Here is a 56247-nt window from a genome sequence, read left to right on the forward strand (position 1 = left end):
ATCGCCCGCCTCCACAACCTCACCCTCACCGGATAGCGGATCTATGCCAACGGCCGATGAGGAGCTCATGTGCGTCCACACAACCACCATGCCGCTGAACACCATCAAGCGTCCTGGGCAGCGGCGCCCCGGATCCACCTCGACACCGCCCCGCCGGACACGAACCGCCCCGAGAACCGTGAACCGCACAACCTCCGCTGCCATCGACCCCCTCAAAGTTTCCAAGGGCTTGTCGGCCCGACAGGTCACCCGCTGCGGTGTTGTCCGACGAGGACTTGCCCTGCCGATCCGGTGCCCGCGTCGCGCACCGCACGATTGTCGAGGCCGGGGCCGGACGCCCGCCGGAAGGGGACCGTGCCGTCTCAAGGTGCCCGGCCCCCACCCCGAGGTGGAGGTGAGGGCCGGGGCCGGAGCAGATCGTGTGGCGGGAACGGGCAGGTCAGAAGGTGTAGACGCCTCCGTTCAGGAGGGCAGGGGTTGTCCCGACAACGGGGGAGAGGACGGTGAGCGTGTTGGCGGTGGTGGAAACGTGGCCGGTGCCGTCGCCGGGCCACCAGCGGGCGGCTCCGGAGGAGTTGACGGCCGCGAAGTCGGTGTGGCCGTCGGAGTTCACGTCGCCCGTGAAGAAGCGGCTGTACGCGGCGAAGGACGTGCCGGACGCCAGCTGCTGGGCGGCGGCCAGGCCGCCGTTGCCGTCGCCCTTCCACCACCAGAGGGTGCCGTTGGAGTCGACGGCGGCGACATCGGTGTTGCCGTCGTCGTCGAAGTCACCGGTGGGGACGCCGGAGTAGGCGGAGAAAGACGTGCCGGACAGGTTCTGGCGGGCGCCGAAAGTGCGGTCGCCGTTTCCGGGCCACCACCACAGGCTGCCGTCGAAGCCGAGGCCGACGATGTCGGTGAGGCCGTCGGCGTTGAAGTCGCCGCCGGAGACCGCCTTGACGGTGCTGAACGAGGTGCCGGACATCAGGACCGTCGGGGCGGCCAGGACGCCGTCGCCCTGCCCCAGCCAGAAGTTCAGTTGGCCCTGGTCGTTGATGGCGATGAGGTCGCCGAGGCCGTCGTTGTTGAAGTCGCCGCGGGCCGGGTGGAAGGTCGAGCCGAAGGTGCCGCCGATCAGGGTGGCGTTCTCCAGGTGCCGTTCACCGGTGGTGGCGTCGCCGAAGCCCGCAAAGTACCAGATCCTGCCGTCGCTCAGGCGGTTGAAGACGTCCAACTGGCCGTCGCCGTCGGTGTCGTCCCAGGAGCGGGTGTCGGCCTCGCCGGTGTTGAAGGGCAGGCGGAGCAGCATGTCGGTACCGGAGTACGAGTCAGTGGTCGCCGCAGAGGAGATCTCCTGGGCGCTCAGCGCCCGGCCGTAGAGCATCACGCGGTCGATCGAACCCGAGAAGGGCTGCGCGCCGTCCAGCCGGTTGCCGACCTCGAGCGGCTGGGGGCGGGCAGGCGAGACCGCACCGCTCGGCGCGGTGTCGGTGTCGACCTTCGCGCCGTCGATCCACAGGCTCAGCTCTTGGCTGGCGCGTACCAGGACCACTTGGTGCCAGGCGTTGTCGTTGTAGCTCGACGTGGATTCCACCGTCTTGCTGCCGGATGCCGTGGTGATGTTGGCCACGATCCGGTTCTGCTCGGGTTCCCCCCGGATCCACATCTGCGGCAGCCCCGCGCCGACGCCGAAGCCCCACAGGATGGCCCGCAGCCCGGTGGTGGAGTTGTACTTGAAGTCGGCGGCGGCCGTGAAGTCCCCGCTGAGCTTGGTGGCGTACGCGGAACTCGGTGCGACGTCGACAAAACCGGCGGAAGTTTCCGGGGCCAGCGTCAGCGCGCGGCCGAACCTGCCGGCGGTCAGCCGGGCACGGCCGCGCAGGGTGGCCGCGTCCCCGACGGTGTTCGGGGTACGGGAACCGGTCACCGGTCCGGTGAGAACGGTCTGGCCGGCGGAGACGATGGTGAAGCGGACCGAGGTGAGGTCGTACGTGCCGTTGGGGTTGTCCTTCGGGGCAGGCCCGGCCTCGTAGAGCACTCCGAGACCGCCGGACTCGGTGCGGGTGATGTCGGAGTAGCCGGCGCCCGCCTTGGCGATGGTCAGGCCCTGGGCCGGCGTCTGCCAGGTGGCACCGTTGTCGAAGGAGGAACGGAGCTTGAGGGTGCCCTGCCGCTGCGGAAAATCGGAGTCGTGGTAGACGGGCTCGGTGATCACCAGCTGGTTGAAACTGTCACCGCGCGGGACGCTGTTGAGGGACAGAATCGGGGCGAAGACCCGCGAGCCGGGCAGGTTGGCGGCGGTCGCCGGGCCCCAGGTCATGCCGCCGTTGGTGCTGATGGCCTTGTTCCGGGTGACGCCCGAGGCGGCATCGGCGTCTCGGTCGACGACCAACGCGTTGTTGCGGGAGGTCATGTAGAGAGTGTCGTCGGCCAGTTGCGTGATGCTGGCCTCACCCGACCACAAGGTACCGGTGTTGGTGGTGAAGGCGCCTCGTTGCCAGGTCTCTCCGTGGTCGGGGCTGTAGATGGCGGAGGCGTGGTGGCCGTCGTCGATCCACCTTCCATTATCGGGATTTATCCGGCCGTTCTGGTACGCGGGCGCCACCAGCCGGTTCCCGTTGGCGCCCCCTGGACGCAACTGGATGCCGTGTCCCGGGCCGGGCTGGAGGAAGCGCATGCCCTGCTGCTCCGTGGCGGGCTGGTTGGCCTGCCTGGGGTTCACCTGGCTGGTGATGTCAGTCCTGTTGATCCAGGTCTGGCCGTCGTCACGGCTGTACATGGCGAACGTCTGGATACGGTTCGGCTGACCGTCCGGGCCGTCGATTTCCCCGTTGGTGAGCAGCCGCACGCTGTAGAGCAGTACCACCTGGCCCTGGACGGCCGGGTTGGGGTTCGCGTAGGTGGCGTCGACGATCGGTGTGGGCTGGGCGTTGATCGCCGGCACGCCCAGGTTCGCGGGGTCGCTGGACAGACTGCGGGCGATGATCTTCGGCGCGCTCCAGGTGGCACCTTCGTCCGTCGACGTCCGGCTTACGATGTCCATTTCTTTGGTGTCACTGCACCCGCTGCTCAGTCGGGCTTCGGCGAAGGCAAGCAGCGTCTTGTTGGCGGTGCGGACCACCGAGGGGATCCGGAAGCATGTGTAGGTGCGGCCGCCGATGGTCGTGTTCGAGGTGAACAGGGTCGACTGGCTGGGTAGTTGCGGTGGCTGCGCGGTGATGACGGGCGCTGCTGTCGCGGGTGCCGGTGACACCAGTGCGGCGCCAGCGATCAGCGGCAGCAGCAGAGCCCTGACGACGGCGGAGAGATTCATGTGAAGAAACTATGACGAGCTCTTGTGACGATTCAACGAAATACCGTCGGGCCAGGGGCAAATGGCGGCTTCCTCTACGCCGGCGGACTTGCCCGTCGGCCAACCGGCCTTGGCAGCCGGCAGATCGTGTCGGAGCCCAACGCCGCGTTCGCGGCCGCGGCGTGGGCCAGTTCCTCGTCGTCGAGGAGTACTGCCGGCCGGGGCTGCGGAAGATTCGGGGGACGCGTCGCCGCAGCACTCACGGCAGGGGGCCGGGTCCCGGGTGAGCCACTCAACGGCTGTCGGCTCGGTTTCGGGGTCGCGTCCGGTCAGAGCCCGGACCTCAGGGTCCTCGTGGTCGGCGAAGACGGAGAGTCCGTCATGAGCACGCGGCGCTCGGTCGGTCCCAGGTCCGCACGGCTCGCCACCTTCGTGCGCACCTCCGGGTCCGGATCGGCGACGAGTGCGCGGCGCTCGGCGGGGCCGGGGTCCGCGCCGTACGCGATCAGGCCCCGCATCAGCCGTTCCGCCATCGGCTGGATCGACTTCCGCCGTCCCTCCGGCATCAGTCCCCGCGGACAGCAGTCGCCCTTCGCCCGCTGATCCTTGCACGGCACCGACGCGAACACGTCAGCCACGAACAACGCCAACGTCGCCCGAGCACGGTTCACTTCATGTGCGTCCACATGCCCAACATGCTCCCAAACAAGACCGCGAGACAGACCTAACGGAGTCCTATCAGGGCCTGGGCCCGCAGGACGGCGCTCACGCTACGTCCTCTCCAGCGGCAGTCCGAAAGGTGGTCACGAACAGGGCCTCGATGGACTCTCATCGAGGCCGGCCGGACGGGCCTTGGTCAACCAGCGCCGCAGGTCCTTGCGGAGCGGGCCGTGCGCGGCGAGCGTCGCGTCGGCAGACGTCCATGTCACGAACGTCCCCACCCCTGGCCGGGCGACCACCAGTCGCTCGTGCTCCACCTCGCGGTTCGCCTTGAGCACGGTGTTCGGATTGACCGCCACCTGCCTGGCCTCCTCCTTGACCGCCGGTCCCGGGGACGCGACAGTCAGCGAGGTCATCGAGACCGCGTGCGTTCACAGCCGGACAGTTGGCAGCAATGGACCGGCGAAGTGATCACGCTGATGCACGTCGTCCGCGACCGCAACCGAGCTCGCCTTCGACCCGCTGGAACACAGGATCGACCACACGAAAGGGCAGCTACGTGCGCGCACGGGGCATCAACTACGACACCGGGTTCCTCCCCGGACAGGAGCTCTCCCGCAAGGCCTTCACTCCCGAGACGGTCCGGCAGGACATGGCGGTGATCTCCGGTGATCTCCATTGCGACGCCGTCCGCGTCTCCGGGCGCGAGCCCGAACGGCTGAGCATCGCCGCCCGGCATGCCGCGGACGTCGGCCTCGAGGTCTGGTTCGCCCCCTTCCCCGTCGACCTTCCTCCTGACCAACTGCTCCCGTTCTTCGCCGACTGCGCCCGTCGGGCCGAAGCCGTACGGCAGGCCGGCGCCGATGTCGTGTTCGTCGCCGGCTGTGAAGTCACCGCCTTCTGCGGCGGCTTCATCCCCGGCGACACCTATGGCGACCGGCTGCGGACCATGGCCGCCGCCGACATGGAATGGTGGTCCTCCCTCGACCCGGTGCAGACACGCCTCAACGAGTTCCTCCCCGAAGTCGCCGCAACCGTCCGCACGCACTTCGGGGGGCAGCTCACCTACGCGTCCGCCCCCTGGGAGTCCGTCGACTGGGGCCCGTTCGACCTCGTCGGCATCGACGCCTACCGGGCCGCCTACAACGCCGACAGCTTCCGGGACGAACTGCGCGGCCACTTCGCCCACGGCAAACCCGTCGCGGTGACCGAGTACGGCACCTGCGCATACCAGGGCGCGGGCCAACTCGGCGGCATGGCCTGGCAGACACCTCACGACGCGATACCCGATGAAGAGGAGCAAGTGCGCTACCTCACCGAGCTGCTGGACATCTTCGATGAAGAAGGAGTGGACACCGCGCTCTGGTTCACGTTCGCCGGTTACAGCAGGCCCGGGGACCACGACCTCGGCTCCTACGGCGTCGTCCGGATGCTCGACGAAACCCACTGGGAACCGAAGAGGGTGTTCCACGCGATGGCGGCCAGGTACCAACGCCGGTGAAGCGTCATGAACCGTCTCTGCACCCACTTGGAATGTACTGAGCGTCGGTGGTCAGTCCCGCGTGAGCCGGAGCCGTCCGAGGGAGCGCTCGTCTGCAAGCCACTCATCGGCCTCATGACCGGCGATGAGTGCCGCCAGTCCAGCCCGCAGCTCTGGTTCCAGACGACTGCAAGCGGCTGTGAACGTCGTCAGGTCGTCGGTACTGCCCAGCAAGGTCAAGAGCTGGAGGACTTGGCCGCTGTGGTCGCGTGGGATGTTCAAGAGGTCGGCGGCAGCCATGATCGTGCCACCGACCAGATCCTGGCTGGGGAATTGTTCCAGGGCACCGTAGATCGCTTCGTGGGCGCCGTAACCCTGCTCCACCTGGAGCGACGCGATGAGGGCGTGCACTGCTGCGGGGCCCTCGGTCCCGTCGACCATGTCCGCAAGGGCGACGTAGCGATCGTAGCGATGGCCGGCCTCTTTGTCGGAGACGGAGATGTCACCGTCCTGGACGAGCTCGCCCGTCCAGAGCAGCTCCCGCCGCCATGCATCGAAGTCGCCGAACGGCATGAACGCTCTCCCTCGTGGCGGTCCGCTGGTCTCATTGCGGCGGGTTCGACCTCGGACACTACCGGCGATGCGTACTGACCATCCTTGCGCGCCAGGAATCCCCCCCGTAGCTAGGCTCGCCGCGAGATGGGGAGATCACAGCAAGATTCGTCTCAATGGGCGGGGGCTCCATGGCATCGGATGAACAGTGGTACGTGCTCGTCGAGGCAAATTACGGCTTCACCGACACACAGTGGAAACTGGAGGAAAAGTGCCACGTCGTGGGCGGCAGGTCAGCAGCGCTGTCCCGGGCGGAGGAGATCTGCCGCACGTGGTGCCCATTCGGCTGGAAGCCGGAGGAGTGCGGCCGGACCGTCTTTGAGGTCTCCGAGACGAGCTGGCTGGTGGAGCTGGTCGAAGAGCGGTGGCCGGAGTCGGACGACCATGCTTACACCCGCGGGGAACACTTCCGCGTCACGGTCGCGCGAGTCGTCCATGCCAAGGAGGCCCCGCCCGCCCATCCCCCTGAGAAGAAGGCCGGGGCCATACGTCGGGCCTTCGGCGGTGGACGGTAGCGGAGTCGCGGGTAGCCGAATGGTAGTGAGTCCTGGGCGAGGTGCAGGCGGGATCAGCTGCCACGATCGACAGGGCCCACTTCGGCAACCGTGGAGACAAGCCGGGCCTTGGGCCCCCCTGTGGACATACCGGAGATAAAAGGCTGTACTACACACAAGAGTTCGCTCGACTCGAGGTTTCGTCACCCACTGACGGTCAGGGATCTACCGGAATTCCAGCGCGAGAGGACGGCATGCCGCAGCAGGACGCCGGACCCAGCGGGGCCATGCCCCGCAACCGCCCGGGAGACACCTCCCTCACCATGGGCATTGTCGCCCTCGTGGGTTCCTTCATCCCCGTCGTCGGTGACTTCGTCGCCGCGCCCCTCGGACTCCTCGCTCTCCTCCTGGGAGTGCTGGGGGTCTGGAACAACGAGCGGGGCCTCGCCACGAACTTCGGCCCCTCCCTCATCGGCGCCACCCTCGGCGCCCTGGCCCTCTTCATCGTCCTGCTCATGTTCTCCGTCACCCGCTGAACCGCGCCCTGAGCACGCGAGCGCAGCCCCGGAAGCCTGACACTCGAAGCGCCCTCCCGGCCCACCGCCTTCCGTGAGACGGCTGCTCCGTGCGGCAGAACGTCCCGCTGACAGCCGGTCCGGCACTGGTACGGATTCGCGTCGACGATCTCCCGCACCGCGTACTTGCCCTCATGGCAACGGCCCCGAAGGACGCGTCGCCTTCCAAACCCCGGCATCACGGGCTCAATCAAGACGCACCGCCCGCCGGACAAGTCGCCGCGGTGCGGCTCAGCACCCTCACAGAGGTGTCGCCGCGCGCAGGATGAGCACCATCGTCACCGCGGAGTTCGCGGACAACAGTGCGGACACCGCGGTCCCCGCCGCCGCACCCCAGGCGGCCAGACCCACCGAGGTGAACACCGACGGCCAGCTGCGCAGCGCGGGCGCAGGCCCGAGCAGGGCGGTCACCCGGCGCGGCACCGGACCTGGTGCGGCGAAGCCCGCGAGCGTGGCCACCGGGGTACCGCGGGAGACCAGCGCCGCCTTGCCGATCGCGCACGCCACGGCCCGGCGGCTGCCGACCGCCTGGGCCGCCTCCTCGTCCGCCCACCGCTCCGCCGTATAGGACACGGCCGTACGCAGCGGACGCAGGAACGGGTTGGCGCGCGCGGCCAGTTGGACGGCGAGCAGGAACCAGTGGTGCCGGGCGGCGAGATGGGCGCGCTCGTGGGCGAACAGGGCGCGCCGCTCCGCCGGTTCGAGGCAGGACAGCAGGGCGGTGGTCACGACCACCCGGTCCCGTCGACCGCCGGGCAGGGCGTACGCATACGGCACTTCATCGGGCAGTACGGCCACCTCCCTGCCCGGCAGCCCGGCCAGAGCCCGGTGGGCGTGACGCCGCACCCGCCCGTGCCGCCACAGCGTCCGGCCGCACGCCATCAGCACCGCGAGCAGCGCCGCGATGGCCGCCTTGCCGGCAATCTCGTCGTACGGCACGGCCTCGCGCACCTCGGGGTCCGACCAGGCGTCGGGCAGCGGATTGCCGGGCAACTGTGCCGTGCCGACCACCATCAGCAGCCCCAGACACACGGTGCTGCACACCGCCATCACCACAGCCAGCCCGGTCAGCAGCCGGGTGGCGGTCCGCGGATGCAGCCGTTGCTCGGCCAGGCGCGCGATCGGCCACGCCGTCAACGGCAGGACCAGCGGCAGAAAGACGAACACCCCCATGAGGCTTCAGTCTTCCCCTTCACTGTTGGCTCGACCCAGCAGGTCACGCAACAACCGCTCGTCGTCCGGTTCCAGAGAGGTGACGAAGCTGGCCAGCACCGCTCCACGATCGCTTTCGGCGTCGAGCACCTTGCGCATCTTGTGCGCGGCCAGGCCCGCCTGGTCCGACGCGGAGGTCCACGCGAAGGACCGGCCCGCCCGCTCGCGGGTCACCGCGCCCTTGGCCAGCAACCGGGTAAGGATCGTGATCACCGTCGTGTAGGCCAAGTCTCCGCCGAGGCGCTCCTGTACCCACCCCGCACCCACCGGGCCGTCCGCCTCACTCAGGGCCGACAGGACGAGTGACTCCAGTTCGCCCTGCCCCCGCCGGGGACGCTGCCGCTGGTCCGTCACGCCCTGTCTCCCTCCCGCCGACCCCGAATTCACGGGCGATCCATCGTATCGACGCCCGGCAGCCGAATGCGGTGCTCCACCAGCACACCACCACAGTGTCTACATGATTGTAGAATCCGGGCCGCCCGACGGGTTGTTCCGTGCCGCACCAACAACCACGGACCACGGCAAGAAGGCCAACCCGGGCGGCATCGCGTAGCTGATTCCGGAGCTTCCCACCAGAGTCATCACCCAGGCCGCCCCACCCCGGCGCGATCCGGGCGGCCCCATCCGCACGACGGTTTCGCCATCGCGGGGCTCACCCCGGCGGCCGACTCTCGGTGACCTTCCTCGACCGGCCGGCCCAGCGGGAGCGTGCTCCGACGCCGCCACCCGGGTCTCGACCTTCGCGGGCTCGCCGGCCCACGACTACCAAATCGTCCTGTACAACTCCCGTGGCCGACGGGTCACTTCACCGCGCCCATCATTTATCGGCCATATGCAACACGACCGACCTCCGGGCCACGCAATCCCTTCCCCGCCTTCTACAGTGTTGTAGTTTTTATCACCGGGTCCGTCCGGGCCCGACCTGACGCATCGAGAAGGAGCACGCTGTGGGAGTTTCCCTGGCCAAGGGTGGCAATGTCTCGCTCAGCAAGGAGGCACCGGGCCTGACGGCCGTCCTGGTCGGCCTCGGCTGGGACGTACGCACCACGACCGGCACCGACTACGACCTCGACGCCTCCGCGCTGCTGCTCGACGCCTCCGGCAAGGTGCTGTCCGACCAGCACTTCATCTTCTACAACAACCTCAAGAGCCCCGACGGGTCGGTCGAGCACACCGGCGACAACCTCACCGGCGAGGGCGAGGGCGACGACGAGGTGGTCAAGGTGAACCTCGCGGGCGTGCCCGCCGAGATCGACCGGATCGTCTTCCCCGTCTCCATCCACGACGCCGAGAACCGCGGCCACAGCTTCGGCCAGGTCCGTGGCGCCTTCATCCGCGTCGTCAACCAGGCCGGCGGTGCCGAGATCGCCCGCTACGACCTGTCCGAGGACGCCGCCACCGAGACCGCCATGGTCTTCGGCGAGCTCTACCGCAACGGCGCGGAGTGGAAGTTCCGCGCCGTGGGCCAGGGCTACGCCTCGGGGCTGTCCGGGATCGCGTCCGACTTCGGCGTCGGCGTCTGACACAGGCAGCCCGCCCCCGGGCCTGATCCCCGGGGGCGGCCCCGCACACCATCGTCCGGCGCCCCCGTCAGGAGACCCTGTGGCCGACACCCCCGGCCTCCGCCCCGAGGACCGGGCGCAGGACCTCCAAGCCGTACTGCACTTGGCGCCGAACACCCCGGACATCCTGGGCGCCCTGCGCGCCGACCCCATCAGCCGGGCGGCCACACACCTACGCATCCAGGCACTCGCCCGGGCCGACGAGATCACGGCGGCGGCTTACAGCGGGTACAGCACGTATCTCACCTTTTGCGCCCGGAAGGCGTCCGCCGAGGAGACCTGCACCGCGCCAGCCCACCGATGTGGGCGTGGCGGCGCGGGTGTGGCGGCTCCGTGCCCCGCACCCGGCGGGAGCAGGCACGGCTTGACTGGAAGCAAGCCCTGCCGGAGCGCGGCATGCCGCCCCACCCACGCCGGTCGATCGCCGAGGATTCGTTCCTCCGCCCGGCGCCACCCCCGACCACTACCCGCCACCGGCTCCCAGAGCCCTCGCTCATCGGCCAGCAGCCGCGGCGGTCCCGACGGCCGCGCAGGCGGCCCCGGACACTTCCCTCAACAGCGCCAAACCCGAAGGAGAAGCACCCCATGTCGGTCAACATGACCAAGGGTCAGCAGATCAGCCTGAGCAAGGCAGACGGCAGTGCCCTGAGCGCCGTCCGGATGGGCCTGGGCTGGCAGGCCGCGCCCCGCAAGGGCTTCCTCGCCAAGCTCACCGGAGGCGGAGAAATCGACCTGGACGCCTCGGCCGTACTCTTCGCCGCCGGGCAGCCGGTCGACGTCGTCTTCTTCCAGCACCTGGTCAGCGACGACGGCTCCGTCAGGCACACCGGCGACAACCTCACCGGCGGAGCAGGTGCCGGAGGCGACGACGAAGCCGTCCTCGTCGACCTGTCCCGTGTCCCCGCCCAGGTCGACCAGATCGTGTTCACGGTCAACTCCTTCACCGGCCAGACCTTCGCCGAAGTACAGAACGCCTTCTGCCGCCTCGTCGACGAGACCACGGGAGCCGAGCTCGCCCGCTACACCCTCACCGGCGGCGGCAAACACACCGCGCAGATCATGGCGAAGGTCCAACGCACCAGCGGCGGCTGGCAGATGAAGGCCATCGGCGAACCCGCCACCGGCCGCACGTTCCAGGACCTGCTGCCGTCCATCACACCCCACCTGTAAACCAGGGCATCCCACCCGCCTCCCCCGATGCGCCCGGACGTACCCGGACCGGGCCCCACATCAGACAGGAACCGCATGTTCGGACTCAGCGAGATCGCGATCGAGGACCCATCGCGCGTCTCTCCGGCTCTCCCTGCGCAAGGCCGGGTACGGACTGTCCCCTGAGGAACTGTCCTGCGGTCGAATGCTCCGACCGGGAAGGCCACCAGACTTCGCAGGGCCGCCTCGGACGACGACTTGGCGACTCATAGCCGATCGTTGGTCGGAAACACGGTGTGACGTCGGCGAGTTGACCGCCACAGCCTCCAACCGGTCAGCCGCAGAAGGCCTTGTCCAGAAGCGCGTCGACAGCGTCGTCCGGGTCACCGCGGAAGTCGGGTGTGAGCGCGACGGTGACCTGGCGTCGCCGGTCCTCCGTGGTGAACGACCATGCCTGGTACGCCAGGGCATCGCCGTCGTTGCCGTATGCACGGACCCCGCACGATGTGTCCTGCCAGGCCAGTCCCAGCCCGTACCTCCTGCCCTCGACAGCCGGTGTCTTCATCTCGTCGAGCAGGTGCCCCGGCAGGAGACGTCCACCGAGCAGTGCGGCGACGAACCGGTTGAGGTCTTTTGCCGTGGAGATCATTTCCCCACCTGCGCCCATCACCGACGGGTTCATCTCCGTGTAGTCGACAAGCCGCGGTTCGCCGTCCTTCCTGATCGGTACGTAGCCGCGCGAATGCGGCCCGCGTATGAACGGGGACGTCCCCGGCAGTGAGGTGTCACGCAACCGCAGCGGTCGGATGATCCGGCGCTCGATCTCCCCCGCGTACGAGCGGCCGGTCACCTTCTCGATGATCTGGCCGAGCAGGAGGTAGCCGGTGTTCGAGTACTCGTACTTGGAACCCGGCGGTTCGAACGTCGGCGGGTTGGCCACCGCGCGCTCCACCTGCTCGCCCGCGATCCAGGTGCGCCAACGGTTGTCCAGAAACTCCGGCTCCGGCGGCATCGGCAGCGTGCGCTTGAAGTCGTACAACCCACTGGTGTGGTTGAGCAGTTGCCGCACAGTGATGCGATGCCCGTCGGGCACAGCTCCGGGCAGCCACTGCTCTGCCGTGTCGTCCAGCCGCAGCCGACCCTCGCCGACAAGTTGCAGAACGACGGTGGCGACGAACGTCTTCGTGATGCTGCCCACCCGGAAACGGCCCCGGTCCGGAACCGCCCGCGTCGTGCCCAGTTCGGCGACCCCGCTGGTGCCCCGCCACACGCCCTGGCCGTCACGCACCTCCATCAGCGCGCCCACCGCGCCGACGGCCACGACGTCGTCCAGCTTTTGCTGCAGTCCGGTGCGCTCGGGTTCCTCCGGCGTGGCCGAGGCGGCCGCGGACGATGCCGCGATCACCGCCAACGCCGCCGTCGCAGTCACCAGCGCCCTACGTGCTCGCTTCATCCCGCCCTCCCTGGGAGCACCTGCCGGCCCACAGCGGCGGCAACCGTACGCCCGCCCCTGCCCCACTCCCTGGAATGCGCTGAAACCGCTCCCACAGACGATCCCCCTCGACAGAACCCACGGTCCGATTCATCCCGAACACCGTGAGTCTCCTAAAGGGGTTGGGCAGCCGCGATGGGGCCTGTCTCCGTATCCGGCGGGGGGATTCCCCCACCCTGCCGCTGCGGAGATCGCGCTCCTGAGGCGTGCGCCCTGACTGAGCCTCTCCTCCTGCGAGCCCGGCTGGCCGCAGCAAGGTCAAGCGCCAGGCAGCCACCAGCGATGAGTGCTTCTGCGAGCCGCAGCAGAGTGTCCACCTCCCGGGCGGGACGCCGGTCAGTTACGTGCTCCTGAGCTGCGTTCGCCGCGGTGGCGGCCTGGGCAAGGCAGTACCTCGCCAGGCCAGCTGGATGGTCAGTGGGTTCAGAGGGCGGGAGCGAGATCTTGATCGCTCCGAAAGGCGAGTACTTGGGTGTGGGGACGCGACTCGGCCCGCCACCTGCCTTGTCCGACATGCCAGTCCCGCACCCAGTGCGGGAAATCGCCACCCGGCTGATCGGACGGGCAGCCGACACAGAGTGCGACGCCTGCGGCGGCGGATCGGTGGGACCTGGCCGATCGTCGCCGCACACACCCAACTCCGTCTCGCCCGGCTCCTGGTCGGCAACCTTCGCCATCCGTGGGAGAAGCCGGCGGACCCAGGCCGGCTCGCCCCCGCCCGGGTCCGCCGGGTGTTCAGGAATCTCCGCCCGAACCTGCTCTGTCCGGCCTGCGCGCCAAAACTCAACCGGCCCGGCCCCGACAGGCCGCTCGGCTCGAAGAACCGGCGCCCCGCCACCCGCTACGACGTCGGCAGGACCACTAGATGCGGCCACCAGACGCCCCGAAAACATCACCGAACGCGACCAGCGAAGACGCTGACACGGCTTCAGAAGGGAACGACCAACCCAGCTTCTCGCAACCCAAGCAATGCCCTTCCCATGCACTCGGCGGCCGAGGCCCCATCGGCCCTCATCCCACCATCCAGGGGCCCACCAGAGGCTGCGAATGTCCAAGCCGGCTGACCGTCACGCATCCGCTCCGCGTCGACCCGGATCATGGCATCCACACCCTGCTCGCCAAGCCATTCCAGGATGAGAATCGTGGCGTCCTCGACACCGCTGTCGAGATCCGCCTTGGGCCGTCGCCCCATTCCCTTGGCCATGGCCACAACCCTACTCAGAGGCCGCATTGGCCTTGTCGCACACTTTCCGGCGGCTCAGGCCATATGGAACAAGCTCAGCTTGTTCCATATGGCCTGAGGTCGACCAGCGAGGCCACCGGACCGTCCGCGCACAGCAACGCGTCCACGAGTTCGAACAGTTCGTCCCCGCGCGCGGTGGGACAGTCGAGTAAGTCGTCCCGAAAGCGTGAGGCGTTCGCGGACACCTCCCTGGGGCCGGCGTCAGGCAGCAGACTCATCTACACGGCCTTCGTTCTGATCGGTGCACCTTGGTCGGAGCACACGATCAGACGAGGGCCGCCTCAACCTCCGGAAAACGCCCAGGTCAGTGACATAGTTCGAGGAGCATTTCGACGCCGGATGTCCTATGGCACGGCCGCTGGACGAATTGCCACCGGAGTCCGACCGAGTAAGGGCCGGTAGGGTAGTGCTCTTCGGGCTGCTCGGCTCCGGAGTCCTGGAGGCGACTGTCAATGAACCTCCGCCCCCTGACTGCTGGTTCCGATGCTCCGATACACAACGTGTGGCGGCTTCCCGCTGCTGACGCGATGCGGGGGCACCGAGCCCTTTGGTGGAGCGTCGGCCCCGCCGGGGAGCTCGCGGTCATGTTGGTCCACCGGCAATACCTTGATCACACCCGCTACGTCAAAGGGTGGATCGGGTGGGGGCCGCGGGTCCCGTTCACGGGTGAGCTGGTCACCTTCACGGGACAGGAGGAGCGGCGCATCCTGGTGAATGACATCCGGATTCGGCCCAGTCACTTGGCCCTGCTTCCGGATGCTCGATTCCTGCTGGTGAGCGGGCGCACGTTCCGCAACGAGACCGAAGGGCCCTGGGCGTCCAACGCTGTGGTGTTCTCCGCGTCCGGGACACCTGAGGCCGAGTTCTGCGTCGGTGATGACATTCCCGCCTTGGTCACCGACGTCCACGGAGGAATCTGGACGGCTTACGGCGATGAGGGCATCTACGGCGGCCACCCCGAGTCGGGAGCGGGCCTCGCGGGCTGGGACAGCCAGGGCCTGACCTCCTGGATGCCCAGGGATCGGCTGCCCGACCACCCGGTGGAAGGCTGCACAGCCGCGACCGAGAACGAACAGGTATGGCTCGTCTGGTACTCCGGCAGCGGCACCTTCCTGACGCGGATCACTCCATCCACCGGCGACATTGCCAGCTACCCCAGCCCCGTCCCCGCCCCGGACGGACTCGCGGTCTGTGACAACAGGGCAGTGCTCACCCGCCGCGACCACAACAAGCGGTCCGTCGAGCTCATACGTGCCGAGCTCAATGGCACCACCTGGGCAGTAACCAGTCGTCGTCGGCTACGGCTGCCCGGTCGAGTCGTCATGCACTGCGGCCAAGGCCGCGACGGTTCCCTCTGGCTCCGCGCAGGCAACACCTGGCTGCGCATAGAAGCATGAACACCCGGGCAACGTCTCGGGAGTTCCTCTGAACTGTGACGCTCCGTAACTGGTGGCGCTGTGCGCCACCTATCGAATTTGCGGCACCTCGAAGCCTCAGGAAGCGTCAGATGGCTTCGCTGTAGCCCCGGTTCGTGGCTTCGTGTGCAGCGTGCCGGATGGCTCTGATGGTGGATTCGGAACGTCTTCGCCGTAGCCAGGCGAGGGCGGATGTGGAGGGGGTGAGATCGACCACGTCGATGTATCTGATGCCTGCGCGTGGAAAGTACTCGCGGGCGGCCTTCGGCAGGAAGCACATTGCCTCTCCGGCGGCCACCGTGTGCAGCAACGATTCCATGTCGGTGACTACCGGTCCATAGCGGACGCGGCTGCCGTCGGGGCGGGGATCGACCGCCCAGAAGTCCCACCACAGTCGCGGAACCTGCTCGGGCATGTCGACCACCGGAACGCCGGAGAGCTGAGCCAGGGTGAGGCGGGGCAGGATCGCCAGGGGATGCCCGGTGGAGAGGCAGGCCACGCGTGGCTCGGTGGCCAGGTGGTGCAGTTCGATGTCGTCCGTCACCGGAGGGCGGACGAAAACCACGTCGGCCTCCTGCTGTGCCAGCGCGGCGAGGTGGTCGCCGAACGCGAGGTTGACCAGCCGCACGGTCGTTTCGGGGTGGCGGTCTTGCAGGAGGCTGAGTACGGCACGGGTGTGCGCCATGGATGCCTCGGCTCCCATGGTTCCCACGACGAGTCGTCCGGAGACCTGTCGCAGCTGCGCGTCGGCTACGCGTCGCAGCCGGTCGACCGCCGCGACCGCCGCGCGGGCTTCGGGGAGCAAAACCTGCCCTGCCTCAGTGAGCGTAAGCGTCCGGCTCGTGCGCTCCACCACGCGTACCCCCAGGCGATTCTCCAGCTCCCTGATCTGCTGGCTCAGTGCCGGTTGCGTGATGAACAAGCGCGCGGCAGCACGCCCGAAATGGAGTTCCTCGCTCAGCGTGAGAAAGAGCCGAAGCTGATGAACGCTCGGTTCCTTCGATACGGACACCCCCACGGAGAAGCCCCCCTTTCACTCTCCAACCTGCTGTGATAACGAGCATGTTATCGATCACCAGGCATCCTGTACCCCTGGTCCGATGACACCCCTGTGCTGACCATGTGATAGTCAACGGCGTCAGATCAGCCTGACGGTCCACCAGCTCGGAGCAGGGCTAGTGACCGGGTCCTCCGACAACGCCCGGGGACTGTCGCCTGCTGGTGGCACGGGCGCTCCTGACAAAGGGCCCTCGCCAGCGGAAGCGCTGGACAACATTCCCCCTCAACGAGGAGAAGTAAATGCGTAAAGCCGTACTCGGCCTGTTCGTGGCACTGGCCGCGGTGCTCGCGGTGGCACCCTTTGCCGGTGCCGACCAGACCCAGACCGTCGCCTGCTGCGGCGGCATGCCCGGCCACGGGTAACGGGGCCCTCGCCAGCGGAAGTACTGGACCAAGGTTTTCTCCTCGACAAGGAGTTGTGATGCGCAGAGCCGTACTCGGCTTGTTCGTGGCACTGGCCGCGGTGCTCGCGGTGGCACCCTTTGCCGGTGCCGACCAGACCCAGACCGTCGCCTGCTGCGGCGGCACGCCGGGCCAGCCGTAAAGGGGCCATCGCCAGTAGCTCGACTGTGTCTGAGGGTCCGTCAGCTTGCTGGCGGACCCTTTGCCCTCGTTCAGCGCGGACCAGTCCGAAGCTGACCGCACCCGACCATAGGGTGCGGTGCACCGCACGCCTTCCGCGAAGCGCCCCGAAACCATCAGCGTAGGAGCGGGCCGGGCTGTCAGCCGGCGGCTGGCGTCTTGCGTGTCCCGGTCGGCGAGCTGGGCGAGGACCTGCTCCGGCTCAAGGCCGGTGCTGGCGGCGATCGCGCGCGGGCGGCGGCTGGCGTCGGCGGGCAGCCACACCTGCGCCTTCAGCTCAGCTTGTTCCTTGTCGTCGACTGTCACGCAGAGCGATGAGCGTCTCGGGGCGCTTGACGGTCTTGCCCACGTCGTAGCGGGTGGCGGGGTGCCGGTTCTTGGAGCCGGGTGGTCGTCCTGGCCCCGGCCGGGTGGGTTTGGGTGCACGGGCCGGACTGCCGAGGCGAGGGCGGATGTTTCTGAACCCACGTCGGACGCGGGTCGGGGTGAGCGCGGTGCCGGTGCGGGTGGTCTTCTCCCAGGGCTTGCGCTGGTCGGCTGCGAGCGGGAGCGCGAGGCGGAGTTGGGGGTGGGCTGCGATGACGAGCCAGGTCCACCGGTCCGCGGCCTGCGGGTCGCGTAGCCGGGGGCGGGTCCAGCCGAGGGACTGTTTGAACAGGCGGAACGTGTGCTCCGGGTCGAATCTGCGCAGGCAGCAGGACCAGATGAAGTCGGCATCGTCCGGGGTGGCGCCGGTCGCGGAGGACCATAGCCAGACCGGTGGCGCGTCCCTGTCGCCGGGCAGGTGGTCGACCTTGAGACGGATCAACGTGCCCTCTACCAGGGGGAGTTCGCCGTCCAGTTCGATCCAGGCCGAGCGGTGGGTGAGCCGGGGGTGGACCCGGTCCCAGGCGCGGGCCTCGGCCTTGCCGTAGCGGGGCATGTCGTTCATGGTCACCACCGCCGGCTCCGGCCAGGTCTCCGGCCTCGCCAGGCGGAACTCCGGTCCGTGTTTGGGTGACCGGCCGCCCTTCGGGTCGTAGACGCGCGGCGGCTTCGCCAGCCGCAGGGCGCGGTCGGAGCGCAGGCGTCCGACCAGCTCGACGGGCAGGTCGGACAGGAGCCAGGCCAGGCGCATCACGTCGTAGCCGGCGTCCATCACCACCAGCACGTCCCGGTCTCCGGGCTGCCACTGGCCCGCACGGATCAGACGTTCCACGACCTGCCTGAGCTGCTGGGCGGTCACCGCGATCGCCTCGTCCTCGGGCCCGAGACGGACCGCGTCCAGCACCGCCGTCCACGAGGTGCGATCCGGAGTGAGCGCGGCGACGAACGAGTAGGGCCAGCCCGGGATGATCTGCGCGGCTGCTTTGGAGCGGCCGTGGACGGGGCAGAACAGCCGCTCCGGCGAACAGGCCGCGTCCGAACGCAGCTGCGGGGAGACGTCCACGGTGAGCACGATCCGCCCGCCCAAACGTGGCATCGGCAGCGATATCAGCAGGTCCCGCAGGGCATCGGCGTCGAGACGGCCGTGGTTCAAGGCCCCGTACAGCGAGCCGTAGCCGCGCTGGTGCTCAGCGAGCAGCGACAGCTCCACCGGCGTCCGTGTCGGCCCGTCCGCGCACAGCAGCGCGTCGGCCAGTTCGAAGAACGCATCCGCTCGCGCGGACGGACACCCATAGAAGGCCGTCCGAGAGCGTGACAGTTCCGCGAACGTATCCCGTTCGCTGGCACGCACCAGCACACTCATCCCACGGCCTTCCTGGTGAACCCCTGGATCTCATCGCAGAGTTCAGGATCACGAGGAAGGCCGCCCTCATGCCCTGCGATCACTCCAAAGAGTGCACACGACCGGGCCCGACGATAAGGAACTTCCCAATGACGATGTCAAGCCGCTGCTGTGACGGTTGGTAGGACCTCGTAACACGTTCCGCGGAGCATGGCCCACAAGACATTGGCTCGTCGACGAGCCAGAGCGAGCAGGGCCTGCTTGTGGCCCTTCCCCTCGTTGCGTTTTCGTCCGTAGTAGGCCTGAGAGGCGGAGCAGGCTCTCAGGCTGGCCATCGCGGAGAGATAGAGGGCTCGGAGCAGGCCTCGGTGGTAGCGGCGTGGGCGGCGCATGTTGCCGCTGACGCGTCCGGAGTCCCGCGGCACGGGTGAGAGGCCGGCGAAGGACGCCAGGCGGTCGGCCGTGCCGAAAGCCTCCATGTCTCCGCCGGTTGCGGCGATGAACTCGGCACCGAGGAGGGAGCCCATGCCAGGCAGGCTCCGGATCACTGTCGCGTGTCGGTGCTCGTTGAACCGGGCTTCGATGAGCGCGTCGAGTTCGGCGATCTCCTCGTTGAGAGCCAGCACGCCTTTGGCTATCCGGGCCACCATGGCGCCCGCGAGAGTCTCACCCGGCAGCGCGGTGTGCTGCGACTTGGCCGCCTCGACGGCCGTCTCGGCAAGCACCGCTGCATTCTTCACCTTGCGGTTCTTCAGCCAGGTTCCGAGCCGGCCGGCCCCGCTGCGGCGGATCGCGGCCGGCGCCTGGTAACCGGTCAGCAGCACGACCGGACCCTTCTTGCTCAAGTTCAACGCCCGCTCCAGAGCAGGGAAGAACTCCAGCAGCTGAGCCCGCAGCCGGTTGGTCTGACGGGTGCGGTCGTTGACCAGATCAAGGCGACGGGCGGTCAGGGTGCGCAGGTCGACGGCTATCTTGTCACCGGGCCGCAGGAGACCGAGATCTTGGCGCATGCGTGCCTGATCAGCGATAACGAACGCGTCCTTCTCATCCGTCTTGCCCTGACCGCGGTAGGCCGTCGACGCCTGGTGCACGGCGAGGCCGGTGATGTAGACCATCGGCTGCCGGTGGTTGAGCAGAAGGCCGATCAGCAGCGCGGCACCGCCATGATTGATGTCCACCGCCCACAGGGCGTCCTCGGACAGCGTGAGTACGTCTGTGATGAGCTCCAGCAGAGCCTGTTCGTCGTTGAAGACTCGGCGGGAGAGGAGGCGTTCACCTCGCTCGTCGACCACCACGCAGTGGTGGTGTTCCTTGCCGATGTCCACTCCGGCCCAGATCCGGGGCACGGGTCACCTCCGCCAGTTCGTCGTCACACACGGACCCGCAGACGACCTCGCCGACGTTGTCCTACACAGCGATCAAGTCGCGTATCCCAATTAGCGGTCGAGTCGTCGCGGGGCTCCGGGCGGCCAAGTTCTTTGAGCCATCGAACGGCGACAAGCTCACAGCCATACCCAGAACCCCCGGGCCCGCTGATCTTACGAAGGACCAGCTCAGACCCACGCTTGAAAGGTAGGACAAGCTCAGTGCTTGTTCCTGAACCGGAGACCGCTTGATGTGGGTCGTGGGGCGGCCCATCCCTGTGGAACGCTGGACTGATGATCACTGGTGCACCGGATGACGCCGAGTCGCTTGCTGTCGGGGCCCTTGAGTGGCTGATCAGGGCTGCGCGTGACAGCGACGACCGTGTGGCCTGGCCGAACACTCGCGCCGACGACCAGGTCACGCCAGTGCTGTACAACGGTACTTCGGGGGTGCTGCCGGCTCTCCTCGACGCGTGGCGGTACTTCGCCGACGATCGGTACGCGGACATGGCTCTGCGCGGTGCCCGCAGCGTCGCCGACGCGGTCGAGGACTGGGAGGACAGCGGCCTCTACACGGGAGTGGCCGGCATGGCTGTCGCCCTGCGGGGCGTGCACCGAGTGCTCGGTGACACCGCGGCGGGGGCGGCCGCCGACCGTGCTCTGGCCGTCCTGCGGTCCCGCTACGACGGCGCAGGATGGAACGACTGGTTCGAACTGATCTTCGGCAACGCCGGCATAGCGCTCGCCGCGCTGGAGTGCGGCGATCTCGACCTCGCTCAACTGGCCGTCGACCGCTACGCGCGCGCTGCCGAGCGCACCCTGGCCGGCGTTCAGTGGGAGATTCGGGCCGGCACGGTCCCCCGCCTGCACCACGTGTCGCACGGCACCCTCGGCATCGTCCACGCGCTCGCTGCAGTCGGCCGGGCCGTCGACCGATCCGACCTCGTCGACCTGGCGGTGGCCGGAGCCGCCGACGTCGTCTCCCGCGACGAAGCCGGCCCGGACGGCTTCCTCGTCGCGTACTCCGACCCGCAACAGCAGCACGAGAGGATCACACGCCATAGCTACGGCTGGTGCCACGGCCCAGCCGGCGACGCCCAGACGTTCCGCCTGCTCACCCACGTCCTGCCCGACGATCCCGCCTGGCCCGCCCTCGCCGACCGCTGCTGGCACACGGTCGTCAACTCCGGCATCCCGCGACGGATCCGCCCCGGCTTCTGGGACAACAACGGCCGCTGCTGTGGCACCGCCGGCGTCCTCGCCCTCGCCTGCGACCGCCAGGTCGAACGCGGCGACGGCCGTGACTTCGCCGACATCCTCGTCGCCGACCTCGCGGCCCGCGCGACGACCGACGCCGAGGGCGTCCGCTGGTCCAATGTCGAACACCGGGAGACGCCCAGCGACCTTGCTCCCGCCACCGGCTGGGCCATGGGCAACGCGGGCATCATCCGTGAACTCCTGCGCCACGCCCGCATCACCGCGAACCGCGACCCGCGGTACGCCGTCCCCCTCCCGGACCACCTACCCACTGCCTGAGCGCCAGGCGCGGCACCATGTCCAGGCGCACCATGCGGACTGCGAGGCCCTGTTGAGTGGATGAGCCCACCCAGGTGCTCCTACGGAACAGCGTCCGGTGCGGACCGATCGTCCCCCGTGATCATCCGGCGGAACTGGGGGAGCTTCTCGCTGAGCCAGGCCCGCTCCCGCTGCGAGTGCTTGGCCACGGAGGGACTCACCGTTCCGCCGAGCAGGGAGCACGACACCACCTGCGCCCGCCGCCACGCCAAATCGACGCCCTCGACCGGAACGCAACCGAGCTGGGCATGCCCACTCCGGTCGACCACGGCAGCAGACCTACAGCCGCAGAGGCGGCCAGTTGGTCCGTCGGTACCTGCCGTGGGCGATCAGCAGTCGTCCGGCGTGCCCTGGTCGTCCGGGATGCCCTGGCCGTCCAGGGCAAGGAGTTGACCCGTGAGTTCTATACAGCGCATCCGGGCGGGGGAAAAGTCGTAGGGCATTTTGGTGATCGCTTCGAAGGCGCTCATCCGGACATCCTCGTCGCCCGTCAGGTCGGCGTCGTAGATCTCGAAGAGCTTCTCCTCGGCCGCGTCCAGCCCGTCCGCCTCGACAGCCTCGTCCAGGGCCCTGTGGTGGGCGCAGTGCTGCGCGGCGAGTTCTTCGACACGCGGGTCGTGGGGATCGACGCTGTCGTCGAGGGCGGCGTCGGCCGCGTCGAGGCGGTCCGCGTCGGCCCGCAGGTCGGGGTGGGTGGCCAGCACGATGAAGGTGCTGGCCTGGACAGCGGCTCCCAGCGGCCCGAAGATCCGTTCCGTGACCAGCAGGGCGTCAAGGTCGGAAGGGCGCAGTGCGTCCGCAGGTATGTGGCTGAGCCGGTCCGTCACCAATGGGGAGAGCAGGCCGAGGGGGCTGCCCACGGCCTGCAGGCGCTGGACTGCCGCATGCTGCCGCTTGATGTCGGCCTCCCGAACGGCCAGGGTGTCCTCCAGCCGGCTCAGTATCTCCTCGATGTCCCGGGCTTCGTCGAAGGCGGACCGCATGTCGTCCAGGCTGATTCCGGCCTCCGCCATCTTGCGGATCCACAGCAGACGGATCATGTCGTCGTAGCCGTAGCGGCGGCGGCCGTCCCCGCCTCGCTCAGGCTCCGGCAGCAGACCGATCTGGTGGTAGTGGCGGATGGCGCGCGGGGTGGTACCGGCGAATGCGGCGGCATCACCGATCTTGACCTGGCGGGGAGGCATGGCGGAGGGGTACATCGCAGGGCGAGCCTTTCTTGCAGTGATGCCTCAACGACACCACATGCCGCTACGGCAGATGCAACAACCCGCATCTCGACACCACCGGGAGCCGAACCCTCATCACCACCCGGCCACCCAGCGCCGTCGCCGTCGCCGTCGGCATCATCCGCCTCCGTAGCATCACCTGACCGTCGCCCCGGTTCCGGCATCCGCCATCAACAACCGGTCATGGTCGTGCTGTTGAGGACAGGGACTGGGCGTGCCCCGATACGACACCTCGGTGTGTTCCCGTACGACGCAATAGGTGCTCTCCATCAGCAGAACCCGGTCGCCGCAAGGCACCGCCGGCACCAGCGAGCAGTACGGCCGCCGCCACAGCACCCGTCCCTCGGCCAGGGCGACGAGCGTCCGCTCCCGGTCGTTCTCGACCCGGGCGTACACATGGTCATCCCCCGCCACGAGCTGGGGTTCGTAGCGCATGGTCCGCCATTCGGGCCGTAACGCCTCCAGCGCGCCCGCCCGGAACAGCGGGCGTGGCACACGGGGCAGACGGCGGATGTCGGTGCGGTGGGTCCAGACCCTCTGCCGGCGGTCGACCGCGTACAGCCGGCCGCCCGCCGTGGCCAGGGTGCCCCGGTCGGAGGAACCGGCGACGGGGTCGTCGATCGGGAGAAAGAAGCGTCGCCCGGGGCCGCCGGGCGGAGTCGGGAAGCGGTACACCCAACGCCGTCGCTCGGGTGCGCACCATACGCTCTCCCCGTCGTCGAAGATCCGCGGCGGGCTGGACTGATACCCCTGGAGCTTGAGACTGCCGGCTTCCTCCCCCGTGGCGCCGTACAGCCAGGTCAACCGCCGCTCGTCCCGGTGCCAGACGAAGATGAGCCGCTCCGGTACACCGCTTCCGCGCGGCGGCTTGGGGAGGCCCGCCATGGGGAACTCCCGGTGCCAGAGGGGACGGCCCGTGCGGGGGTCGTACGCGTGAAAGCGCAGTTTCTCGATGGCCATCTCGACTCGCGGGAGCGTGTCGCTGTGCACGACGAGCGCGCCGTCCACCAGCCGCAGATACTGGGTGCCGGACGGCATCGGGCGCGTCCACAGCGCGTCCCCGCCGAGGACGTCGTAGCCGCTCAGCGCCCAGTCCGGGTCCGTGAAGTGCGCCACGATCACGGTCCGCCCGTCGCTCACGCAGCTGAGCATCCTCGGTACGGCGATGTGGCGCAGTACGGAACCCGACTCGGCCTCCAGGACAGTGACCGTGCCCCCCTCGGGCAGGGACGGTCGCGGTGTCCACTCCCACGGCACCACGACACAGCCGCCCGCCACGCTGAACGTCCACTCGCTGCGCGGCACGGTGTCCCGGTACGGGCTGCGCCACCGTTCCTCGCCGGTGTCCAGGTCGAACGCGCTGATCCGCCCGCCGACCGATACGTACACCCGGTCCCCCACGACCACGGGCCGCGACAGGCTGTCCCCAGGTGCCGTGAGGGTCCACAGCCTCGATCCGGGTTCCTGCTCCAGACGCGTGACGACCTCGTCCTCGAAGTCCCCGACATCCTCCGGCACGGTTCCCCCCTCTCACCGTCATCGTGCCGCGCGCGACAGCAACCCGTCGACCACCGCGGCCAGTTGCTCGGCGAGCTCGTACAGGGCGTGGAGGTCGACAGGCCGTTGTCGCAGGCGAGTTGGACAACCCGCGTCCACTGCAGCACGTCTCTACGTTGCAACTCCCGTGTACGCGAGGATCGTGCAAGTGCGAGCGAGCATCGTTCTAACGTTTCCGCAGGTCAGCTCGGTTGAATGGAATCACCCACTTCCTCACCGAGAAGAAGGTCGCCATGATCGCCACCTACGGCTTCAACGCCACCCTGACCGCCAAGCCCGCAATGGGCGACCAACTGGTCGACCTGCTGCTGACCGGCCTCGACGAGGGCAGCCCCGGGGCAAGCGAACACTGCGTCGTCTACCTCGTCTCCCGCTCCGCGTCCATCCCCGACATCGTCCACGTCACCGAGGGCTGGACCAGTGAGGAGGACCACCACCGGATCTTCGCCGGCGAGGCCGCCCAGGCCATCGTGGCGCAGATCGACGGACTGCTGGCCAAGGAATCCCAGTACACCGACTATGTCCCGGTCCGCGGCAAGGCCACTTTCTGACCCCCTGTCGCCTCCTCCCCCGGCCCCCGGTGCCTCGGCGCTTCGGCGCCTCCCGAGCAGCCCCTCTCCTCACCCGACCGTCCGCCCCCACCCCACGAAAGGCCGCGACCATGACCACAACACGACCCACTCGACCCGCCTTGGACCCCGAACTGCGTGAGCTGCTCGCCGACATGCCCCTCATGTCCCAGCTCAGCCCAGAAGTACTCGCGCAACTGCGCCGGCTGCCGTCGACACCCGTCGAGCCTCTCCTCGCCCACCGGCAGGTCGACCGGCGCGAGGTCACCGTTCCGGCCAAGGACGGTGCCCCGATCCCCTTGTCGGTCTTCAGCCCCGCGAACACCGATCGCTCCAGCGCCGCACCCTGCGTCTATTGGATGCACGGCGGCGGGATGGTCATGGGTGACCGCTTCTCGCAGATCGACATCCCCCTGGAGTGGCTCGACGAGTTCGGCGCCGTCGTGGTCTCCGTGGACTACCGGCTCGCACCCGAGGCCACCGGTACCACCCTGGTCGACGACTGCTACCAGGGACTGCTCTGGGTCGCCGAACACTCCGCCGAACTGGGCATCGATCCCTCCCGGATCGTGGTCGCGGGCGCCAGCGCGGGCGGTGGCCTCGCCGCCGGCGTCACCCTGCTGGCCCGCGATCTCGGCACCCCGGCGATCGCCGCGCAGATGCTGATCTGCCCCATGCTCGACCACCGGAACACCAGCACCTCCAGCCGCCAGTACTCCGGCGGCTCCGGCGTGTGGACCCGCGAGATGAACGAGTTCGGATGGCGTGCCGTCCTGGGTGACCTCACCGACGCCCAGGTACCGGCCTACGTCTCGCCCGCACTGGCCGACGATCTCTCCGGCCTGCCGACCACCTACATCGACACCGGCTCCGCCGAAGTCTTCCGCGACGAGGACACCGACTACGCCACCCGCCTCTGGGCGGCGGGCAGCCAGGCCGAACTCCACGTCTGGGCAGGCGGCTTCCACGGCTTCGACGCCCTGTACCCGCAGGCCCGCATCTCGGCCGAAGCCCGCCGGACCCGCACCGCCTGGCTCGCCCGACTCCTGCTGTCGGACTCCGCCGCATAGCGCCACCGGCGCACTCACCACCCGGACCGCAGCCAGCGGCACCCGTCAGAAGCTGGTCCAGATCTCATGGTTCGCCCCCTCTCCGTCCTCACGGCTGCAGACGCGGCAGAGGTCCGATCCGCCGAGCACGGCACGTCCGAGCTCTGTCACCGGGACACGTGGACGGCGAGAACCATCGCGGTGGGCAGCCTCGGAATCTGCTCTTCTTGGCGGGCGCACCAGGGCGGCTCCAGGGCAGCACGCGGCGCCGTGACAGGATGCCCTTATGTCTACCAACGTCTTCTTCGACATCACCATTGACGGCAGCGCCGCGGGCCGGATCGTCTTCGACCTGTACGACGACGTCGTCCCCAAGACGGCGCAGAACTTCCGTGAGTTGGCCACCGGCCAGCACGGCTTCGGATACGAGGGCTCGGGCTTCCACCGTGTCATCCCGGACTTCATGCTCCAGGGCGGCGACTTCACCCGCGGTGACGGCACCGGCGGCAAGAGCATCTACGGCCAGAAGTTCGCCGACGAGAACTTCAAGCTCAGGCACGACAAGCCGTTCCTGCTGTCCATGGCGAACTCCGGCCCCGACAGCAACGGCTCGCAGTTCTTCATCACCACGGTGCTCACACCGTGGCTGGACGGCAAGCACGTGGTCTTCGGCGAAGTCGTCGAAGGCCAGGACCTGGTGAAGAAGATCGAGTCCCTGGGCTCACGTTCCGGTGCCACCCGCGGAAAGATCGAGATCGCTTCCTCGGGCGTCCTGGAGAAGTAGGACCTTGGCCCCGGGCAGTGGCGCCGACCCGACGCAGCCTGTCCGGCCGCGCATCCACCCGCCGCCCGGGGCCCCACAGGGGCTCCCCAGTCGGACGCACCTTCATCGTGCCCGCCACCCACGTGCGGGCCGCGGTCGAGCAGCGGATGACACACCCCACAGAACACCGGTCGATGCCCGAGGATGCGGGCATCGACCGCATGGGCGTTTCCCATCACTGGCAGCATCCGTGGCGGCACGAGTCCTGGAGCCCGACGGCAAGGCGGCCCCAAGACCGACAGCAGTGGGGCTCCCTGCTGGGCGCCTCCGGGTCCGGGCTTCACGACCGGCACGATCAACCCGTACACCCGGGTTCACGGAGACCGGCTTCCGGACCGTGGCACCCCGCAACGACCCGGACAACACCGCACTGCCCGCGAGCCTGAACGCATGGCTCGCCCTGGCTCAGGTCCTGACCGGACTGTGCTGCAGCCCCTCCCGGACGACCGCAATAGTGCAGCCATCCTCGTTCTCCGCCACGTCGAAGACCCCGGCCTGCCAGACCATGGCCGCCCAACTGCTCGGAAATTCCGTGTCCTTCACGACTTGAGACGGTGGAGTGGATGGGCACCTCGGTGAACCCTGAACTCGGATATCAGGCTGCCCAGACGCCTGAGTGCGCTGCGGCCGAGCGGAAGGCGAAGTAGAAGCGTGTACCGTCCACGACACTCGTCGCGACGACAGTCCACTGGCCTCCGGGAGCGTATGTCCAGTTCGACTGACAGTACTCTCCACCAGAGGTCGGCAAGAAGCATGCCGCGACGTAGACGTTGTAGGTTGATTTGATGTTGATGTCGCTGCAGTTGCTGGTGGCTGTGAGATGGCCGGCGGCGGGGTAGAACAGATCTCCCGCAGGCTTGGAAAACGACTTGGCGCTGCCGTAGCAGGAGAGCGCGCCCGTCGCGTCGGCGGGCTGCGCCTGGGCGGCTGGTGCGGCGGCGAGTGCACCGCTGGCGAGTAACGCTGCGGCGAGACACGCGGTGGCGCTCTTGCGGATGTTCATCATTGTCCCCCTGGTTGCGGCGATCAGAATTCCCTGTTGGATCTCCGCCGGCCGCGTATGTGCGGTCTACCGAGCGCTGACCGCTGGCACCGGCATCACGGGATACTGATGGACCGTCTGGGCCGTGGCTAGCCCATTCCCGGTCACGCAGGGCCAGGCGCTTGTCGAGATGCCGAACGTGAAGGCCCGCCGTCGGCGGGGATCACCGACGAGTCGGCATGTGCGCCCCGCCGTTCACTCTCAGATGTGAACGCCTCGAACTTCCGATGACGTCAGGACTCTTGATGCGAGCGAGGTCCCTTGCTTCTCTACTAATAGGAAAGTTTCCTATCGGACAGCTATGTGATCGGAGTTCACATGACGGCTCCCCCACGGTCGTTGCGTCCCGCTGCGCTCGTAGCCCTGCTCAGCAGCGTCCTGCTCCTGCTCGTGAGCGTCCTTCCCACCGCTTCCGCCTCCACGACCACCGACCGGAAGGCCGCGGCACCCGCGGCCACACCGGTCGGCAGCAACGGACAGCTCAAGGTCTGTGGCACCAAGCTGTGCAACAGCCGCGGAAACCCCATCCAGCTGCGCGGCATGAGCACACACGGCACCCAGTGGTACCCGCACTGCCTGACCAGCGGTTCCCTCAACGCGCTGGCGCAGGACTGGAAGGCCGACGTCCTGCGTGTCTCGACCTACGTGCAGGAGGGCGGGTACGAGACGAACCCGCAGCACTTCACCAACCTCGCCCACTCCCTCATCCAGCAGGCGACGGACCGCGGCATGTACGTGATCGTCGACTGGCACATGCTCACCCCGGGTGACCCGAACACCAACCTGAGCAAGGCGCGGCAGTTCTTCACCGACATCGCCAACCGCAACAAGGACAAGAACAACATCCTGTACGAGATCGCCAACGAGCCCAGCGGGGTGAGCTGGTCGCGGATCAAGAGCTACGCGGAGCAGATCATCCCGACCATCCGCGCCATCGACTCCGATGCCCCCGTGCTGGTCGGAACCCGTGCGTGGTCCTCGTTCGGCGTCTCCGAGGGCGCCAACGAGTCCGAAGTGGTGAACAACCCGGTCCGGGCGACCAACATCATGTACACCTTCCACTTCTACGCGTACTCGCACCGCGACGAGTACCTGGCGACCCTCTCGCGTGCCGCCGACCGGCTCCCGGTCTTCGTCACCGAGTTCGGCACCCAGAACTACGCCGGCGAGGGAAGCAACGACTTCGCCATGTCCCAGCGTTACCTCGACCTCATGGCCAGCAAGAAGATCAGCTGGACGAACTGGAACTTCTCCGACGACAACCGTTCCGGAGCCGTCTTCAAGACCGGAACCTGCAACAGCAACGGGCCCTGGACCGGCACCTCGCCCCTGAAGCCCGCGGGCGTGTGGATCCGTGACCGCATCGCGACGCCCGACAACTTCCCGGCCGCCTGACTCCTGATCGCCCAAGTGGGGCGGCGTCGTAGACGAGCCGGCCTCGTGAAGACGAGGTCGAGACTCCGGCGCCGCCCCTCTCCTCACCCGCGCTCCTCAGGAACCGAACAGCCCTGGTGTCAGCAGCAGTGGGTGTGACAGTTACCCGGTGCTCTCGACGAGGGTGTCGAGGGTCTCCTCGGTCATGGTGTCGGGGACGTGGATGCCGGGAGCGAGCTTGTAGGCCTGACCGCGGACAGCACCACCAGGGAACTCCGCGGTGTGGATGTTGAAGTACCAGTTCTGGGGGTTGGCCTTGATGCCGTCCAGCAGGTCCTGGTCGTCGACGGCAACCGTTCCGTAGACGAACTTCTTGCCGTCCTCCAGCTTCTTCGTGAAGAACGGGATCTTCACATCGCCGTTGACACCCTTGACGCCCTTGTGAAGGTGACCGAGCGTCGGCGTCCCGATCCCGGTGAAGGTGAACGCGTAGGAGACCTGGTCGCCCTGGATCCGCATCAGGGCGAGCGCGTGCCCGTCCTTGTCACCGACGGCCGGCCCGCCCTCGACCGGCACCTCGTTCGCACCGCTGAGGACCGACGAGAAGAAGGCCGCGCCCTCCTTGTTCTTGTCCCAGCGGCCGACATCCTGCACGGTGCCGCCCCCGGCGGCGTGCTCGCCACCGGCTGACGCGTGCCCGCCGGCGGCCGGGCTACCCACCGCGGCACCGGCCCCGGCGCCGGTCGCAGCGTCCTCACCGTTGCAGGCGGTCAGCACGAGCGCACCGGCGACAGCGGATACGACGATCATCCCAAAACGCTTGCTCTTCATGGTAGTTGGGCCTCTCAAGCAGTGCGGCCACGACTGTTTCGCGGTCCGTCACCCACAACACGGACAGCCCTCACGACCCTGATCAGCCGATGACACTCCTGAGACACCCCTGAAACGACCCACGATCACTCGGAACACGGTCCTGACAGAGAACCCGCACCGAGCGAGCCCGCCCAGCGGCCGACAGGACTCGACGGCGCGCCGACCCGCCGTGGCCGGGGGGCATGGCCGAGGAGGGAACTCGGCTGCCACTACGGCACGGGCCCCATCGCAGACAAGGTGTTCACACTCACGATCGAGGCAGCTCGACCGCCGCTTGGTCCCTAGCTGCTGTGGGAACCAAAGGGCTGCCCCGGAATCCGGTGGGTGACAGTGCTACATCGTGAACGAAGTACGGCCCCAGCTGGCTGGATGATCTGCTGTTCTCCTCAGTAGAGGGCGTGCTCGTGGAATCCGTCCAGGTGTCCGATGCGGTCGTCCGGGTCGGGGCCCGGACGACCGCATACCGGGCACATGCCCGGTATGCGGGTGCTAGGCAGAACGAACGGCTGCGATCGACGGTGCTCTCACGGGTTGCACGGCTTGACCGGGCCCTTGATGAACGTCTGGCTGAAGAAGTGGCTTGACTGCATGCCGGATCCCTTCGGCGCGGGACCGGGCAGGTTCTCCTCGACCAGATACGTGTCCGCATGCGTCATGACATACCGGTAGTCCCACGTGCCGTTGCCGGACTTGTCCGCCTTGAGGGGCTCTCCCCGATCGAACTGGCACCTCTTGCCCGCGGGAACCTTGTCGACGATCGCCGTGAAGCCGGCTGCCCGGATCTTGCGCGCCAGCTTCTCGAACTGCTGTGGGTCACCCCGCCAGTCGAGGTCGCGGAAGGAGACCGTCAGGGTGCCGTCCGGATTCTTCTCCACCGCATAGGCCGGGGTCTGCGTCCCGTTGGGCACCGCCACCGTCACACCTGCCGCGATCGCTGCCGCCACCAGCCCCAAGGCGAACCGCTTCTGGACTTGGCGCCTCCGCCCGCCGGTTCGTTGTTCTTTCATCGTCCGCCAACTGCGCATCAGGTGTTCCTCACGCTGGATCCGTCGGCCGGCGGGGAGGTCCCGCTCGGCCGGTACGGCCAGCAGTCGGCGTAGTGCTTGGACGTCGCCGCTCTGGTGCCTGTCTCCGTTCACCACGGTCCCCTTCCGTTCTCTCCGCTCGGCCGGACCGCCTCGTGGCGGTCACCTGTCTGCTGCCGTCCCGCCGCCGCAGGTTCCGTGTCCTGGTCAAGATTCTTCTGCGCCAGCTTCTCGAGTCGGCGGCGCGCCCGGGACAGCCGGGAGCGGACGGTGCCCACCGGTACCCCCAGCGCCTCGGCGGTCGCGACGTAGTCCAGCCCGGCCCACACGCACAGCGCCAGCACCTCGCGGTCCGGCCGCGACAGCTGGTCAAGCGCCGTGCGCACGGCGGCTATCCGCTTCTGGTCCTCCAGTCGGCCGACCACCTCGTCGGCGAAGTCCGGCAGCAGATCGGGCGGGGGCATGCGCTCCATCAGGGCCCTGTGCCGCCGGGCCGTGCGCCACCGGTGGTGCACCACGTGCGTGGCGATCCCCAGCAGCCACGGCAGCAGGCTTCCGCCGTGCGGCTCGACTCTCTCCCGCATCCGCCAGGCTTCGAGGAACACCAGCGAGACGCAGTCCTCAGCGACCGACCAGTCCCCGGTCAGGCGGAAGCAGTGGTTGTACACCGCCCGCCCGTGCTCGCGGAAGAGCACCCTGAACGAGTCCTCGTCGCCCGCTCGGACGCGGGCCCGGAATAGTGGCTCCATGTCTGGCTCTGCCCCGCCGCCACCCACGAGTTCCATGTGACGTGCATCATAGATCCGGGGTGCCGACGGCTCGGCCGACGGGTGACTCCCACAACTACCGGCGAAACGACTCTCGCTGGCTTGTGACGCCTCTTCACGGCGTCGGGGTGGTCCCCGGGCAGGTGGGGACCGGGGTGACGGAGTCGGCGTGGGTCAGATTCACTGTGGTCTCGACGACGTCAGTCTTCAGGACGACGGTCCCGCGACATGCGGAGACGACCTCGCCGCACAAGGTGGTCCCACCCTGCCGGATCAGTAGCCCCGGCGGGTCCCTTGGGCGGGGCGTACCAGGTCACGCCAACCGCGCCGACGAGCAGGCCCGTGCACAGGCAGGTCAGCACGATGCCGTTGCGGAGGTACCGGGCGCTGGCCAGGGCCTCTTCGTGGTCCTCGACCGCGAAGGGCCGACCGCCCGTACCGACGTCGGCGACGCAACTGGCGTATGGGCGGCCGTGCGCCGCGCGCAACAGGCTCAGGGCGCCGAGTCCGCCGGCGACGAGCGCTGTGAGCAGCAACACGCCGGCCGTGACCGCCCATTGCGGGGCCGCCTGCCCAATATCGCTGCGCCCCTTGATGAGGCCGAAGCCGACCAGTCCCGCCAGGATCACGCCCAGCCCGTTCCGCCAGGCGACGGCGACCTCGCGTACGCGGCCCAGCTCCTGAGCCAGGGCCCGTTGCACCGACCTGGCCCGACGCAGTTCGCCGGGGCTGGGTGTCGGGCCGGGCAGCAGCCCACCGAGGCCGGCCTGGCCAGCCTCGCCGGCGGGACCGCCGGCGCTCGTCGGTCCGGTCGAGCCGGTGGTCATCCGCCTGCTCCTGCGGGAAGGGTCACGGACCAGTAGGCGCCACAGCCGGACTCGCCCTCCGGGGTGTTGTCGTACGCCACCGAGTCGACGGTGCAATACAGCACCAGCGAACGCCCCAAGGGGACGGGCGGTGCTGGCGTCACCGCGGGGACCGGTGTGTCGCTGTCGCGCAACAGTCGGCGTACCACCGTGAATTCCATCGGCTGCCCGCACCGGGGGCAGGGGCCGGACAGAGTCTGCGCGGTACCGAAGTCCTCCAACGTGAAGGAGTTCGCGGCGAGTTGCGCGTACGCCGGGTCCGTGACGCGCTGGTACGACAGGGCCGGGGGTGTGGTCATCGGTGGTCTCCCGTTGGGTCGGCCGGGGTCGAGGCCGAGTGCGGTCGTCCGGCGTACACATCGCGCCCAGCGTGGCCGGTGTACGTGAATGCTTCCCAGTCGGAGAGTGCTTCGAAGGGCCGTGCGGTTGCGGGTCGGGGCGCCGTGTCGAGTTCGGGCACGCGGCGTCCGCCCAGTCGTCGCTGTCCTCGCCGAGTTCCTTCAGCCCCGCGCCGAAGTGCCGTACGGCGCTGTCGTGATCCCCCAGCCGGTCACAGACCGCGCCCACGCACGCGTACCAGAACTGACGGTCGAGGACGTCGAGTTCGTCCGGCGGCCCGGCGGCGGCCCGGTCCCGTACAGGCCCCAGAACCTGCTCGGTTTGCTCCGGAGGCGGCACCTCCAGCTCCATCAACTCCACCAGCGAAAGCCGCACTTCGTCCCCCGACCCAGCTCATGCACCCTGCGCACGACGAGATCCTACGAGCCGCCACGGAGGACCTGCAGGCTCACTTTGCAAGGGCACCCAGAAGAGCATCCGGTCCGGGAAACGTCAGAGCACAAACGTCCGGGGAGACTCCGTCGGCGCATGGTCGGCACTTCGCGACACACCCCTCTGGTGGCTCATGCAGGACACCATGGCGACCTGCAGGTTTACGGAAGCCCTGCAGTTCTTGCTCGGCGTAGCAAGTCGACGATCCCGGGTGGCACCACGCACGTCGCCTAGTCTCCATGGTCATGCCCGACGAACGCTTTCTCGCCGCGACCAGAGCCTCCTATGACGTCATGGCCTCGGAGTACGCCCAAAAGGTGGGTTCCGACCTGGACGCCAAGCCACTCGACCGTGCCTTGCTGGCCGCCTTCGCCGAACTGGCACAAGCAGGCGGAAACGGTCCCGTCGCCGATGTGGGCTGTGGACCCGGCCAGGTGACAGCGGTACTACGACGCTTGGGACTGAACGCGTTCGGGATCGACCTGTCGCCCGAGATGATCGCCGTGGCCCGCCGCACGTACCCGGACCTCCGCTTCGAGGTGGGATCGATGCTGGCCCTGGATCTACCGCAGGCCTCACTCGGCGGATTGCTCGCCTACTACTCGATCATCCACATCCCATGGGAGCGCCGATCGGACGTGTTCTTCGAGTTCCACCGGGTGCTGGCACCCGGTGGGCAGTTGATGCTCGTCTTCCAGGTCGGTGACGACCAGGGACACCGCGCCGAGGCATTCGGCAAAGCCGTCTGTGTCGACTGGTACCGGCAGCAACCGGACGAGATCGCCGAACTGCTGCGACACACCGGGTTCGAAGTCCAGGCCACGATGACGCGACGGCCGGACTCCGCCGAGAAGACACCGCAGGGCTACGTGTTGGCACGCAAGCCCTTCGTCGAGTCATGAGTCTTGCGACCCCGTAGTCACGACCGGGTCCGCTCCACGAGCGCGGCTGTCACTTGTGTCACGAGACGTCATTCGGCCACACGCTGCGTACTCCAGCCCGATCCGCCGACCGGCTCCGCCGAACACCACGCGGTAGTCGCTGCCGGAGGCCGGCTCATCGGTGGCCGGCTTCCGAGCACGGTATGAGGTCGCTCATGGTTGTAGTGCTGGACACCTGGTCAGCAGTTGCGGATACGCAAGACCGGTGCCCAGTTCACGTTCCTGGCCTGTTCGCTGTGGGCGGGGGGCATCAGCCAGCTCGACCCGTCCAGGAAGTACGTCCTGGGTCGAGTGCCTTCGGTCTGGCTGTTCTCCCACGAGCCGCGCGTGTACCAGGGGATGACGTAGTAGTCACACCGATACATGCCGATGTTGTCTCCGCGGAAGTCCTCGTACTGATAGGCGCAGAAGAACAGGTAGTCCGCTCTGCCTATGCAATAGGGGGAGTTGTACTCGTTCGTGGTCACCTCTCCCAGCGGACGCGGCTGCTTCTCGCCCGGCACGGTGACGTTCAGTACCGCGCCGCCGAGGTCGACCTGATTGGGCGCGACCTGGGTGGCGTGTCCGGCCAGCTTCGCCAGATAGGCGTCCACCTTGTCCTGCAGGCCGACGGCCTGCTCGGTACTCAGACCCGCCGCGCGGGACTCCGCGACGAACGCCGTGCGATCACCGACCGCGGCGCTCGCCCCAGCAGTCCCGGTGACGACGGCGAGGAGGGTCGTCATTGCTGCGCCGACAAGGGCTACTGACCTGGATCTCACGGAGTTTCTCCCTCTGGTTGGCCTGACCAGGGCCGACGAGTCTCATCCCGTCAGCTGTGCAGGCGAGTTGCGGGTTTCCGGCGCAGCCGTCCTGCCGTTGCGCCGGTTTTGATCCGCACATTCAGGACCTCGGCCAGGCCGTGCCTCCGGTGTTGTCGTGACGCGGTCTGATCAGTCCCAGCGGAACAAGCCGAACGCAACTCACCACCCTCTGCCGTTGGTCCAGGAGTAGCCGACTACGGTTCACGCCGAGGACAGTGCTCCGACCACATGAGTTCGCCCGGCTTGTGGTCTTGGCGATTGGGCGTCCGGTGACATTTCTGGAAGGGAGCGGCCATGCCGCACACGACACAGCAGTCCGCACCCGAGCCCGTTTCCAAGCCTGACTACCTCACCGAGAAGCAGTGGGCCGGACTCACCCTGGCCATTCTTCGCGGCGTCGTTGAAGGCGTCGAGAGGGCCGGGATCAAGGGAGCGTGGCCGTCGGATCTGGGGGTGACTGCGGTGGGGGCGGTACGGGCGCGACTGGACGAACTCATGGTGGATGAGGGCGCGTCGGACGGATGAGGTGGTGCGGTCGCTGGCAGTGCACCTCCAAGAGGCCGGCTCGACCACCGCGCCTCACCAGCCGGACTGGACGTCACCTCACATCCGCCGGCCCCGGCGAACCTGCACGGTCGCCGCATTGGAGACAGGCTCAGACGCCGTCCCGCAGGAAGTTCCAGGTGTCCGAGCCGACGATGCCGTCGTCTTTGATTCGCCATCCCCTCTGAAATTCCTTCACCCAGTGCTCCGTATTCGAGCCGAAGTCGCCGTCGACCCTCAGAATCTGGCGGCCCTGCCAGTAGTTGAGGATGCACTGCACTTCACGTACCGCGTTGCCCTTGCTGCCGCGCCGTACGGTCGCGGTGCCGTCGTAGTACCCGCAGTAGAGCTGGATCCCCACCTCGGACCGCCCGGTTGTCGGCGTAGGCGGTGCTGCCTGGGCGGCGGAGGGCGCGACGGCAAGGATGCCGCCCGCCATCGCGACGGTGGCAACCAGGGCTGCTATTCGGTGACGGATGGTCATTGAAGTATCCCCCTCTTGGTTCCGTACAGTTGGTCGGCCGCACGGGTCAGTAAAGGCAGCAGGCGATGTGAAAGGCCTGATGTGCTGGGCTCGCTCTCGCCACGTACACGAACCTGTTGAGTCCGTGATGGCGTTGCACATGTCACTCATGCTAGGGAGCAAGACGAGGGAAGACTTATCCAAAACTGCTCAGCTCGTGCTACGTCTGTGCCGCCTCACGGCAGCACTGCGAGGAGCAGAACCCCGCGCTCCAGGGTCCCTTGCGCGTTGAGTCCGGGCAGCATCAGTCCAGGACGACAAAAGCGTATTCGCCGGTCCGGGCCATACACAGTCCCTGCCGGCTGTCATGGGCGAGGTCGACGCTGTAGCCCTCGGCGGTCAGACCGGTGTGCAGGGTGTGGGCAAGGTCGACCTCGTCTTCGACCACCAAGACGCGCATGCGGTGCAGCCTCGCACAGCGCTGGCCCGCCTTCCTGATCGGCCGGTCAGGTTGGATCAGCATCCGGTCAACGAGGTCCCGGCATGCTGGCCGAGTCTCTTCGCCACTGTTGAAAGGCCCTGCCACCGATGTCCGTTGCTGAACGTGCCCCCGCCGCGGCCAGACGGTTTCCCCTCCCGCACGCGCCCGTCGTCAGTCACCGCTCCGGCCTGTGACCGATGGCGGTCCCCAGCCTCGGGCGCCTCTGCGGTGACGCGGGGGTGCTGAGCCGAGTTGGTCAAGATCAAGGACACGACGGGCCATCATCACGCCACAAGCGATAGGGAGGTCCGAGCGGGCGAGCGAAAGCGAACCCTTGCCCCTACGAGCCGACATGAGGAACACCGCCTCGATGGCGAAACGGTCGGCGGCAGATTTACGCCTGACCAGCAGAAACCCAGTGATTACACCCGGAAGACAACAAGTACTCAGATAGCCTCCAGGGGGAGACTTGCTCAGACAAGTGAAAAGAGCGTGCGTGGCCACGATCGCCGCGGCGGCAGCCGTGGCCCTGGCGGCGGGCATGACCAGCCCGGCGTCGGCGGAGCCCGAGCGTACGGCCGGTGACCAGGCCGTACAGACCACGCCCAAGCACCGCGTCACCCTGATCACCGGCGACCGTGTGGTCGTCGACGCCAAGGGCCGCGTCGTCGGCTTGGAGCGGGCCAAGGGCCGCGAGGGGATACCCGTCCAGATCCGCACGGCCGGCGGGCACACGCTCGTCGTGCCGGCCGACGCGGCACGGCTGATTGCCGACGGCAGACTCGACCAGCGGCTCTTCGACGTCACCGAGCTCAACAAGTCGGCCAACCGCAAGGCCCAGAAGCAGGGCCTCAAGCTGATCGTCGGCTACCGCGGAACGGCCGCGGCGGCGAAGGCCGACGTCCGTGACGCGGGCGACACCAAGGTCCGCCGGACCCTCAAGTCGCTGAACGCGGACGCGGTGCTGACGCCGAAGGCCGACGCCACCGACCTCTGGGCCGCGGTCACCGACGCGCAGGGCGGCACCGCGCGGACCGCCTCCGGCATCGCCCATGTCTGGCTCGACGGCGTCCGCAAGGCCAGCCTCGACAAGTCCGTCAAGCAGATCGGCGCCGACAAGGCGTGGGCCGCCGGGTTCGACGGCAAGGGCGTCAAGATCGCCGTCCTCGACACGGGTGTCGACGCGACCCACCCGGACCTCAAGGAGCAGGTGGTCGGGGAGAAGAACTTCTCCACGTCCCCCGACGCGACCGACAAGTACGGCCACGGCACGCACGTCGCGTCCATCGCCGCCGGTACGGGCGCCAAGTCGACGGGCAAGTACAAGGGCGTCGCGCCGGGAGCCCAGCTGCTCAACGGCAAGGTGCTCGGCGACGACGGCTTCGGTGACGACTCCGGCATCCTCGCCGGCATGGAGTGGGCGGTCGAGCAGGGCGCCGACGTCGTGAACCTCAGCCTCGGCGGCGGGGACACACCCGACATCGACCCGCTTGAGGCCCAGGTCAACAAGCTGTCCAAGGAGAAGGGCGTCCTCTTCGCCATCGCCGCGGGCAACGACGGCGACTTCGGCGAGCAGACGATCGGCTCCCCGGGCAGCGCGGAGGCCGCGCTCACCGTGGGCGCCGTCGACGACACCGACAAGCTGGCCTCGTTCTCCAGCACGGGCCCCGGCCTCGACGGGCAGATCAAGCCCGACGTGACCGCACCCGGCGTGGACACCACGGCCGCCTCGGCCCCGGGCAGCGTCATAGCCCAGGAGGTCGGCGAGAAGCCGCCCGGCTACGTGAGCATCTCGGGTACGTCGATGGCCACCCCGCATGTCGCGGGCGCCGCGGCGATCCTCAAGCAGCAGCACCCGGACTGGACGTACACCGAGCTCAAGGCCGCGCTGACCGGCTCCACCAAGGGCGGCAAGTACACGCCGTTCCAGCAGGGTTCGGGCCGCATCCAGGTCGACAAGGCCATCAAGCAGACCGTGCTCGCCGACCGGACGTCGGTGAACTTCGGCATCCAGCAGTGGCCGCACACCGACGACACCCCGGTCACCGACAAGGTCACGTACAAGAACCTCGGGAAGACCGATGTCACGCTGACCCTCGCGGTGACGGCCACCGACCCGAAGGGGCAGGCCGCTCCGGCCGGCTTCTTCACGCTCGGCGCCAAGACGCTGACCGTCCCGGCGGGCGGCTCGGCCTCCGCCGACCTCACGGTCAACACCAAGCTGGGCGGCACGCTCGACGGCGGCTACTCCGCGTACGTGACCGCGACCGGCGGCGGCCAGAGCGTCAGCACGGCGGCGACGGTGCAGCGCGAGGTGGAGTCGTACGACGTCACGCTCAAGTTCATCGGCCGTGACGGCAACCCGGCGAAGTACTACAGCGCCAGCCTGGACGGTGTCACCGGGCTCGCCCAGGGCAAGTGGTACTCGCCCTACGACGAGTCCGGCACCGTCAAGGTCCGCTTCCCCAAGGGCGGTTACATCTTCAACTCGGCCGTCCACGTCGACCCGGACGACCCCGCCAAGGGCTTCGACTGGGTGACGCAGCCGAAGCTGAGCATCACCAAGAAGGCCACGATCACGGTGGACGCGCGGACCGCGAAGCCGGTGGACATCACCGTGCCCGACGCGGCGGCGAAGTCGGAGGTCGCTACGCCGTTGTACACCGTCGGCGTGCCGGACGGCAGCAACTCGTACGGCTGGTGGCTGGACTCGTACGCCAACTTCCGTACAGCGCACGCCGGCCCGCAGATCACCGACGGCAGCCTGTACCAGCAGTGGGGCGGTCACTGGGTCAAGCCCGCCGAGGAGTACGACACCCTCGCCGGCGGCAAGGTCAAGCAGCTCGCCACCGGTTACACCAAGCGCTACAAGTCGAGTGAACTGGCCACGGTGAAGACCGGTCTGGGCGCCTCGTCGAGCGGTAAGAAGGGCGTGATCTACGCCTGGGGCGAACTGCCCAGCAGTACAAGCACCTTTGCACCCGGGGTCCTGCAGAAGCTGCCCGGCACGCGCACGCTGCGCCTGTCCACCGCGGGCGGGACGAAGTGGAAACTCGACTTCGAGCAGCACGGCGGGGTCGACGAGTCCGGCTCCCCGATCGTCGAGGCCTTCTACACGCTCGGCACCCCGCAGACCCTGAAGGCGGGCAAGAGCTACGGGAAGACCTTCAACACGGCGGTCTTCGGCCCGCGTGTCGGCTCAAGTCTCGGTATCTACCGCGAGGGCAACGGCATTTACGGCAACCTGCCGGTGTTCACCGACGGCAAGACCCACTCCGGTTCCTCGCTCTACTCGTCGGTCACCACGACCCTCTATCGCAACGGCGCCAAGGTCGGCTCGAACAGCGACCCGCTGGAAGGGGCGGGCATCTTCACGGTTCCGGCCGGTGACGCCGCGTACAAACTGACCACCTCGGTCAAGCGCAGCGTCAAGGTCGCCGCGGCCTCCACCCGCATCGACGCCAGCTGGACCTTCCGCTCCAAGAAGGCCGACCTGGCCAAGCTGCCCGCGTCCTCGATCCGCTTCGACGCGGCCGTCGGCCTGGACAGCAGGGCTCCGGCCAGCAAGAAGGTCTCCGTCCCGGTGACCGTCCAGGGCTCGGCAGCGGGCTCGAACCTGAAGTCCCTGTCGGTGTATGTGTCTTACGACTACGGCCAGACCTGGAAGAAGGTCACCGTCAAGAACAGCAAGATTGCGGTCACGAACCCGGCCAAGGGCAAGGGGATCTCGTTCCACGCCAAGATCGCCGACAAGAAGGGCAACAAGTCGACGATCTCGCTTTACAACGCGTACTACGGGAAGTGACCTGATCCGATGGATCACCGACAGGTTCGCTGAACGCACTCATACACGGACGGCCCGCCGGAAGCAGAGTTTCCGGCGGGCCGTCCGTGTATGAGTGCGTTGCGGCAAAGAGAGTCTTTGTTCGATGAGCAGGGGCCTCTTCGTGTGCGGGGCGTGATCGCGACGGGGTAGAGGCCAGGGTCCCTTGCCTGATCGCTTTCTGTCCGGGTTCATCCGGTGAGGCCGAGGGCGGTCAGGGTCTGCGGCAGTCGCGGGCGGTGTGGCGTAGGGCGGCGGCGATGTTGGGGTGGTCGCCGCAGAGGCTGCCACCAGATGGCGATCATGCAACAGACCCTGCCCCGCGCTCCCCCACTGCCACCGTCTGCCCACCGGGCAGCGCCACGACGGCGTCTCCCACAAGGTCCACTCCATCGTGGCGTGCGTGCGTCCAGGGTCAGATCAGGAACTCGAAGTACCAGTCACCAACCTTGTTGCAGCCAGGCTTTGACGGCCGAACCGTGAAGCCCTGTCGGGCCATGTCCTCCTTGCGGTTACTGCACACCGATTCGGTTGAGTAGTAGGGGCTTTTCACCCACCAGTCGGCGACGTGTGCAGCCGCCGTTCCGCCTTCCATCGACTCCGCCGACGCTGCTGCCGTGGCAGGTATCCCCGCCCCCAACGCGACTGCGGCCAAACAGGCCACCACACCACGTATCCGCATGCTTTTCTCCTGGATCGATTGAGCCAGTAACAACCATTTGCCGTAAGCGGCTGGAGACGCTCCGAGCGTCCGATCAACTGTCGTGGTAACCGCTGTCGTGAAATCCGTTGTCGTGCTGCCCGTTGTCGTGGTACTCGGTCTGCCCCCAGTGACCAGGCGCACTGGCCTGTGAACTCGAAGGGGACCTGTGCGAGTCCCACGGCATGGGAGCGGCCAGTGCCGGCTGGCCCAGGGCACTCAATGCCGCTGCGACCAGGAATGCGGCGGCGACCGTACGCGTACGCAAACGCATCTGCTCTCCTTGGTGATGTCGTTGACTGACAACCTGAGCAGGTCACACATCGTTTCCCGCGGGTTCCCCGTCGTGGGACGCGGGAGCGTGAGCGGCGGAGTCGCGTGCTCCGTACCGCCGGCCGCATCGTGAGACATGACCTTGGCCCGGTGTGGCGAACGTACGAAGCTTCCAGGGCCTGGAACATGCGGCTCCGGAAGCTGTTCGCATGGGGAACCGACTACGGCTGGAGCGTGATCGAGTTGATGGGCGTCATGTACTTGTCGATCCAGTCGCCGGCCTGCAGCTTGCCCTCACAGCGCGTGCCGTTGTACCCCTTGCAGGTCGACATGGTCGCGCCGCCGGTCTGGTTGTTGAAGATGCGCCACGTGTCGTACATGTCGGTGAGGTTGTAGGCCTTGTACTCGTAGTAGAAGTGGAGCGGTTTGTCGCCGTTCCAGCCTGCACCCGGATACAGGCACACCCACCCGGGGTCGCAACCGTGAGTGGCCACCACCGCGGCATCGGACTGGGAGTTGTCGACCGTCGGCGCGGCGGATGCCGAGGTCGTGAGACCTGCGCCGGCGACCACCAGCGACGTGAGAGCAAGTGCAACGACCTTGCGTAATGCCATGGTTCCTCCTGGGTGTGGTGGGTGTTCCTCAAGGAGCGGCTCGCTCCCCCCTGGGGAACGCCCTGCCGGTTGCCTCCAACCGGCAGGGCGTTCCCTCTGCGAGCGGTCCCCCGCGCTGCTCGCATCACCAAGTTCAGCGGCCTGTCGGATTGTTGGGCAGCCCTGTTCGGGCGGCCTAACAATGGCCGGGCGGGTTCTTTCCGAGGGGTGGTGAGGTGCGTAGGTTGGCCGTCCGGTCCGGTGCCGGGGCGGTGGGAGGGGCGAGGTTGTGGCGGGGCGTCGTGAGGTGCCGGTGGATCCGGGGGCGGGTCCGGTGCAGCGGTTCGCGTTCGAGTTGCGCAAACTGCGGGCCGAGGCGGGTGGCGTCACCTACCGGGTGCTGGCGCAGCGGGCCGGCTACTCGGTGCCGACGTTGTCGCAGGCGGCAGCCGGCGACCAATTGCCCACGCTGCCGGTGACTCTGGCGTACGCAGCCGCGTGCGGGGGCGATGCGGCACAGTGGGAGGCACGCTGGCACCAGGCCGTGGAGGAGGCGGCCGCCGGCCCAGGCGATGACGTGGAGAAGGTGGAGCCGCCGTACCGCGGTCTGGTGCGGTTCGAGACCGGGGACCGCGGCCGGTTCTTCGGCCGTGACCGGCTCACCGCCGACCTGCTGGACCTGTTGCGCCGCAGGCGATTCGCCGCGGTCTTCGGGCCGTCCGGCAGTGGTAAGTCCTCCTTGCTGCGGGCCGGGTTGATCCCCGCCCTCCAGCACTCTCAGGAAGCGGGGCTGCGTGCTGCCACGATCCGGATCCTGACCCCCGGCGACCGGCCGGCCCGTACCCACGGCCGCCTCCTCATCCCCGGCGTCCCGGTCACCGCGAACACCGGGGCGGACGTCTTCGTGATCGTCGACCAGTTCGAGGAGGCCTTCACCCTCTGCCACGACGCGGCCGAGCGTTCCCGTTTCATCGAGCTGCTTCTGGCCGCCCGACAGCCCGAGAGCCGATTACGGGTTCTGCTGGCGGTGCGCGCCGATTTCTACGGCCGCTGCGCCGAACACCGTGACCTGGCCGACGCGTTGAGCGATGCCAATCTGCTGGTCGGCCCGATGAACGCGGCGGAACTGCGCGAGGCCATCGTCAAACCGGCGGCCGCCGCCGGACTGACCGTCGAACGTGCCCTGACCGCCCGGCTCGTCGGCGAGGTCGCGGATGCGCCGGGCGGGCTGCCTCTGCTGTCGCACGTGCTGCTGGAGACATGGCGCCGCCGACGGGGCAAGACGCTGACCTTGGCCGGCTTCGAGGCAGCCGGCGCCCTGGACGGTGCGATCGCCAAGACTGCCGAGGAGGTCTACGGTCAGTTCACCGACGGCCAGGCACGCACGGTACGACGCGTGTTGCTGCGGCTGGTCACCCCCGGCGACGGCACCCCCGACACCCGCAGACCCGCCGACCGCCGCGAACTGGAGACTCCTGCGCACCCGCAAACGGACCAGGTGCTGGAGGCCCTCACCCGAGCTCGTCTGCTCACCCTTGACCACGCCACCGTCGAGATCGCCCACGAAGCCCTCATCACCGCCTGGCCGCGGCTGCGCCAATGGATCGAGGAGGATCGCGAACTCCTTCGCGCGCACCGGAAACTGACCGAGGAGGCACAGGTCTGGTCGGAACTGGGCCGCGAGGCAGGCGCCCTGTACCGGGGAAGCCGACTGGCCACAGCCCAGGACCTGTTCAGCGCCCCTGAACGCATCGCGGACCTGACCGACCTCGAGCACAGCTTTCTCACCGCCAGCTCGTCTGCACTCGACGAGGAGGTGCACACCGCAACCCGTACCACCCGACGTCTGCGGACACTGACCGTCGTCCTCTCCGCTCTCCTCGTCCTCGCTGTGACCGCGAGCGTGGTCGCCTGGAACCAGAACCGGATCAGCAACCAGCAGCGACAGGCGGCGGACACCGCACGGAAGGTCGCCCTGTCCCGGCAGCTCGCCGCACAATCAGCAGCCCTGCCCGGCCAGGACTCCGACCTCGCCGCGCTGCTGGCCGTCCAGGCTTATCGGACCAAGCCGACCGCCCAAGCGGTGGAGAGCCTCTCCGCTGCCGCCGCCGTGCCCGTGAGGTACCGGTTCACCGGACACTCCGGCACTGTGTCCTCGGTGGTACTCAGCCCGGACGGCCGCAGCCTGGCCACCGCCGACGGGGACGGCACGGTACGTCTGTGGGACACCGGCGCGGGCCGGCTCCGCGACAGCCTCCCCGCGGACAATGCCCGGGTCGACGCGGTGGCGTTCAGCCGGGACGGGCGCGTCCTGGCCACCGCCGGCCGGGATCGCACCCTGCGGCTGTGGGACATGAGCACGGGCCGTCTGCGCGAGACTCTCCTGGCAGACCCCGACGCGGCCGACACCGGGCAGATTGTGCCGTTCGACGTGGTGGCGTTCAGCCCGGACGGCCGCAGCCTGGCCACCGCCGGCCGGGGCGGAGCGGTGCGACTGTGGGACACCGGTACCGGCCAACTGCGCAGGACTCTCCTGGAGTTCACTCAAGCGCTGGCTCCCGGGCAGCCCGGGCCGACTTCGTCGATGGCGTTCAGCGCGGACAGCCGTACCCTGGCCACCGGTGCCAGGCGCGGGGCGGTGCAGTTGTGGAACACCGGCACGGGCCGGCTGCGCCGAAGCCTCGCGGGGCACACGACCCGGGTCACCTCGATGGCGTTCAGCCCCGACGGCCGCATCCTCGCCACCAGCGGCTCCAACAAGGGTGGAACGGTGCGGTTGTGGGATCTCGATACCGGTCGCCTGCGCCGCAGCCTGGCCGACGGTGCCGGTTCTGTCCTGTCTACGGCGTTCAGTGCGGACGGCCGTACTCTCGCCATCACCTGGCCCGATCGCACGGTGCGTTTGTGGGAGGTGGGCACCGGCCGCCTGCGCCGCAGCCTGACCGGGCACACCGCCCAGGTCACCTCAGTGGTGTTCGGCCCCGATGGCCGCACTCTCGCCACCGCCGGCAGTGATCGCACAGTGCGAATGTGGGACACCGCTGTCGGCCAGTCCCTGGCTGTCCTCGCCGGAAACTCCAAGAAGGCGGACGCCATGACATTCAGTCCTGACGGACGCACTCTGGCGGCCGGCAGCTTCACCGGTGTCCACACCGTGCAGCTGTGGGACACAGTCACTGGACGTCTGCGCACGCGCCTGCCAGGGCACACCGCTGCTGTCGTGTCGATGGCGTTCAGCGCGGACGGCCGAACCCTCGCCACCAGCAGCCTCAGCCGCGGCGTGGAACTGTGGGACACGGCCACCGGCCGCTTGCGCACACGCCTGCCCGGCTACACCGACCTGGCTGACTCGATCGCGTTCAGCGCGGACGGCCGAACCCTCGCCACCGCCAGCCTCAGCCGCGGCGTGGAGCTTTGGGACGCAGCCACCGCCCGAAGGCGTACGCACCCGTCTCTTCAGAGAGCGACTGACGTGACCTCGATGGCGATCAGCCCCGACGGTCGCACCCTCGCCACCAACGGCCGTGATCGCACGGTGCGATTGTGGGACACGGGCACCGGCCGTCAGCGCCTCCGTCTGACCGGGCACACCGCCCAGGTCAGCTCAATGGCGTTCAGCCCTGACGGCCGCACTCTCGCCACCGCAGGCAGTGATCGGGCCCTGCGGTTCTGGGACACCGCTTCAGGCCGCGGCCACGGCGCCTCGGCCAGGTACACCGTGTCCTCAATGGCGTTCAGTCCGGACGGGCGCACCCTTGCCACCGCCGGCAGCGACGATCACGCCGTGCGGCTTTGGAACGCGGACACCGGCGGCAGGCTGACCACGCTGTCCGGGCACACCGACACCGTGCTGTCAGTGGCTTTCAGCCCGGACGGCCGCACCCTGATCAGCGCCGGCACGGATCAGACCGTACGACGGTGGGACGTAGGGCTGTCGGCTCCCGCCGCGGCGATCCGCAAGATCTGCCACGCCATAGGCCGCGATCTCACGCCACAGGAACGCTCGATGTACCTACCGGACCAGCCGGCCCAGGCCACCTGCCCGGGCTGATCAAAACCGAATTCGGCATGCCGTTGGCCGGCCTCACACCGAGAACTCCCTTATCACCGTGTTGCGGAACACCGCGCTGCCGCCGATCGTGAACAGTGCCAGCCGGGTGTCCAGCAGGTACGGGAACACCTGGCTGGTGTGCACGTAGCGGCCGTCGTCGACGAACATCTCCACCGACGTGCGGTCCACCAGGATGCGCAGCTTCAGCGTGCCGGAGGACGGGTCGAACGGGGTGTGGCTCTCCTGCCACTTGCCGGACGTGTCGGCGTTCACGGTGTTGCGTCGGTTGAGGAAGGCGTAGTCGGCGTAGATCCCGGCGTCGATGTGCCGACCGCCGTCGGGTGAGCGCCTCAACTGGAGCCCGGCGCCCGTGAGTTGGGACCAGCTGATCTCGGTCGTCACCTCGTAGGAGATTCCGGTGTAGTCGAGCACCTTGGTGCCGTCGACTGTCACGTCGCCCAGGTTCACGGTGCGGGACACATGTGAGTCGAGGCCGGCGACGGGCTGGGAGGCGAGGTAGTAGGTGTTGTCGGACGCCTTCTTCAGGGTGATCTCGCGGACGATGGAGTCGGTGCCGTTGAAGCCGTCGCAGTCGATGGTGGGGGTGGTGTTGGCGTAGTCCCAGTTGTTCACCCATCCGATCGCGTACCGGGCAGTCGCGTCCACCGCGCCGCTCGCGTCCCGCTTCTCGAAGGTGACGGCGCCGTACCAGTCCCAGCCGTGGTCGAGCCACCGCGGGGCACTCGCCTCGGCGGTGAACACGCTGCCGTCGAAGGAACCCGTCCAGTAGGCGTACGTGTTGGGCAGCCCCGAGCCCTTCCCGTTGGCGCTCACGCCGAGCACCCATTTCGCGGTGCCGTCGCCGGCGGTGATGCGGAACAGGTCGGGGCACTCCAGGACGCCGATGCCGCCGTGGACGAAACCGCTCACGTACGTCCAGGACTTGAGGTCGGCGGAGTGGTAGAAACCGACCTTGTCGTTCTCGGCGAGGGTCATCACCCAGCGGCCCCGCTCCTCGTCGCGGATCACCTTGGGGTCACGGAAGTCGGCGACGCCGGGGTTGGGCAGGACAGGATCGGTCCCGTAGTTGGTGAAAGTGAGACCGCCGTCGGTCGAGTAGTACAGGAACTGCGCCTGGCGGTCGGTGCCGCCGCCGGGTGACATCGTGACGATGACGACGACCGCGCCCGCGCCGAATCCGGCCGTGTTGCCGGTGTCGACCACCGCCGAACCCGACCAGAGATCGCCGTTGGGCGTGGTGTCCTTGGGCACGGCGACCCCGCGGTCGGTGAAAGAGACCAGGTCCTTGGTGGTGGCCAGGCGCCACGCGGTGCCAACGGCACCGGTGAAGTAGTCGGCGTTGTAGAGGTAGTAGTAGTGGTACTCGCCGTCGATCCAGACGGGCCGCTGCGGGTCGTTCATCCACTGGTCGGGGACCGTGAAGTGGTACGTGGCGCGGTAACTCGCCCCGCTCGCCGCGGACTTGTTGCTGCTCTCAGCCGTGGCCCCGGGCTTGGGCTTCGGGGCGGCCATGGCCGTTCCGGCCGGCAGCAGCGCGGCGGCGGTCCCCGCCGCCGATCCCGCGAACAGCGATCTCCTGGAAATCCCCGATGTTCCGGGCATGACACATCGTTCCTCTCGTGGCGGCCCATGAGGGCCCGTGGTGGCCCATGCGGGCCCGTGGCGGCTCGTCACGCACGCGAGTGCGGCTCACAACGCGGAGAGCGTGAGAATTCGGCTCAGTTGAACGAGGACTGTAGACCTAACTCGTTAAAGGTCAAGCGTTCCCGACCCTTGACAGGTCCGCTGCCCGCTTCCCATCATCTGGGGCATCACCCCTGAACTAACACGAGTTAGGCCCGTTGATGACTGACTCGCACCTCCCCCGCCGCACGCTGCTGCGGTACGGCGCATACGGGGCCGGAGCAGCCGCCCTGGCCGGGACCGCCGCGAGCTGGGACCGGCTCACGGGAGCCGACATCCCCGGCCGTGACGACGGCTCCCTCGTCGTCGCCACCCTCGGCTCCGCCTTCGACCCGGCCACCGTCGACGCCCTCACCAAGGGCTTCCACCAACTCCACCCGGACATCCCGCTGCGGGTGAACGCGGTGCAGGCCGTCGACTGGTCCGACTTCTTCGCGAAGATCCTCACCCAGATCGCCGCGGGCACCGCCCCCGACCTCGTGTACGTGGCCACCGAGGGCGTGCAGTTGTTCGCCCAGAAGCTCGGCGTGTCCCTGGACCGCTGGGTGCGGCGGGACGCGGCGGAACTGCGCGAGTACTTCGCCGACGTCCACCCCTCGCTGGTGGAATCGATGATGTACGAGGGGCACCTCTACCAACTCCCGATGGAGTTCAACGCCGCCGACATCTACCTCAACAAGCAGGTGCTCAAACGGGCGGGCGCGGATTTCCCGGCGGCCGACTGGAGCCGCGACGACTTCACCGCGCTGCTGCGGGAGATGAAGCGTGCCGGCGACGCGCACTTCACGCCGTACTTCTGGACCAACCGGCTGTGGGGCGGCGTGGTGCCCTGGCTCTTCGCGAACGGCACGAACCTGCTCAAGGAGTCGAAGGCGCCAGGCGGCTCCTGGCTGTGGGACACCTTCTACCCGGCCGCCGACCGGCAGGGGCGCGGCGGGGGCTTCCGCTGGACGACCCCGCAGGCCACCGCCGACCGGGTCGAGGAGGCGTACGACTATCTCGCTTCCCTCGTCCAGGAGAACCTGTGCTCCCGGCCCGAGGGCGGCAACGGCAGCAATCTGGTCGGCGTGTTCTCCACCGGCCGCGTCGGCGTCACACCGGCGGGCGGCTTCTGGGCGGGCGGCCTGCAGCTGGCCGGCATGCGGGCCGCCGACTACGACGTGCAGTACTTCCCCCGCTGGCGTACCCAGCGCCACCAGTTCGGCGCGGCGGGCTACGCGCTGCTGCGCACCTCGAAGAAGCAGGAAGCCGCCTGGGAGTTCATCAAGTACGCGGCCCGCAAGGACACCATGACCCGGCTGTTCCAGAGCAACCAGACCACCCCGGCCCGGCGTTCGATGCTGAACGCCGCACGCTACGCCGAGAGCGGCCCGGCGCACTGGCGGGTCTTCTACGACACCCTCGACCGGTTCCCCGACACCGGCCCGATCCCCGCACCGCCGCAGGTCGCCGAGGTGACCGACGTCCTGCTCAAGTACACCGGCACCGCGCTCGCCTCGCCGCGTGCGGTGGGTCCCGCGCTGCGCCGGATGCAGGGCGACCTGGAGCAGGCCATGGAGCGTGAGATATGACGAACACCCAGGTCCCGAACACTCAGGACCCGAACGCCCAGGTCCCGGCCGTACGTTCGCGGCCCGCCACACCACCACCCGCCGTCGCCGTACGGCCGTCCGTCCGTGACCGCGGCACCCGGCTGCTGGCCGCGCTGTTCCTCGCGCCCACGGTCGTCGGCATCGTCGTCTTCACGGTCGTACCGATCATCGGGTCCCTCGTGCTGAGCCTGTTCCACTGGAACGTGATCGACCCGCCCCGTTTCGCCGGTGGCGCCAACTACCGTACGACCTTCACGGATTCGACCGTCCTGGTCTCCTTCCGCAACACGCTCCTGTTCATGGTCCTCGCGGTGGCGCTGCAACTGCTGATCGCGCTGTCGCTGGCACTCGCGCTCAACGCGCGGATGCCGGTGTGGCTGCGGTCGTTGTTCCGATCGGCGTTCTTCTTCCCGCTGGTGCTGTCCGCCGCCTCGATCTCGGTGGTGATGAAGTACCTGTTCAACCAGGACTTCGGGGTGGTGAACTGGCTGATCGGCCTGGTCGGCGTGGCGCCCGTGCCCTGGCTGACCTCGGAACACGCGGCGATGGCCACGGTGATCCTGGTCTACGTCTGGCAGCAGTTCGGTTTCTCGTTCCTGCTGTTCGTCGGCGGTCTGAACAACATCCCCAAGGAGATCCACGAGGCCGCCGCCCTCGACGGCGCGACCGGTCTGCGCAAGCACCTCGGCATCACGCTGCCGCTGCTGTCGCCGACGCTGCTCGTCGCGTCGGTGGTCGGCATCATCAACGCCCTCCAGGTCTTCGAACAGCCCTACGTCCTCACCGACGGCGGCCCCGGCGACGCCACCCGCACCGTGGTGATGGTGATCTACGAGAGGGCCTTCGAGCAGCTCGACTTCGGCGAGGCATCCGCGGTGGGCGTGCTGCTCTTCGCGCTGATCATGGCGGTCACCGCCCTCCAGTTCCGGCTCAGCCGGCGTTTCGTCCACTACCAGTGAGCCGGTGAGCCGCATGAGCGCTATGAGCCAAGCAACCCCGACCCTGAAAGCGAGCCCGACCCCAAGGCGCGCACGTCACTCACTCACCCCCTGGGCCCGGATCGCCGCACTGACCGTGTGCGCCCTGCTGACGCTGGGCCCGGTCATCTGGACCGTCTCCACCTCACTGCGCACGCCGGCCCAGTCCTTCGACCTGCCCCCGCAGATCATCCCGACGCACCCGACGGCCGAGGCCTACCGCGGGGTCTTCGACCAGATCGACGTGTGGCTGCTCGCCCTGAACTCCACGCTGGTGACGGCACTGATCGCCGTCGGCCAGATGATCACGGCAGGCCTGGCCGGATACGCCTTCGCGCGCCTGGAGTTCCGTTTCAAGAAGCCGCTCTTCGGCCTGGTCCTGGCGACCATGATGGTGCCGTTGCAGGTCACCATCGTGCCGGTCTTCCTGGTGCTGAAGTCGATGGGCCTCACCGACACGCTCCTCGGCCTGATCATCCCGGCCTTCCCGACGGCCTTCGGCACCTTCCTGATGCGCCAGTACTTCCTCGGTATGCCCAAGGACCTGGGCGAGGCGGCCATGCTGGACGGCGCGGGGCCCTGGCGGATCTTCCGCTCGGTGTACGCGCCGCTGGCCGCGCCCGGCCTGGCGATCGTCGGCGTGCTGGCCTTCAACTACCACTGGAACGAGTTCTTCCGCCCGCTGATCCTGGAGACCTCCAGCCAGAACTACACGCTTCCGCTGGGTCTGGTCTCCCTCCAGGGCAACCTCGGCACCGGCTCGATCTCCGTCGTCCTCGCCGGTGTCGTCCTCTCGATGCTCCCCGCCGTCGCCGTGTTCGTCGTCGGCCAGCGCCCTCTGCGCGAGGGCATCACCTCGGCAGGAGTCAACCGTTGAGCCTTGACCCCAACGCGCCGCGTTTCAGGGTCCGTCCGCCCGCGAACTGGATCAACGACCCGAACGGGCCGTTCCGTTGGCGGGACCGCTACCACCTCTTCTACCAGCACAACCCCGACGCACCGGTGCACGCGAACGTCCACTGGGGTCATGCCTCCAGCACCGACCTCGCCCACTGGGAGCACCACCCGATCGCGCTCACCCCGACACCCGGGGGCCCCGACGAGGCGGGCTGCTGGTCGGGCTGCGTGACCGACGACGCGGGCACACCGACCGCCGTATACACGGGAGTTGACCATGCCCACACCGGACTCGGCACCATCTGCCTGGCGCGGGCGGCGGACCCGGACGACGAGCGGCTGACCGAGTGGAAGCCGCTGCCGACGCCGGTGCTGGCGGGGCCGCCGCCGGGGCTGGACGTGGTGATGTTCCGCGACCCGTTCGTCTTCCACTTCGCAGGCAGGCGCTGGGCCCTCATCGGAGCGGGGCACGCCGACGGCACGCCGTCGGTCCTCCTCTACGACTGCGACGACCTGACCGACTGGCGGTTCGCCGGTGTGCTCCTTGACGGCAAGGACCCAGCGGCCGCAGGCCTGTTCGGCGACAAGACGGTGGGCTGGGAGTGCCCGCACCTGTACCGGCCAGCGGGCGGCGACCACGTACTTCTGGTGTCCTTGTGGGACGGGGATCCCTGCTCCACCGGGTATCTGACGGGTCGTCTGGAGGCCGATGGCCAGAGCACGTTGAGGTTCGCGCCGAAGGCCGGCGGTCGGCTCGACCACGGGCGGGACTTCTACGCTCCCGCCGTGCTCCAGGAGCCGGACCGCGCACTGCTGTGGGGCTGGTCGTGGGAGGCCCGCCCGGAAGAAGAGGTACACCGGGCGGGATGGGCGGGCGTACTCACGGCACCCCGGGTGGTCGACGTCCACCCCGACGGTTCACTGCAGGTGAGTCCGGCCCCGGAACTCGACCTGCTGCGCCCGGCCGAGCCGTTCGTCACCGCGCCGGGCCGGGTTCCGCTTCCCCACACGTACGACCTGACGGTCACCGCATGCGAACCGACCACGGTGAGCCTCCTCCGGGACGCGACGGGCCAGGAGCTGACCGTCCGGGCGGACCCTGCCGCGGGGACCATGATCCTCGACCGCAGCGCCTGGCCCCGGACCGGCAGGGAAGGCTCCGCCCCTATCACCGTGCACGTGCCGAAGGGGCCCGAACTCGCGCTCCGACTGCTCGTCGACGGCTCGCTCCTCGAACTCTTCGTCGCGGACCGGGCCATGGTCACCGAGCGCGTCTACCGACGCCCCGACGACATCGCCGAGCTGGTCGTCGAGGGGCCGGGGGCCCGGGTCACGGGGTGGGCGCCGTCGGCCCCAGGGAGGCGCGGCTGACCAGGGGGCAGGGCAGGCGCGGGCCGGACACTCAGGCCACCGGACGGGCGCCCGACCCACAAAAAGCCCAACTGACCACCGAGCAGGCCACCCACAGGCCAGGCACCCGGGTCACCGGGAAGGCGCCGGACCCACGGAAGCCCGACTGACCACAGGGCACGCCAGCCGCTGGACGGTCGCCGGCGGCGTACTGCCGGCTTCGATGGCGTCCAGGAGCAGCCGGGTCGCCGCCTCGCCCATCGCCCGGTGCGGCAGCGCGACCGAGGTGAGCGGCGGGGTGAGGAACGCGGCCATGTGCTCCTGGTCGTCGTAACCGACCACGGACAGATCGGCGGGCACGTCGATCCCGAGCCGGGTCGCGGCGTGCAGGACACCCGCCGCGACCCGGTCGTTGTAGCACAGGACGCCAGTGGGGCGACGGCCCGGCTCGACCCCGTCGAGCAGGCGCAGCGCCCCCGCGTATCCCGCGGAGATCTCCCCGCCGCCGCGCACGATCCACTCCTTGGGCACGGTGACGCCCTCGGCGCGCAGCGCGTCCCGGATGCCGCGGGTACGTTCCGCCGAGGCGATGTCGTCCAGACCACCGATCACGGCGAGCCGGCGGTGGCCCGCACCGAGCAGCAGCCGGGCCGCGGTACGGCCACCGGCGCGCTCGGCGGGGACCACGGCGGGCAGGGAGTCGTCCTCGGGCAGGCAGTTGGCCAGCACCGAGTGGGTGCGGTGGAGGCCCTCTGGGACGCGGACGCGGCGCAGTGACATGGCCGCGTAGATGATGCCGTCCACGCGCCGGTCGAGCAGTTCCGCGACGGCCGCGTCCTCCTTGATCGGGTCACCGCCGGAGTCGACGGTGAGGACGAGATGGTCGCTGCCCCAGGCAGTGTCCATGGCGCCGCGCAGCAGCCGGCCGGCGAACGGCGAAGACGCGATCTCATCGGTGACCAGGCCGATCACGGCCGTACGGCGACGGCGCAGACCACGGGCCACCGGGTCGGGGCGGTAGCCCAGCCGGGTCGCGGCCTGCCGGATGCGTTCCTGGGTGGCGGGCGAGAGGTTGCCCTCGGCCCGGCCGTTGAACACGAAGGACACCGCGGTGTGCGACACGCCGGCGAGCCGGGCGACGTCCCGAGACGTCGGGCGCCCGGTGCCCGTGCTCCTGCTCTCCTCGGCACCGCCCACGCCGTCCGCCGCCCTCACCCAGCCCATCTCTGTCGATCACTGTCCACCCTATCCGCGGGGAGCGCCACGGCACACGGGTGACGTCCTCGGTCCGGTGGACGGTGTTCTCGACGACCCAGCACGCGTGTGGCCGGGCCGCGATCTTCTACGCGGTGGCCTGCTCGGCGCGCAGACCGGTGACAGCGTAGGGAGTCTCTGACTGCCGCTCCTTCTCGCCGATGCGGCGGCACTTGCCGCAGCCGGCCACCTTCTTCCCGCCGTCCCAGCCGGAGGTCGAGCGCGGGATGTTCACCGCCGCCCGCACCGACTCTGAGGCCACGATCGCGGCCGTCAGGTCCGGCAAGCGGCCTTCCTTCTCCCGCGCGCAGTCGCGCCTTTCGACCAGACCAGTCCAGCCCCGTGATCGAGCAGCGGATGACGTCTGAGACCGTCAGGTCAATCCCAACGCGGTCGATCTCTCCTCGCCCAGCAGCGCGGCCAGTTCGGCCGAGGTCGGTCCGGTCGCAGGACCTCGCCGTGTCACTGCCAAGGCCGCCGCCGCGTTCGCCCCCCGCGCCGCATCGTAGGCGGATGCTCCGCGCCCCAGCAGCGCCAGGAACGCACCCACATGCGCGTCCCCGGCCCCGTTGCTGTCGACCGCGTTCACGGGAAACCCGGGGACATGCACGATGTCATGAAGGCCCGGTGCCGCCAGCCAGCATCCGTCCTTGTCGGCCCGTACGACGATCCCGGCCCCGCTCCGGAGGCGCCCGCGCAGCACACGCGCGGCTTCCCTCGGCTCCGCCATCCCCGTCATCAGCTGGGCCTCCCGCGCATTGCAGCTCAACCAGTCGGTCCGGGCCAGGACCGGGTCCAGGACCTCGGCCGGGATGTCCGCCACAAGCGGCGCGGGGTCCAGGCAGACACGTACGTCTTCCGCGAGGCCTGCGACCATGCGGGACAGCAGAGGGCCGTTCACCTGCATGACCAGGCTGTAGCCGGACACCTGCACCAGGTCGCCGCCGCGCACGGACGCGGCGATCGTCTCCGCCTCCTCCGACGTCATGTGTGCGTCGACCCCGAAGCTCGTCACAAAGGTCCTCTCGCCTCCTTCGTCGACGAGAGCCACGCAGAACCCGGTGTCGCCGTCGGAGCGCTCAGGAAGGACCAACCCGATGCCCTCCGCCGCGAGCGAGGCACGCACCAACTCTCCATAGGGGCCGGTGCCATGGACTCCGGCGTACACGGCTTCGGCACCCAGCCGACGGGCCGCGGTGAGTGTATTGAAGCCTCCACCCGCGTACAGCTCGGTGCGGGTTCCGATGACATCGCCACCGCGCTCGGGCAGGGTGGGCACGTCGATGACCAGGTCGACGATGACGTTCCCAGCGAGGACGACACGGTGGTCGTTGTTCATCGGGTGGCCTCCTCAAGCGTGGTGGAACCGGTGGCGGAGTCGGCGTTCACCGGTGGACGCCGTGCAAGCAGCGTGTAGGCCGCACCACCTGTGACGATCGCGATGAGCCACCCCAGGCCGTTCGTACCGAGCCAGGAATCGGCCAGCGGCCCGGCGAACCACACATCGTCCGCGCCGGTCGCGGCCTTGGTGAAGAGCAGCCCGGCTGCGATCGCGGCCACCCACGCGACGACGGCGGGCAGGTGGAACCCGCCGGTGTACCAGTAGCGGCCGCCGCGTCCCGTGTCCATCAGACCGGCGGGGTCGTACTGACGGCCTCGGACCATGTCGACGGCGATGACACCGATCCAGGCGGAGATAGGCACGGCGAGCAGAGTCAGGAAGGTGCTGAACGGGCCGTAGAAGTCGTCTGCGACGAGCATGAAGTAGATGCCGCCGAGGAACATCAGGACGACATCGAGCACGACCGCCCAGGCACGCGGCACACGAATCCCGAGCGTGATCATCGTCAATCCGGCCGAGTAGGTGGAGAGGTGATTGGACATCAGCAGTCCGCCGAACGCCGCGATCAGATACGGAACCGCCATCCAGGACGGCAGCATCGCGTTGATCGCCGCGACCGGATCGGCGGAGGTGGCGAGCGTCGGATCACCGGCCGTGAGGAGCGAGCCCAGGGAGATCAGCAGTACGAGTGGGATGCCTGCCCCGAACGCCGAGGCGCGCACGAGCCGCATGCCCGGGATGGTCCTCGGCAGGTAACGGGCGTAGTCCGCACCGGCGTTGGCCCATCCGATGCCGGTGCCGGCCGCTATGAAGCCGATGCCCGCGATGACGCCGCTGACCGGGCCGGCCGGGATGTCGAGCACCTTCGACCAGTCGACGGTCGCCACGAGGAAGCCCATCACGACGAGGTTCAGGACTCCGAAGACCACTGTCGCCCACTTGTTGATCCACATGATGGTGGCGTGCCCGAGCCCGCTGATCATCAGCGTGCAGGCGATGAAGACCAGGAGGCAGAGCAGTGTGAGGACGGTGCCCCGGCCTGCCCCGAAGAGCGTGTTGAGCAGG

52 protein-coding genes and 4 pseudogenes (2 of these 56 cut by a window edge) are annotated in these 56247 nt (G+C 68.5%); 24 read left to right on the forward strand and 32 right to left on the reverse strand.

Features of this window, described 5'->3' with window-relative positions:
* On the forward strand, positions 1–36 hold the 3' end of the coding sequence (locus tag JEQ17_RS50660) for a transposase family protein (RefSeq protein WP_325176230.1). Its footprint begins 252 nt before the window's first position; only the last 36 of its 288 coding nucleotides appear in the window; its start codon lies off the left edge, out of view; its stop codon occupies positions 34–36.
* Between the two features lie 403 nt (positions 37–439).
* On the opposite strand, the gene JEQ17_RS01490 is transcribed toward JEQ17_RS50660, so the two are convergent.
* The 3 genes and pseudogenes from JEQ17_RS01490 to JEQ17_RS01500 all read right to left on the reverse strand — a co-directional run bounded on the left by JEQ17_RS01490 (position 440) and on the right by JEQ17_RS01500 (position 4347).
* A complete protein-coding gene (locus tag JEQ17_RS01490; protein ID WP_200393453.1) occupies positions 440–3292 on the reverse strand; it encodes an FG-GAP-like repeat-containing protein in 2853 nt (950 codons plus the stop codon).
* A 488-nt stretch (positions 3293–3780) separates the two neighbouring features.
* A pseudogene (locus JEQ17_RS01495) lies at positions 3781–3957 on the reverse strand (IS701 family transposase); the annotation flags it as partial.
* Positions 3958–4074: 117 nt separating this feature from the next.
* On the reverse strand, positions 4075–4347 hold the full coding sequence (locus JEQ17_RS01500; RefSeq protein ID WP_234047991.1) for a GntR family transcriptional regulator: 273 nt from the start codon (positions 4345–4347) through the stop codon (positions 4075–4077).
* Between the two features lie 143 nt (positions 4348–4490).
* On the opposite strand from JEQ17_RS01500, the gene JEQ17_RS01505 reads away from it, so the two are divergent.
* On the forward strand, positions 4491–5432 hold the full coding sequence (locus tag JEQ17_RS01505) for a hypothetical protein (RefSeq protein ID WP_200393454.1): 942 nt from the start codon (positions 4491–4493) through the stop codon (positions 5430–5432).
* Positions 5433–5483: 51 nt separating this feature from the next.
* On the opposite strand, the gene JEQ17_RS01510 is transcribed toward JEQ17_RS01505, so the two are convergent.
* Positions 5484–5984 (reverse strand): hypothetical protein, encoded by a 501-nt coding sequence (locus JEQ17_RS01510; protein ID WP_200393455.1) that lies wholly within the window; start codon positions 5982–5984, stop codon positions 5484–5486.
* Positions 5985–6154: 170 nt separating this feature from the next.
* On the opposite strand from JEQ17_RS01510, the gene JEQ17_RS01515 reads away from it, so the two are divergent.
* Together JEQ17_RS01515 and JEQ17_RS01520 are read left to right on the forward strand one after the other, a co-directional pair.
* Positions 6155–6538 (forward strand): hypothetical protein, encoded by a 384-nt coding sequence (locus JEQ17_RS01515; RefSeq protein WP_200393456.1) that lies wholly within the window; start codon positions 6155–6157, stop codon positions 6536–6538.
* 233 nt (positions 6539–6771) lie between these two features.
* Positions 6772–7053, forward strand: coding sequence for a hypothetical protein (locus JEQ17_RS01520; RefSeq protein WP_200393457.1), 282 nt, complete (start codon positions 6772–6774; stop codon positions 7051–7053).
* 279 nt (positions 7054–7332) lie between these two features.
* On the opposite strand, the gene JEQ17_RS01525 is transcribed toward JEQ17_RS01520, so the two are convergent.
* Entirely contained in the window at positions 7333–8265 is a 933-nt protein-coding gene (locus JEQ17_RS01525) for a M56 family metallopeptidase (protein WP_200393458.1), read from the reverse strand.
* A gap of 6 nt (positions 8266–8271) precedes the next feature.
* Positions 8272–8658 carry a BlaI/MecI/CopY family transcriptional regulator gene (locus JEQ17_RS01530; protein ID WP_200393459.1) on the reverse strand — a complete coding sequence of 129 codons (387 nt, stop codon included), beginning with the start codon at positions 8656–8658 and terminating at the stop codon, positions 8272–8274.
* Between the two features lie 593 nt (positions 8659–9251).
* Here JEQ17_RS01530 and JEQ17_RS01535 point away from each other — a divergent pair.
* Complete coding sequence (locus JEQ17_RS01535) at positions 9252–9827, forward strand: TerD family protein (RefSeq protein ID WP_200393460.1); 576 nt, start codon at positions 9252–9254, stop codon at positions 9825–9827.
* A 624-nt stretch (positions 9828–10451) separates the two neighbouring features.
* Positions 10452–11036 carry a TerD family protein gene (locus tag JEQ17_RS01540; protein ID WP_200393461.1) on the forward strand — a complete coding sequence of 195 codons (585 nt, stop codon included), beginning with the start codon at positions 10452–10454 and terminating at the stop codon, positions 11034–11036.
* Between the two features lie 313 nt (positions 11037–11349).
* Here JEQ17_RS01540 and JEQ17_RS01545 read toward each other — a convergent pair whose 3' ends face one another.
* A complete protein-coding gene (locus JEQ17_RS01545; RefSeq protein WP_200393462.1) occupies positions 11350–12468 on the reverse strand; it encodes a serine hydrolase domain-containing protein in 1119 nt (372 codons plus the stop codon).
* Positions 12469–13090: 622 nt separating this feature from the next.
* On the opposite strand from JEQ17_RS01545, the pseudogene JEQ17_RS49840 reads away from it, so the two are divergent.
* A pseudogene (locus tag JEQ17_RS49840) lies at positions 13091–13373 on the forward strand (NF041680 family putative transposase); the annotation flags it as partial.
* Between the two features lie 62 nt (positions 13374–13435).
* Here the strand turns inward: JEQ17_RS49840 and JEQ17_RS01550 are convergent.
* Together JEQ17_RS01550 and JEQ17_RS01555 are read right to left on the reverse strand one after the other, a co-directional pair.
* Positions 13436–13711, reverse strand: coding sequence for a hypothetical protein (locus JEQ17_RS01550; RefSeq protein WP_200393463.1), 276 nt, complete (start codon positions 13709–13711; stop codon positions 13436–13438).
* A gap of 95 nt (positions 13712–13806) precedes the next feature.
* Positions 13807–13968, reverse strand: a pseudogene (locus tag JEQ17_RS01555) (NF041680 family putative transposase); the annotation flags it as partial.
* 555 nt (positions 13969–14523) lie between these two features.
* Here JEQ17_RS01555 and JEQ17_RS01560 point away from each other — a divergent pair.
* On the forward strand, positions 14524–15147 hold the full coding sequence (locus tag JEQ17_RS01560; RefSeq protein ID WP_234047993.1) for a hypothetical protein: 624 nt from the start codon (positions 14524–14526) through the stop codon (positions 15145–15147).
* Positions 15148–15253: 106 nt separating this feature from the next.
* Here the strand turns inward: JEQ17_RS01560 and JEQ17_RS01565 are convergent, their stop codons facing one another.
* Positions 15254–16183: a LysR family transcriptional regulator gene (locus JEQ17_RS01565; RefSeq protein ID WP_200393464.1), complete on the reverse strand. Its 930-nt coding sequence runs from the start codon at positions 16181–16183 to the stop codon at positions 15254–15256.
* Between the two features lie 281 nt (positions 16184–16464).
* On the opposite strand from JEQ17_RS01565, the gene JEQ17_RS50430 reads away from it, so the two are divergent.
* Together JEQ17_RS50430 and JEQ17_RS50435 are read left to right on the forward strand one after the other, a co-directional pair.
* A complete protein-coding gene (locus JEQ17_RS50430) occupies positions 16465–16587 on the forward strand; it encodes a hypothetical protein (protein WP_267924737.1) in 123 nt (40 codons plus the stop codon).
* A 58-nt stretch (positions 16588–16645) separates the two neighbouring features.
* A complete protein-coding gene (locus tag JEQ17_RS50435) occupies positions 16646–16768 on the forward strand; it encodes a hypothetical protein (RefSeq protein WP_267924738.1) in 123 nt (40 codons plus the stop codon).
* A gap of 315 nt (positions 16769–17083) precedes the next feature.
* On the opposite strand, the gene JEQ17_RS01570 is transcribed toward JEQ17_RS50435, so the two are convergent.
* Both JEQ17_RS01570 and JEQ17_RS01575 read right to left on the reverse strand, forming a co-directional pair.
* Positions 17084–18535, reverse strand: coding sequence for an NF041680 family putative transposase (locus JEQ17_RS01570; protein WP_200393465.1), 1452 nt, complete (start codon positions 18533–18535; stop codon positions 17084–17086).
* A gap of 137 nt (positions 18536–18672) precedes the next feature.
* A complete protein-coding gene (locus JEQ17_RS01575) occupies positions 18673–19860 on the reverse strand; it encodes an IS110 family RNA-guided transposase (protein WP_200393466.1) in 1188 nt (395 codons plus the stop codon).
* A gap of 312 nt (positions 19861–20172) precedes the next feature.
* Between JEQ17_RS01575 and JEQ17_RS01580 the strand changes: the two genes are divergently transcribed.
* Positions 20173–21414 carry a lanthionine synthetase LanC family protein gene (locus tag JEQ17_RS01580; RefSeq protein ID WP_200393467.1) on the forward strand — a complete coding sequence of 414 codons (1242 nt, stop codon included), beginning with the start codon at positions 20173–20175 and terminating at the stop codon, positions 21412–21414.
* Positions 21415–21494: 80 nt separating this feature from the next.
* Here JEQ17_RS01580 and JEQ17_RS01585 read toward each other — a convergent pair whose 3' ends face one another.
* The 3 genes from JEQ17_RS01585 to JEQ17_RS01595 all read right to left on the reverse strand — a co-directional run bounded on the left by JEQ17_RS01585 (position 21495) and on the right by JEQ17_RS01595 (position 24197).
* Positions 21495–21722 (reverse strand): hypothetical protein, encoded by a 228-nt coding sequence (locus JEQ17_RS01585; RefSeq protein WP_200393468.1) that lies wholly within the window; start codon positions 21720–21722, stop codon positions 21495–21497.
* A gap of 60 nt (positions 21723–21782) precedes the next feature.
* Positions 21783–22652, reverse strand: coding sequence for a MerR family transcriptional regulator (locus JEQ17_RS01590; protein ID WP_200393469.1), 870 nt, complete (start codon positions 22650–22652; stop codon positions 21783–21785).
* Between the two features lie 162 nt (positions 22653–22814).
* Positions 22815–24197, reverse strand: a complete 1383-nt coding sequence (locus JEQ17_RS01595; protein ID WP_200393470.1) for an outer membrane protein assembly factor BamB family protein — start codon at positions 24195–24197, stop codon at positions 22815–22817.
* 272 nt (positions 24198–24469) lie between these two features.
* On the opposite strand from JEQ17_RS01595, the gene JEQ17_RS01600 reads away from it, so the two are divergent.
* From JEQ17_RS01600 to JEQ17_RS01615, 4 genes are all read left to right on the forward strand, one after another.
* Entirely contained in the window at positions 24470–24787 is a 318-nt protein-coding gene (locus tag JEQ17_RS01600; RefSeq protein ID WP_200401236.1) for a putative quinol monooxygenase, read from the forward strand.
* 110 nt (positions 24788–24897) lie between these two features.
* Positions 24898–25875, forward strand: coding sequence for an alpha/beta hydrolase (locus tag JEQ17_RS01605; RefSeq protein WP_200393471.1), 978 nt, complete (start codon positions 24898–24900; stop codon positions 25873–25875).
* A gap of 265 nt (positions 25876–26140) precedes the next feature.
* Positions 26141–26638, forward strand: a complete 498-nt coding sequence (locus JEQ17_RS01610; protein ID WP_200393472.1) for a peptidylprolyl isomerase — start codon at positions 26141–26143, stop codon at positions 26636–26638.
* A gap of 376 nt (positions 26639–27014) precedes the next feature.
* Positions 27015–27227: a hypothetical protein gene (locus JEQ17_RS01615; protein ID WP_200393473.1), complete on the forward strand. Its 213-nt coding sequence runs from the start codon at positions 27015–27017 to the stop codon at positions 27225–27227.
* A 45-nt stretch (positions 27228–27272) separates the two neighbouring features.
* Here JEQ17_RS01615 and JEQ17_RS01620 read toward each other — a convergent pair whose 3' ends face one another.
* Complete coding sequence (locus JEQ17_RS01620) at positions 27273–27680, reverse strand: hypothetical protein (RefSeq protein ID WP_200393474.1); 408 nt, start codon at positions 27678–27680, stop codon at positions 27273–27275.
* A gap of 357 nt (positions 27681–28037) precedes the next feature.
* Here JEQ17_RS01620 and JEQ17_RS01625 point away from each other — a divergent pair, with 357 nt between their 5' ends.
* Positions 28038–29114, forward strand: a complete 1077-nt coding sequence (locus JEQ17_RS01625; protein WP_200393475.1) for a glycoside hydrolase family 5 protein — start codon at positions 28038–28040, stop codon at positions 29112–29114.
* Positions 29115–29255: 141 nt separating this feature from the next.
* Here JEQ17_RS01625 and JEQ17_RS01630 read toward each other — a convergent pair whose 3' ends face one another.
* The 5 genes from JEQ17_RS01630 to JEQ17_RS01650 form a co-directional block, all read right to left on the reverse strand.
* Complete coding sequence (locus JEQ17_RS01630; protein ID WP_234047994.1) at positions 29256–29903, reverse strand: CHRD domain-containing protein; 648 nt, start codon at positions 29901–29903, stop codon at positions 29256–29258.
* A gap of 587 nt (positions 29904–30490) precedes the next feature.
* Positions 30491–31105 (reverse strand): hypothetical protein, encoded by a 615-nt coding sequence (locus JEQ17_RS01635; RefSeq protein ID WP_200393477.1) that lies wholly within the window; start codon positions 31103–31105, stop codon positions 30491–30493.
* The gene (locus JEQ17_RS01640) at positions 31102–31740 is read right to left on the reverse strand and encodes an RNA polymerase sigma factor (protein ID WP_200393478.1); all 639 of its coding nucleotides are present in this window, start codon (positions 31738–31740) and stop codon (positions 31102–31104) included. Before JEQ17_RS01640 ends, JEQ17_RS01635 begins: the two co-directional genes overlap by 4 nt.
* A gap of 218 nt (positions 31741–31958) precedes the next feature.
* Positions 31959–32585: a hypothetical protein gene (locus JEQ17_RS01645; protein WP_200393479.1), complete on the reverse strand. Its 627-nt coding sequence runs from the start codon at positions 32583–32585 to the stop codon at positions 31959–31961.
* The gene (locus JEQ17_RS01650; protein ID WP_200393480.1) at positions 32582–32923 is read right to left on the reverse strand and encodes a hypothetical protein; all 342 of its coding nucleotides are present in this window, start codon (positions 32921–32923) and stop codon (positions 32582–32584) included. The genes JEQ17_RS01645 and JEQ17_RS01650 overlap by 4 nt, the downstream gene beginning before the upstream one ends.
* A gap of 717 nt (positions 32924–33640) precedes the next feature.
* Between JEQ17_RS01650 and JEQ17_RS01655 the strand changes: the two genes are divergently transcribed.
* The gene (locus JEQ17_RS01655; protein WP_325176232.1) at positions 33641–34297 is read left to right on the forward strand and encodes a class I SAM-dependent methyltransferase; all 657 of its coding nucleotides are present in this window, start codon (positions 33641–33643) and stop codon (positions 34295–34297) included.
* 218 nt (positions 34298–34515) lie between these two features.
* On the opposite strand, the gene JEQ17_RS01660 is transcribed toward JEQ17_RS01655, so the two are convergent.
* Positions 34516–35097 carry a hypothetical protein gene (locus JEQ17_RS01660; RefSeq protein ID WP_200393482.1) on the reverse strand — a complete coding sequence of 194 codons (582 nt, stop codon included), beginning with the start codon at positions 35095–35097 and terminating at the stop codon, positions 34516–34518.
* A gap of 336 nt (positions 35098–35433) precedes the next feature.
* Between JEQ17_RS01660 and JEQ17_RS01665 the strand changes: the two genes are divergently transcribed.
* Positions 35434–35664 carry a hypothetical protein gene (locus tag JEQ17_RS01665; RefSeq protein WP_200393483.1) on the forward strand — a complete coding sequence of 77 codons (231 nt, stop codon included), beginning with the start codon at positions 35434–35436 and terminating at the stop codon, positions 35662–35664.
* Between the two features lie 130 nt (positions 35665–35794).
* On the opposite strand, the gene JEQ17_RS01670 is transcribed toward JEQ17_RS01665, so the two are convergent.
* Entirely contained in the window at positions 35795–36166 is a 372-nt protein-coding gene (locus JEQ17_RS01670; RefSeq protein WP_200393484.1) for a peptidoglycan-binding domain-containing protein, read from the reverse strand.
* A 266-nt stretch (positions 36167–36432) separates the two neighbouring features.
* Positions 36433–36605: pseudogene (locus JEQ17_RS01675) on the reverse strand (response regulator); the annotation flags it as partial.
* 502 nt (positions 36606–37107) lie between these two features.
* Here JEQ17_RS01675 and JEQ17_RS01680 point away from each other — a divergent pair.
* The gene (locus JEQ17_RS01680; RefSeq protein WP_200393485.1) at positions 37108–40431 is read left to right on the forward strand and encodes a S8 family peptidase; all 3324 of its coding nucleotides are present in this window, start codon (positions 37108–37110) and stop codon (positions 40429–40431) included.
* Positions 40432–40864: 433 nt separating this feature from the next.
* On the opposite strand, the gene JEQ17_RS01685 is transcribed toward JEQ17_RS01680, so the two are convergent.
* The 3 genes from JEQ17_RS01685 to JEQ17_RS01695 form a co-directional block, all read right to left on the reverse strand.
* Positions 40865–41131, reverse strand: a complete 267-nt coding sequence (locus tag JEQ17_RS01685) for a hypothetical protein (protein ID WP_200393486.1) — start codon at positions 41129–41131, stop codon at positions 40865–40867.
* Between the two features lie 73 nt (positions 41132–41204).
* The gene (locus JEQ17_RS01690) at positions 41205–41423 is read right to left on the reverse strand and encodes a hypothetical protein (protein WP_200393487.1); all 219 of its coding nucleotides are present in this window, start codon (positions 41421–41423) and stop codon (positions 41205–41207) included.
* Between the two features lie 220 nt (positions 41424–41643).
* On the reverse strand, positions 41644–42036 hold the full coding sequence (locus tag JEQ17_RS01695) for a hypothetical protein (RefSeq protein WP_200393488.1): 393 nt from the start codon (positions 42034–42036) through the stop codon (positions 41644–41646).
* A 268-nt stretch (positions 42037–42304) separates the two neighbouring features.
* Between JEQ17_RS01695 and JEQ17_RS01700 the strand changes: the two genes are divergently transcribed.
* The gene (locus tag JEQ17_RS01700; protein WP_234047995.1) at positions 42305–46066 is read left to right on the forward strand and encodes an nSTAND1 domain-containing NTPase; all 3762 of its coding nucleotides are present in this window, start codon (positions 42305–42307) and stop codon (positions 46064–46066) included.
* A 33-nt stretch (positions 46067–46099) separates the two neighbouring features.
* On the opposite strand, the gene JEQ17_RS01705 is transcribed toward JEQ17_RS01700, so the two are convergent.
* A complete protein-coding gene (locus tag JEQ17_RS01705; protein ID WP_200393489.1) occupies positions 46100–47689 on the reverse strand; it encodes a glycoside hydrolase family 32 protein in 1590 nt (529 codons plus the stop codon).
* Positions 47690–47931: 242 nt separating this feature from the next.
* Between JEQ17_RS01705 and JEQ17_RS01710 the strand changes: the two genes are divergently transcribed.
* Genes JEQ17_RS01710 through JEQ17_RS01725 form a run of 4 tightly spaced genes read left to right on the forward strand, consistent with a single transcriptional unit; the run spans position 47932 to position 52607 of the window.
* A complete protein-coding gene (locus JEQ17_RS01710) occupies positions 47932–49341 on the forward strand; it encodes an extracellular solute-binding protein (RefSeq protein ID WP_200393490.1) in 1410 nt (469 codons plus the stop codon).
* Positions 49338–50321 (forward strand): carbohydrate ABC transporter permease, encoded by a 984-nt coding sequence (locus JEQ17_RS01715; RefSeq protein ID WP_200393491.1) that lies wholly within the window; start codon positions 49338–49340, stop codon positions 50319–50321. The genes JEQ17_RS01710 and JEQ17_RS01715 overlap by 4 nt, the downstream gene beginning before the upstream one ends.
* Positions 50322–50343: 22 nt before the next feature.
* Positions 50344–51216, forward strand: a complete 873-nt coding sequence (locus JEQ17_RS01720; RefSeq protein WP_200393492.1) for a carbohydrate ABC transporter permease — start codon at positions 50344–50346, stop codon at positions 51214–51216.
* Complete coding sequence (locus JEQ17_RS01725) at positions 51213–52607, forward strand: glycoside hydrolase family 32 protein (protein ID WP_200393493.1); 1395 nt, start codon at positions 51213–51215, stop codon at positions 52605–52607. Before JEQ17_RS01720 ends, JEQ17_RS01725 begins: the two co-directional genes overlap by 4 nt.
* A 111-nt stretch (positions 52608–52718) precedes the next feature.
* Here the strand turns inward: JEQ17_RS01725 and JEQ17_RS01730 are convergent, their stop codons facing one another.
* The 4 genes from JEQ17_RS01730 to JEQ17_RS01745 all read right to left on the reverse strand — a co-directional run.
* Positions 52719–53810 (reverse strand): LacI family DNA-binding transcriptional regulator, encoded by a 1092-nt coding sequence (locus JEQ17_RS01730; RefSeq protein WP_407700031.1) that lies wholly within the window; start codon positions 53808–53810, stop codon positions 52719–52721.
* Between the two features lie 118 nt (positions 53811–53928).
* Positions 53929–54126, reverse strand: coding sequence for a hypothetical protein (locus JEQ17_RS01735; RefSeq protein ID WP_200393494.1), 198 nt, complete (start codon positions 54124–54126; stop codon positions 53929–53931).
* 87 nt (positions 54127–54213) lie between these two features.
* Positions 54214–55179, reverse strand: coding sequence for a PfkB family carbohydrate kinase (locus tag JEQ17_RS01740; RefSeq protein WP_200393495.1), 966 nt, complete (start codon positions 55177–55179; stop codon positions 54214–54216).
* Positions 55176–56247, reverse strand: partial view of a purine-cytosine permease family protein gene (locus JEQ17_RS01745; RefSeq protein WP_200393496.1) — the 3' portion only. 401 nt of this gene lie beyond the right edge of the window; the window shows 1072 of its 1473 coding nt (coding positions 402–1473); the start codon falls outside the window, past its right edge; its stop codon occupies positions 55176–55178. Before JEQ17_RS01745 ends, JEQ17_RS01740 begins: the two co-directional genes overlap by 4 nt.

Origin of the sequence: Streptomyces liliifuscus (assembly GCF_016598615.1) — a bacterium.
Taxonomy (GTDB): domain Bacteria; phylum Actinomycetota; class Actinomycetes; order Streptomycetales; family Streptomycetaceae; genus Streptomyces; species Streptomyces liliifuscus.

Coding starts and splice junctions, on each gene's coding strand:
- JEQ17_RS01490 (WP_200393453.1), bottom strand. CDS start 3,292: ATGAATCTCTCCGCCGTCGTCAGGGCTCTGCTGCTGCCGCTGATCGCT.
- JEQ17_RS01500 (WP_234047991.1), bottom strand. CDS start 4,347: ATGACCTCGCTGACTGTCGCGTCCCCGGGACCGGCGGTCAAGGAGGAG.
- JEQ17_RS01510 (WP_200393455.1), bottom strand. CDS start 5,984: ATGCCGTTCGGCGACTTCGATGCATGGCGGCGGGAGCTGCTCTGGACG.
- JEQ17_RS01515 (WP_200393456.1), top strand. CDS start 6,155: ATGGCATCGGATGAACAGTGGTACGTGCTCGTCGAGGCAAATTACGGC.
- JEQ17_RS01520 (WP_200393457.1), top strand. CDS start 6,772: ATGCCGCAGCAGGACGCCGGACCCAGCGGGGCCATGCCCCGCAACCGC.
- JEQ17_RS01525 (WP_200393458.1), bottom strand. CDS start 8,265: ATGGGGGTGTTCGTCTTTCTGCCGCTGGTCCTGCCGTTGACGGCGTGG.
- JEQ17_RS01540 (WP_200393461.1), top strand. CDS start 10,452: ATGTCGGTCAACATGACCAAGGGTCAGCAGATCAGCCTGAGCAAGGCA.
- JEQ17_RS01545 (WP_200393462.1), bottom strand. CDS start 12,468: ATGAAGCGAGCACGTAGGGCGCTGGTGACTGCGACGGCGGCGTTGGCG.
- JEQ17_RS01550 (WP_200393463.1), bottom strand. CDS start 13,711: ATGGCCAAGGGAATGGGGCGACGGCCCAAGGCGGATCTCGACAGCGGT.
- JEQ17_RS50430 (WP_267924737.1), top strand. CDS start 16,465: ATGCGTAAAGCCGTACTCGGCCTGTTCGTGGCACTGGCCGCGGTGCTC.
- JEQ17_RS50435 (WP_267924738.1), top strand. CDS start 16,646: ATGCGCAGAGCCGTACTCGGCTTGTTCGTGGCACTGGCCGCGGTGCTC.
- JEQ17_RS01570 (WP_200393465.1), bottom strand. CDS start 18,535: ATGAGTGTGCTGGTGCGTGCCAGCGAACGGGATACGTTCGCGGAACTG.
- JEQ17_RS01580 (WP_200393467.1), top strand. CDS start 20,173: ATGATCACTGGTGCACCGGATGACGCCGAGTCGCTTGCTGTCGGGGCC.
- JEQ17_RS01590 (WP_200393469.1), bottom strand. CDS start 22,652: ATGTACCCCTCCGCCATGCCTCCCCGCCAGGTCAAGATCGGTGATGCC.
- JEQ17_RS01600 (WP_200401236.1), top strand. CDS start 24,470: ATGATCGCCACCTACGGCTTCAACGCCACCCTGACCGCCAAGCCCGCA.
- JEQ17_RS01605 (WP_200393471.1), top strand. CDS start 24,898: ATGACCACAACACGACCCACTCGACCCGCCTTGGACCCCGAACTGCGT.
- JEQ17_RS01610 (WP_200393472.1), top strand. CDS start 26,141: ATGTCTACCAACGTCTTCTTCGACATCACCATTGACGGCAGCGCCGCG.
- JEQ17_RS01620 (WP_200393474.1), bottom strand. CDS start 27,680: ATGAACATCCGCAAGAGCGCCACCGCGTGTCTCGCCGCAGCGTTACTC.
- JEQ17_RS01625 (WP_200393475.1), top strand. CDS start 28,038: ATGACGGCTCCCCCACGGTCGTTGCGTCCCGCTGCGCTCGTAGCCCTG.
- JEQ17_RS01630 (WP_234047994.1), bottom strand. CDS start 29,903: ATGATCGTCGTATCCGCTGTCGCCGGTGCGCTCGTGCTGACCGCCTGC.
- JEQ17_RS01640 (WP_200393478.1), bottom strand. CDS start 31,740: ATGGAGCCACTATTCCGGGCCCGCGTCCGAGCGGGCGACGAGGACTCG.
- JEQ17_RS01645 (WP_200393479.1), bottom strand. CDS start 32,585: ATGACCACCGGCTCGACCGGACCGACGAGCGCCGGCGGTCCCGCCGGC.
- JEQ17_RS01650 (WP_200393480.1), bottom strand. CDS start 32,923: ATGACCACACCCCCGGCCCTGTCGTACCAGCGCGTCACGGACCCGGCG.
- JEQ17_RS01655 (WP_325176232.1), top strand. CDS start 33,641: ATGCCCGACGAACGCTTTCTCGCCGCGACCAGAGCCTCCTATGACGTC.
- JEQ17_RS01665 (WP_200393483.1), top strand. CDS start 35,434: ATGCCGCACACGACACAGCAGTCCGCACCCGAGCCCGTTTCCAAGCCT.
- JEQ17_RS01670 (WP_200393484.1), bottom strand. CDS start 36,166: ATGACCATCCGTCACCGAATAGCAGCCCTGGTTGCCACCGTCGCGATG.
- JEQ17_RS01685 (WP_200393486.1), bottom strand. CDS start 41,131: ATGCGGATACGTGGTGTGGTGGCCTGTTTGGCCGCAGTCGCGTTGGGG.
- JEQ17_RS01690 (WP_200393487.1), bottom strand. CDS start 41,423: ATGCGTTTGCGTACGCGTACGGTCGCCGCCGCATTCCTGGTCGCAGCG.
- JEQ17_RS01695 (WP_200393488.1), bottom strand. CDS start 42,036: ATGGCATTACGCAAGGTCGTTGCACTTGCTCTCACGTCGCTGGTGGTC.
- JEQ17_RS01705 (WP_200393489.1), bottom strand. CDS start 47,689: ATGCCCGGAACATCGGGGATTTCCAGGAGATCGCTGTTCGCGGGATCG.
- JEQ17_RS01710 (WP_200393490.1), top strand. CDS start 47,932: ATGACTGACTCGCACCTCCCCCGCCGCACGCTGCTGCGGTACGGCGCA.
- JEQ17_RS01715 (WP_200393491.1), top strand. CDS start 49,338: ATGACGAACACCCAGGTCCCGAACACTCAGGACCCGAACGCCCAGGTC.
- JEQ17_RS01720 (WP_200393492.1), top strand. CDS start 50,344: ATGAGCCAAGCAACCCCGACCCTGAAAGCGAGCCCGACCCCAAGGCGC.
- JEQ17_RS01730 (WP_407700031.1), bottom strand. CDS start 53,810: ATGGGCTGGGTGAGGGCGGCGGACGGCGTGGGCGGTGCCGAGGAGAGC.
- JEQ17_RS01740 (WP_200393495.1), bottom strand. CDS start 55,179: ATGAACAACGACCACCGTGTCGTCCTCGCTGGGAACGTCATCGTCGAC.